Here is a 57148-nt window from a genome sequence, read left to right as displayed (position 1 = left end):
TACGAGCAGGACCAGCGCGGCCAGCAGCAGCGCCGACTCCAGCGCCATCCGGGCCAGCGGCCAGGGTCCGCCGCTGCGGACCACCACGACCACCACCGCGAGAACGCACCACGCCAGGAAGTCCTGCACGGCCGCGCACGCGAGTGCCACCACACCCAACGGGTCCTTGTACAGGCCGCGTTCGGCCAGAATGCGGGCGAGTACGGGGAACGCGGTGATGGACATCGCCGCGCCCAGGAACAGCGCCGGGCCCAGCGGTCCGTCCACCTTGAGCTGGGATTTGCTGAGCCAGGGGTAGAGCCCGTACGCCAGGCCCATGCCCAGCGCGAACGGCAGCGCCACCGAGCTCAGGGACACCGCCGCCACCTGCCGCCGCGCGCTCGGGGCGCGCAGATGGACCACGTCGAAGTGGTAGCCGACGCCGAACATGAAGAGCACCAGGCCCAGTTGGGAGAGTGTCTGGAGGTAGGGGAGCACGGACGGCGCCACCAGGCGCTTTTCCACGTCGCCCGGAAAGAGGGAGAACAGACTCGGGCCCAGCAGAATGCCGCCGACGATCTCCCCCATCACCGCCGGCTGCCGCAATCGCACCGCGAGTCGCGCCAGCGCGAAGGCCACCGCGAGAATCAGCGCCAGGGCGAGGAGGAAGCGTCCGGTGGAGGGCGCGGCGGATCCGGCGAGTTCGAGATGCGTCTGCACGTCGGTGCTCACTCCTGTCGGGCCGCAGGGTGTCCCGCTGTTCTAGCGACGGAATAAGAATCGCGCAACTGCCGTTCAACCGCGCCTTGTTTGATATTGAACAGGGCTCGCCGCCGCTCTAGAATTGCACCGGATCACCACATGAGGTGGAGGGGGTTGGCGGATGAATCGCGACGAGGAACTCCGGATCCTTGACCGTGCCCTGGAGCACCTTCGCGACAAGCGACTTCCGCTGACCGACTCGGACACCCGGGTCAGCGTCGACCGCTATCAGTCACCCGAGTGGTACCGGGCCGAACTCGACCGCATTTTCGCCAAGTTGCCGTCGATGCTCGTGCACAGCTCCGAGATACCGGAGCCCGGCGCCTTCGCGACCCTGGAGCATTTCGGCAGGCCGCTGCTGGTCAGCCGGGACTCGGACGGCTCCGCGCATGTCTTCCTCAACGCCTGCCGCCATCGCGGAGCACGCCTCGAAAAAGACCCGTCCGGTCAGCGTAAACAGTTCACCTGCGGTTATCACGCCTGGCGTTACGACCTCGACGGCACCCTCGCCGCCATCCCGAGCCCGCACTGCTTCCCGGGCGTCGAGCGGGGAAAACGCAATCTGGTGGCGGTTCCCTCGGCGGAGGCGTACGGATTCGTCTGGCTGATGCCCGAGGAGGCTCCGGGCCGGGCCGACCTCGACGCGTTCCTCGGCGACTTCCGCCCGGACATCGCCGATCTCGATCTCGCCTCGTACGAGATCTACGGCGCCGAGAGCCAGGAGTGGGAGATCAATTGGAAGCTCGTCGTCGAGGGCACGCTTGAGGGATACCATTTCCCGTTCCTTCATGCGAAGAGCGCGAACCCGCTCTTCGAGAACAGCACGTTCTTCTTCGACAGCTTCGGACCCCATCTGCGGTCGATCCTGCCGAAGCGATCGATAAACTTCATTTCCAGGACCGAGCGCAGCGAACGGCGTCTGCTGTCGGTCGCCAACGTGATCCACACCATCTTTCCCAACGAGACGGTGCTGCATCAGTCGGACCACTTCCTCTGGATTACCAGTCATCCGCTCGACCCGACCCGGACGTTGGTGAAACTGCGTCTGATCGTGCCGAAGGGTTCGGTGGCGGAGGGTAACGTCGAACAGTGGGAAGAGAACCGGCAGCTGACCTATCAGGTGCAGTACGAGGACCTGGAAATCTACCGCGAGATCCAGATCGGCCTCACCAGCGGCGCCAATGACGAACACTGCTTTGGTACGCAGGAGTTCGCGCTCCAGAAGTACAACGAGGCGATCGAGGCGCAGCTGTTCGCGGAGGAGTGACCTGCCCCGGTCCCACTCTCACTTCACCCGTACCCACCTCTTCGCCCCATACAACGCACCCCCCGCCACCAGCCCCCAGAACGCCCCGCTGATCCCGAAGAACTGCACGCCCGACACCGTCACCACCAGCGCGACCACCGCCGCCTCCCGGTCGCCCGGCTCGGCCACCGCCCCCACCAGCGAGTTCCCCAGCGCGCCGAGCAGCGCGAGGCCCGCCACCGCCTCGATCAGCGTGGGCGGGGCCGCGCCGACGAACGCGACCGCCGCGCCCGCGCCGAGGCCGATCAACAGGTAGGCGGCGCCGCCGATCGCGGCCGCGCGGTAGCGCTTGCGCGGGTCGGGTCCCGCGTTCTCGTCGGCGCACAGCGCGGCCGTGATCGCGGCGAGGTTGACGGCGTGGCCGCCGAACGGCGCCGCCGCCAGACCGAACGCGCCGGTCCAGCCGAACAGCGGGCCCGGCTCGGGGTGGTAGCCGTTGACGTTGAGCACCGCGATGCCGGGGATGTTCTGCGACGCCATGGTCACCACGTACAGCGGCAGGGCGATGCCGATCAGGGCCGCCGCCGTGAAGTGCGGGGCGACCAGGACCGGTCGGGGCCACAACGGGCCGAGGTCGTCGGCGGAGATGTGCGTGGTCGCGGTGATCAGGACGACCGCCACGACGACCGCCGCCGGTACCGCGTACAGCTTCTTGAATGTGCCGACGACCGCCCAGACCGCCACGATGGCCAGGCCCACCGCCGGTTTCTCCTGGACCGCCTTCGCGGGAGCGAGGCACAACGGCAGTAGGATGCCCGCGAGCATGGCGTTGGCCAGCGGTTTCGGGATGGCCGAGACCCAGCGGCCGAGCGGCTTCCACAGTCCGGTCGCCACGATCAGGACGCCCGTGACCAGGAACGCGCCGACCGCCGCCCCGAATCCGCCGTCGACGGAGGCAGAGCCCGCGAGCAGCGCCGCGCCCGGGGTGGACCAGGCGACGCTGATCGGCATCCGCAGCCGGAAGCTGAGGAAGATCGCGCCGAGGCCCATCGAGACCGAGAGCGCCATCAGACCGGACGCCGCCTCGGCACGGCTCGCGCCGACGTGCGTGAGGCCTTCGAGGACGATCGCGAACGAGCTGGAGAACCCGACGAACGCGGCGATCAGCCCCGCCGTCCCCGCCCTGACCAGGTCGGACACGGCCCCCGACGGCTCCCCCGGAGGGCCCGGCGAACTCGCCGCCTCCGTCTGCGACGTCGTCAATGGAACTCCTCGTATCCGCTCTGTACGACGATGTCGCGCATGACCTCGCTCGCGCCCGCCGCGACCGTCGCCGCCTGGGCGTCGTGCACGATCCGCACGATGTCCGCGCCCTCCCGGAACCCCTCGGCGCCGTGCAGATGCCGGCACTCCTCGGCCACCGTCCGGGCGACTTCGGTGGCCTTCAGCTTCGCCATCGAGCACGCGGTGATCGACAGCGGGTCGCGGGCGTAGCTCCAGGCCGCGTGGTAGGCGAGCATCCGGGTCGCCTCGACCTCGGTGAGCAGATCCGCCATGGTGTGGCGCACGGCCTGCTTGGCGCTGAGCGTCGAGCCGAACATGCCGCGATGCTTGAGATAACTCCAGGTCATATCAAGGCAGTTTGCGGCGTCGCCCACCGCCGAGATCCCTGCTGCGAGCCGTTCCAGCTGCATGTTCTTCATGATCTGTACGAAGCCGGAGTTGCGCCGCCCGATCACGTTCCCCTTCGGCACCCGCACCCCGCGCATGCTGATGTCGGCCATGCCGGAGGCGCGCCAGGCGATCGAGTCGTTGGGCAGGACGTGGACGCCCTCGGCCGTACGGTCCACAATCACCAGGCTCACGTCGGCCTGAAGAGAGCGGACTTGGGGCCCTCCCGTCCGTACCGCCGTCACGAAGAAGTCGGCGAAGGAGCCGTTGACGATGAAGCGTTTCTCGCCGTCGATCACCAGGTCGTCGCCGTCCTCGACGGCCGTCGCCGCGAGTCCGGCCAGGTCCGAGCCCGCCTGCGGCTCAGTGATCGCCAGCGCGGCGATCAGGTCGCCCGCCACGGCCGGGCGCAGATAGCGCTCCTTGAGTTCGGGCGAGCCGTTGGTGGCGAGATAGCTGGTTCCCATGTACGCGTGCAGGGCGACCGCGAAGCGCACTCCCCCGAAGCCGATCCGGCCCAGCTCCTCCAGGAAGACCACCGAGTGGAAGAAGTCCTTCGCCGAACCTCCCACCGATTCCGGGTGGTTGAGGCCGAGCAGTCCCTCGGCGGCGAACGCGTGCCAGGCCGAGCGCGGCATCTCCCGGCGCCGCTCCCACTCGGCCGCATACGGCACGATCTCCTTCTTGAAGAACGCGCGCACCGAGCCCCGGAACGCCTCGTGCTCCTCGGTGAAGTACGGCGCCCCCTCGATCGTCATCGCCCGCCCCCTGTCAGCCGCTCCGAGATCGCCGCGAGCACGACCTCCTCCTCGTCGCGCGGGAAGAAGTGCCCGGCGAGGAAGGACCGGATGGCGAAGCCGCCCGTCGTGTGGTGCCGCCAGTCGATCATGTCCTCGTACGGGTCGATGTCGTCGTCGGCGCCGCACAGCGCCAGGATCGGCGCCTCGACCTGGCCCGGCGAGGGCTCCCAGGTCTCGGCGAGCCGCAGATCCGCGCGGAGCACAGGCTCCAGGAGTCTCATCAGCCCGGCGTCGGCGAGGACTTCGGCCGGGACGCCGTCCATCACGCGCAGCCGCTCGTACAGCGTCGGGCCGTCCATCGAGTGCATCGGCGGCCAGCGCGGCTCCATGCCCGGGGCGCGGCAGGCGGAGACGACCAGGAGCTCCGGCGGACGGTGGCCGCCCGCGGCGAGTCGGTGGGTGAGTTCGTACGAGAGCCGGGCGCCCAGGCTGTGGCCGAAGAAGGCGTAGGGGCCGCGCTCGGTCTCCGGCACCAGCGCCTCGGTCAGCGCTTCGAGCGTCTCGGGCCAGGAGTCGAAGGGCCGCTCGCGAAAGCGCTGTTCGCGCCCGGGCAGCCTGATGCCGGTCACCCCGACGCCCGACGGCACCCGCGACTGCCAGCTCCGGAACACCTGCGTTCCGCCGCCCGCGTACGGGAAGCAGAGCAGTTGGACGCCGACCAGGGCCGTGCCGGAGAACCGGGCGAACAGCTCGGCCGTGGGCGGCCTGGCGGCGCGGGGTGTCGGGGGCACGGCGGGCCTACGCCGTCGCCTCGTCGACGGCCTTCGCCAGACTGCTGAGCCTGGCGTCCTCGTACAGCGTCTCGGGCAGCAGGACGTCGACGCCGAAACGCTCCTCCACGCGGGAGAGGAACTTGATGGCGGTGAGCGAGTTGCCGCCGAGCTCGAAGAAGTCGTCGCCTACGCCGACCTCGGTGATGCCGAACAGACTCCGCCAGATCTCGGCGATCGCCTGCTCGGTCGCGGACATGGGCGGGGCGCCCTGCGCCGTCTGCGCGTCGTGGGAACTCATCGTCCTCTCCTCCATCTGGTCAGTCGCGGGATGCCACCGGCTGTGCGGCCCATCGCGCGGGTGGTGTTTCGTACGTGGTGAGCAGCGCGCGGCCGTCGACCTTGCCGGTGGCGGTCAGCGGCAGCGCCTCGCAGAGGTGGATACGGGCCGGCACCATGTACGCGGGGAGCCGGTCGCGCAGATGGCGGCGCAGCTGTGCCGGGGTGGTCGCCGGGTCGTCGCTCACCACGAAGGCCACCAGAGCCTTGCCGGTGTGCGGGGTGGCGACGGCGACATGGCTGCGCCGGACCGCCGGGTGGCGGTCGAGGTGGTGGGCGATCTCGCCGAGTTCGATACGGAAACCGTTGATCTTGACCTGGTCGTCGGCGCGGCCCTGGAAGACGAGCGAGCCGTCCGGGAGCAGGGTGCCGTGGTCGCCGGTGCGGTAAAGGCGTTCGGTGACACCGTCGACCACGCGCTCCACGAACCGCTCGGCGGTCAGGTCCGGCATGCCCAGATAGCCGGGTGACAGTCCGTCACCCGCCAGGCAGATCTCCCCGGTCCGGCCCGGCTCGCACAGAGTGTTGCCGTCGATCACGTAGAGGCGGGTGTTCTGGATCGGCCGTCCGATCGGCAACAGGCCGGAATCGGGGGTGAGTTGGTCGATGGGATGGTAGGTGGCGAAGGTGGTGGACTCGGTGGGGCCGTAGACATGCACGAGGCGGCCCGGGCCGTACGCCCGCAGCGCGGCCGCCACATGCGGCATCGACTGGAGCTCGCCGCCCATGAGGACGGTCTCGGTCCCGGCGAGCGCGTCGGGTGCCTCGTCGATGACCGCGTTGAACAGGGCGGTGGTGAGGAAGACGACGGTGACGCCGTGTTCCTCGACCACCCGGCCGAGCCGGGAGAGCCGCACCAGGGCGTCCGGGTAGAGCACGCAGGTGCCGCCGTGGAGCAGCGCGCCCCAGATCTCGAAGGTGGCCGCGTCGAAGGTAACGGGTGCCAGTTGCAGCAGACGGCTGTGTCCGTCGAGCCGGGCGAACCGTGCGCCGCACACCAGCCGGGCGATGGAGCGGTGCCGGATCGGGACCCCTTTCGGCCGTCCCGTGGAGCCGGAGGTGAAGTTGATGTACGCGATGGCGTCGGCGGGCACGTCGATCGCGGGGGCGTCGTCGTGCGCGTCCTGCTCGGCATCCAACTCCCCCTTCACCAGCACCACTTGGCAGCCATCAGGGCGTACGGCCGACGCCTCCGACCGGATCACCCAGCGGCAGTCCGCGTCGGCGAACAACCCCTTCAGCCGCTCCTCGGGCCAGCCCGCGTCGAACGGCAGATACGCGCCGCCGCACTTGAGGACCGCGAGCAGCGCCACGATCAGCTCGGGCGAGCGCGCCAGGCAGACCCCGACGGTCGCCCCGGGGGTGTATCCCCGCCGCAGCAGCCGCCGGGCGAGCCCGTTGGAGAGCCGGTCGAGCTCGCGGTAGGTGTACGTACGGTCGCCCTGAACGACGGCGGGCGCGTCCGGGGTGCGGGCGGCCACGGCGGCGAAGAGGGCGGGCACCGCGCTGTCGCGCGGGTAGGCGACCGCGGTCCGGTTGATCCGGCGGTGGGCGGTCAACGCCGCCTCGGTGCCGGTGAGTTGGATCCCCGTTGGTGGTTCCAGCGCAGACACCCCTCGGGATGTGTCGACGTCTACTGGGCGTGGGCCGGGTGGCTCAGTCGGCGGGCGTGAAGGGCGTGCCGTTGACGGTCTGCCCGACGAACCGGTTGTGGCCGTGGGTGTCCTGGCCGCAGACCTGCACACAGCCGAACTTGTCGAGGCTGGCCTCGCCGCCGAACTCCTGGAGCGCGTCGGAGTACGGATACACCTGGACCTGGTTGGGCAGATAGCGGGACGCGTACCCCAGGCGCATGTCGTCGGTGAGTCCCGCGTGCGGGTGCGAGGCGTGCATCAGGGTGGACCAGAAGACGATGAACTGGCCCTGCTTGAGCACCATGGACTTGGCCTGGGACTCGTCGGGGCTCCAGTTCGGGTCCTTCTGCAGCTGGCGGTAGTCGTAGCCGAAGAAGCCGCGCCGCACGCCGCTCTTCTCCACCTTGCCGATGGAGTCCGCGTCGTACGTCATGACCTTGGACTCGTCGTAGTTCATCGTCTTGTGCGAGCCGGGGATGAACTGGAGGCAGCCCATCTCGATACTGGCGTCGGTGAACGCCGTCCAGACGGTGATGGTGCCGCCGAACTCGGAGTCCTCGGGCCAGACGATCTGGGGGTGCTTGGATCCGGCGACGTTGGAGAAGTTGTCGGCCTGGTGCCAGTCGGTGCCCTCGTCGCCGGGGTACTTCGGGAAGAACTCGGTACGCCAGCAGAGCACGTCGGGGCCGAGCAGGGACGCGACGCGGTGGACGATCTCGGGGCGCGTGATGTGGCCGGCCAGGAAGTCGACATCGAGGTGGCGGTCGTAGTTGGCGAGATTGGTGACGCCGGAGACCGCCTTCTCCTGCCCGTAGATCGCCCGCTTGGTGTTGAGCAGCTTGGGGCGCAGGGCGCGGAGGTTCTTCTCCATCTCGGCGGGCTCGTAGAGGTCGAACGGGCCTATGTAGCCGTCCCGGTGGAACTGCTCGATCTCCCGCTCGCTCAGCGAGAAGTCGGTGCTCGTGGTGCCGGCCAGGTTGTCCATGCATCACCTCTGTGTAATCGACACTCCGCTGCGGCAGCGGATGGGTAAATGCGCGCTGTTCCGGTCAACTCTCGCCAGTGCAGGGCGAGTTGCGACCTGTTTAACACAGGACCACCTCCGGAAGCTCCTATTCCCCGGAGTTGCACAGGCGCTCTCGCCGGAGCGCGATTCCTGCGGGTCGCGGGGCCCGGACGGCGACAGGATCGTTGTACGTGTCAAGCACCGCTCGTACGTCCGGCCGGGCGGCACGCTCCGTCAGGACCGCGCACAATCAGCCGCGTACGAGAGATTCGGGCTTAAGCTCCTATAGGTAATGAAACTGCATGTAAAGGGGAAGATCGACGCCCGGCCGGGCTCCCCGCGCGCTCGCGCTCCGCGTTCGTCCGGCGTCCTCGCTCGGCCGACCGGGCGTCGCAGGGGCGTGCGGCGGCGCCTGAAAGGGCGCGCGACTTGCGCCTTTCGGCCCTTGACGCGGCATCCCGGGGTGGAGAAGACTCCTGCTGATAATCCGCATCACTGACGATGCCCTCCGGGGCCCATTCCGGGAGGACCCCGTGCGTCTGTCCCCACCCTTAGCCTCGCCCCTGCGGATCGCGGCCGCCCGCCTGTGGCTCCCCGACCGGCGGGAGACGACCGAGGCGGCACTCACGGCCGGACGGGTCGACGAGGAGACGGCGACGCGCCTGGGCTACCGCGAAGTCACCGTGAGCCCCGACCACTCGGCGCCCGAGATGGCGGTGTCCGCCGCCACCGACGCGCTCAACGCGGCCGGGTGGGACGGCGCGGGCGTCGACATGGTGACGCACGCCTGGACCTACCACCAGGGCCATGACTTCTGGTCCCCGGCCAACTACGTCGCCCACCACATGGGCGCCTCCACCGCGACCGCCATCGGCGTCCAGCAGATGTGCAACGGCGGAGCCGCCGCACTCGAAGTGGCCGCCGCCAGGATGATCGCCGACCCCTCGGTCGCGCGCAGCGCGGTCACCACCGGCGACCGCTTCCTCGCCCCCGCCTTCGACCGCTGGATGGGCGACTACGAGCTCGTCTACGGGGACGCGGGCACCGCCCTGCTCCTCGACCGCGCGCAAGGACCGTACGAGCTGCTGTCCGTGGCGACCGTGGTCCGTTCGGAGTACGAGACGATGCACCGGGGCGACGACGAGTTCAGCTCGATGGCGCGCACCCTGCCACAGGTCGATGTCCGCCGCACCAAGCGGGCGTTCGTCGCCTCGGGCGCGGAGCCCGGGTTCGCGGCGGCGCTGATCGACGCGGTCCTCGAAGCGGTGACCACCGCACTCGCCGAGGCGGGGCTCGCCGCCGACGACCCGACGGTGCGGTTCCTGACGCTGCCCCGGCTCGGCGCCGGCCCGCTGGAGGAGTTCTTCCTCCCTGCGGTGAACCGGCTCGGCCTTCGCCACGCCGAGATCCTCAACCTCGGTGGTGGCACGGGCCACTTGGGCGCGGGCGACTCCGCCGCCAACCTCGCCACCCTGCACGCGGAGAAGCGGCTCGCCCAGGGGGACGTGGCCCTGCTGCTCAGTCTCGGCGGCGGGTTCAGCTGGTCCTGCGTCGCCGTACGGGCGGCCGCCTGATGGCGGGCAAGGCAGGGGCGCTCTCCGACCGCGCGATCGTGGCCGTGCTGTGCGGCGGGTTCTTCCTGCTCGACTTCGATCTCGTCGTCATCAACCCCGTACTGGTCCCGGTCTCCAAGGACTTCGGGGTGGGTCTGGGGACGGTCGCGTTCGCGCTGACCGGCTATCTGGCGATGGTCGGCATCATGCAGCCCGTGCACGGCTCGGTCTCGGACCGGGTGGGCCGGGTGCGCGTCCTGCGGACCGCGCTGGTCGGGCTCGGCGTCGCCGACCTGGGCGCGGCCCTCGCGCCCAATGTGGCCCTGCTGATCGTCGGGCGCGCGATCGCGGGCGGCTTCGCGGCCGCGCTCATCCCGGTGACCGTGGCGTACGTGGGCGACCACATCCCGATGGAGCGCCGCCAGAGAACGATGGCGGCGCTGATGTCGTCCAGCGCGGTCGGCGCGGCCTCCGCGACCGTGGTGGCGGGCATCCTCACCGATCTGCTCAACTGGCGCTCCCCGCTGCTGATCCCGGCCATAGCGGCGCCGCTCCTCGCCGTGGTGTACGCGCGGCTGCCGGAGACGCCACCGGTCCGCGAGGCGGCGGGGCCGAGCGCACGCGAGCGGTTCGCCCAGGTCCTCGGGGACGGCTGGTTCCGCTTCTTCATCCCGTTCACCTTCATCGAGGGCGCGGCGATGATGGGCCTGTTCAACTTCTTCAACGCCGCCCTCCAGAAGCACGGCAGCAGCGTGCTGATGTCGGGCCTGGTGACCAGCGCGTACGGTGTGGCGGCCATCGGCGGCAGCGTGGTCGTCAAGGCCATCGACGCCCGGGCGACCGGCGCGGGCATGTTCGGCTGGGGCACGGGTCTGCTGTTCACCGGCTATCTGACGGCCGCGCTCACCCAGTCGGTGGCGGGCATCCTGATCGCCAGCGCGCTCGCCGGGCTCGCCCTGGCCGTCGGCCAGTCCGCCCTCCAGGCGTGGATCCTGGAGGCGGCGGCACCCGAGGTGCGCGGCAGCGCCACCGCGCTCATCGCGTGCTCGGTGTTCACCGGCGCCGCCATCAGTACGGCCGCCGTCGGCCCGCTCGCCGGGCGCGGCGACTTCGGGCTGCTGTTCGCCATCGCGGCGGCCGCGACCGTACCGGTGTCGATCGTCGGCACGGTGGCGCGGATGCGTTTCGCCAACTCCGACCGGGCCATGACGATGCCCGCCGGGCCGCCGCCCGCCGTGGACCGGGAAGCCCCCAACTCGCTCAACTGACCAGGATTTTCGGCTGACTTGATCCCCGTACCAATCGAACCGAGGAGAAGTCGATGGCGCTGTTCGCGGTGATAGCCAAGCGGGCCCCGATCGGAATCAGCATCGAGGAGTTCCAGGAGAAACTGGCCGAGGGCTTCCAGTACACCAAGGACCTGGAGGACAAGGGCCTGATCAAGAACCGCTGGATCCTGGTGGGGGCCTCGGCGGGGCTCAACATCTACGACGTGGAGTCGCACGAGCAGCTGATGCAGCTGCTCTACCGCAGCCCCGCCGGGCTGCACCTCGACTTCGAGGTCTATCCCCTCATCAGCCCGCCGAGCTACGACCCGACGGCCCACTGAAGAACACCTCGTCGATCCGGCTCAGCGAGCGGAAGTCGTCGAGGTCGAGGGTCTCGACGTCGACGGGCCGCCCGCTGAGCCGTTCGATCAGGACGATGAACTCCAGGAACCCGAGCGAGTCGATGAGCCGGCTCTCGATCAGGTCGTCGTCGGGGCCGATCTCGGCCGCCTCCGGGTGCCGCCCGCTGATCCAGGCGACGACCTCCGCCAGCTCGGCGGCCCGCGCGGCGCTCACCGCTCCGCCCCGTCGAACGCCACGGGCGCCTGTTCAAGGGCCGCCTTCTCCACGGCCACCGTCGCCGCCTCCCAGCTCCCGTACTTCGTGTGCAGCACCGACAGCCAGCGCTCCAGGCCGAAGGCCGCACAGCTGGTGTGGACGGCCTTGCCGGTGTCGGCGAGGGTGATGCCGCAGCGCTCGCCGAAGAAGTTGCGGTGGACGTTGACGGAGGCGATGGCCAGGTCGTCGACGATGAACTCGTGCTTGACGGGTGCGAGTTTCTGCAGCAGCGCCCGCTGGCCGCCCCGGTCGTAGAACGGGTCGGTCGCCGCCTCCTTGCGCATCGCGAGACCGAGGGTCGCCGCGAGCGCCAGGATGCGCTCCTCGAACCGGCGCAGATGCTCCTGGGTGAACTCGTGCGAGCCGAGCGCCACGACCTCGCGCATATGGAACCCGAGGAGGCGCCGCAGCCCGTCGTAGTGCTCCTCGCGCCGGAAGCAGCGGCCGAGGACCGTCACCGTCGTACCGTCGTCGAGGGCGCGTCCCTCGTGGTGGAGGTAGACGGCGAAACAGGCCGCCGAGGGGAGCCCGAAGCGGGCGGGTTCGAGGACCTGCCCGTCGAACTCCTCGTGCTCGACGCCTTGTTGATGTTGCGTCAGGTCGAGGGTGCTGACCACCAGCGCCTGGTGCGGGAAGTTGTCGTACACGTCGAGCTTGGCCAGCGAGGCGACCGGCAGCAGCGGGGGCATGATCATGGGTAAGGCGCCGCCGCCGGTCCCCCAGCCCTCGAAGAGCGCGTCGAGCCGTTGCAGCAGGACGGTGGCGCCGGGCGACAGGGCCGCAAGGCCGGGGCCGTCCGGCGGGGGCGCCGTCATGAGACGACTTCGGCGGTGGCACCGCCGACCGCGAGGCGGAGCACGTCCTGGGCGCAGCCCCAGGACAGGCCGACCGCGATACCGCCGTGGCCGTAGTTGTGGATCACCCGGGCGGACCCGATCTGCTCCACTTCGAGGCGGGTCTGCGGGCGGGAGGCGCGCAGGCCGACCTCCACGCCCGTGATCGCGGCCCCGGCGATCCGGGGCTCGACCGCGATGCAGCGGGCCAGGATCTCCTCGGTCTGCGCCGGGTCCGGGTCCATGCTCCACACCTCGCGCTCGGCGGTGCCGCCGCACACCAGACGGCGGCCGTGCGGGAAGTAACTCGTCGAGTTCGGGCCGGGGTTCTGCTCGAAGAAGAACTCTTCGATGCCCGGGTTCTCCACGATCACGTGCTGCCCGCGCACCGGGAACACCTTCGGGTCGCCCGCGAGCGCGCGCGCCCCGACGCCGGTGCAGTTGACGACGAGCGGCGACTCGGCGGCCGCCGCCTCAAGGGAGGCCACCTCGCCCACCTCGACGGTGCCACCGGTGGCGGTGACGCGACCGGCCAGGTACTCCAGATAGACGGGCATGTCGACGGTCGGCAGATCGACCCGGAACGCCACCGCGAAACCGCCGCTCTCCTCGGCGCCGCACGGCTCGTAGCCGGGCAGATGGGCGGCCCAGTCATGGCCGCCGTCGGCCTGCCGGTTGACCAGTCGGCCCCGGGTCAGATGGACGCCGCTGTCCGGCTGCTTGGCCAGCGCGGTGAACTCGGCCAGGCTCGCCTGGTGCCACGGCCGGGTGATCGCGGTGGGCGCGAACTTGGCCTCCGCCTCGGTCTCGTCGGCGATCGCCGGGCCGCCGATGATCGCCCCGGCCACCGCCGAGGTCGTCCGGCGGGGCGGGCGCTCGGCGACCACCCGGACCGTGTAACCCCGCTCCGCCAGACATACCGCCGTGGTCAGCCCGGCCACACCGGCACCGATGACCAGGACCTCGTTGCGCATCGTCACTCGCCTGCACCTCTCGCTGTTTCAACGTGACGGACATTCGTACGGAAAAGACGTGCCCCGGGCGGCAGGTGTGACGCGGCCCGTCCTACTCATGGGCTATCGCGACACACGACCAGGTGAAGCCGTTTCCCGCGCTCAGGAACAGCGCCACCTCGCCCGGCGCGAGCCGGTCGTCGGCCTGGAGGGTCGCGAGGTTGGCCACGGGGTCCCCGGCACCGAGGTGCCCGGTGTCGCGGCCGAGGTCGAGGATCTCGGTGTGGGGCAGGGCGAGTTCACGTACGGACGGCTCGTAGAACTGGGTGAGCGCGCCCGTGCTGAGCCGGGGCAGGACCAGACAGCGCAGCCGGGGGTCGGCCGGGGTGAGTCCGGCGTCGGCGATGGCGTCGAGCACCACGCGCTGGACCGAGCGGCGCAGTACGGCCACGAACTTGGGCCAGCCGCCCGCCGCCCGGAAGAACAGCTTGGTGCGCCGGGCGCTGATGGTGTCGTACGCGGTGCGGGGCGCGGGGGTGAAGGCGTCGCCGCCCCGGTAGAGGGTCTCGTACTCGGGGACGCTGACGGACGAGATCGCGAGCAGCCGGTACGGGCCCGCCTCGCGGTCGAGGAGCAGCGCGGTCGCCGCGTCCCCGTACGCCACGTCGATGTCGCCGAACCAGCGGTCGAAGCCGGGCTCCACGAAACGGTCGGCGGTGGTCACCAGGCAGCGGTTCACCGTCGGGTCCAACGCGAGTCGGGCGGCGGCCACTTCGAGGGCCGCGACGCCGCCGTTGGAGGTCTGGTGCACCCCGAGCGGGGTCGCGTGCCGGGCGCCGACGCCGTGGGCCACGTAGTGGGGCGCGGACCAGAAGTCATGGCCCTGGTGGTAGATCCAGGAGTGGACGACCAGGCCGAGGTCGTCACCGGACCAGCCCGCGTCGGCGAGCGCCTTCTGGGCGGCGAGGACGGCCATTTCGGGGGCCGCGCGGTCGGGGCTCTCGCTGAGCGCGCGATAGCCGAGCCGGTCCGCGGTCTCCTGGTCGAGCCGGCCGGCCGCCACCGCCTCATCGCAGTCGAGACGCCGGGACGGCAGCCAGAGCACGGCAGCGGCTATGCCCGGTGGTTCGGGTAACGGCGGACTCAGTCTCACGGGCTGCCTCCTCGTACCGGCCCGACGGTTCGGGCCGCACTCCCGGACGACGCGGGCCGTCCCTCCCGGCTGCCCACTATATTGTCAGCGTTATTGATTGTCAGGCATCTGTCCCTCAACTTTCGCGCACAACCGGCGCGTTTCACTCAGCCCGCGCCGGGTCAGCATGGGGTGTCCTGGTTCCGGAGTGTGAGGAGATACGTGGTGTCCCAACAGCCCGCCCGTCCCACCGCCGACGCGGTCGTGCCGATGACGCCGATCGGGTACGTCGTGACCGAGTACGCCAAGCCCCAACAGGCGCCTCCGCAGGCGACGTTGGCGTACGAGGACCAGGGCCGTGTCGTGCTCTTCGAGCCGTACGCCCCGGGCCTCGACGGGCTCGCGCCGGGCTGGTACGTCTGGCTGCTGACCTGGCTGCACGACCAGACGGAGGAGGAGACCACTCCGCTGCGGGTGGTGCCCCGGGGGTGGGAGAAGAGCGGACGCACGACCGGTGTGTACGCCACGCGTACGCCCAATCGGCACAACCGGATCGGGCTGAGTCTGGTCCGGATCCGGGACGTGAAGGAGAACGTCCTGTACTTCGACGGGGTCGACCTGGTCGATGGCACGCCGGTGCTCGACATCAAGCCTTATTCGACCACGTCGGACACTCCGCCGGAAGATGACTGAAGTCGACTGCGGACCGGAGGCTTTCGGGAAAGGGTGGGGTGGGGAGAGCTACGCCACCGAACCTATCCGCCCCACCGGCCCCTCGGAACCCTCGTGGTGGATCGGGGTGTGCGCACCCGTGAGCGACACCCCACTACCGCCGCGGCGGTTCGCCACGATCTCCGCCGCGATCGACAACGCCGTCTCCTCCGGCGTACGGGCGCCGAGGTCGAGGCCGATCGGGGAACGGAGGCGGGCCAGTTCCAGCTCCGTCACGCCGACCTCGCGCAGGCGCGCGTTGCGGTCCTCGTGGGTGCGGCGCGAACCCATCGCGCCGACGTACGCGACCGGCAGCCGCAGCGCCGCCTCAAGGAGCGGGACGTCGAATTTCGCGTCGTGGGTCAGGACGCACAGCACCGTGCGCGCGTCCACCTCCGTCGACGCCAAGTACTTGTGCGGCCACTCCACCACGATCTCGTCCGCCTCCGGGAAGCGGACCGGTGTGGCGAACACGGGCCGCGCGTCGCACACCGTGACGCGGTAGCCGAGGAACTTGCCCACCCGCACCAGCGCCGACGCGAAGTCGATCGCGCCGAAGACGATCATCCGGGGCGGCGGGACGCTCGACTCGACCAGGACCGTGAGCGGTTGGCCGCACAGGCGGCCGTCCGCGCCCAGCGTCAGCGTGCCCGTGCGGCCCGCGTCCAGCATCGCCCCGGCCTCCTGCGCCACCGCCCGGTCGAGCTCGGGGTGGCCGCCGAGGGCGCCCTCGTACGTACCGTCGGGGCGGACCAGGAGCGGGCGGCCGACCAGGTCGGACGGGCCCTCGGTGATGCGGGCAAGCGCCGCTGCCTCGTCGCGCGAGGCGAGGGCCAGCGCGGTGGCGAACACGGCCCGCGACGGGGAGTCGGCGGGTACCGGCGTGACCAGGATGTCGATGATGCCGCCGCAGGTCAGGCCGACCGCGAAGGCGTCCTCGTCGCTGTAGCCGAAACGTTCCAGTACGGGCTCGCCGTCCGCCAGCGCCTGCTGGCACAGCTCGTACACCGCGCCCTCCACACATCCGCCCGAGACCGAGCCGATCGCCGTGCCCTCGCCGTCGACGGCGAGCGCCGCACCCGGCTGGCGGGGCGCGCTGCCGCCGACGGCCACCACGGTGGCGACGGCGAAGTCACGGCCCTGCTCGACCCACCGGTTGAGCTCTTCGGCGATGTCCAGCATGTCGGTCTCCTTACGGAACGGATCAGTGGAGGGCGTCGGTCGTACGCCCGATGGTGACCTACTTGACGCCCAGCCAGCTCTCAATGGGACTCAGCGCGAAGTAGACGAGGAAAATGCCCGACAGGGCCCACATGAACCCGCCGATCTCCCGCCACTTGCCCTGGGACGCCTTGATGACGGTGTAGGCGATGACGCCCGCGCCGACACCGGCCGTGATGTTGTACGTGAACGGCATCAGGACCACGGTGAGGAACACCGGGATCGACACCGCGCGGTCGTTCCAGTCCACGTGCCTGGCGGCGCTCATCATCATCGAGCCGATCACGACCAGCGCGGCGGCGGCCACCTGGGCCGGAACCAGCTGGGTGAGCGGGGTGAAGAAGAGACAGGCCGCGAAGAACAGACCGGTGACGACCGACGAGAGGCCGGTACGGGCGCCCTCACCGGCGCCGGTCGCGGACTCGATGAAGACGGTCTGGCCGGAGGCACCGGAGACACCGCCGATCGCGCCGCCCGCGCCGTCGATGAACAGCGCCTTGGACAGGCCCGGCATCCGGCCCTTGTCGTCGGCGAGCTTGGCCTCCTGGCCGACGCCGATGATGGTGGCCATCGCGTCGAAGAAGCCGGCCAGCACCAGGGTGAAGACGATCATGCCGACGCTGATCGCGCCGATCTGTCCCCAGCCGCCGAACTCCACATGGCCGAAGAGTCCGAAGTCGGGCTTGGAGACCGCGCTGCCGCTCAGACCGGGGGCGGCTCCGCCCCAGTCCTTGTCGGTCAGACCGCCGACCTTGGTGACGACGAGCGAGAGGACCGTGCCGGTCACGATGCCGATCAGGATCGCGCCGGGAACGTTGCGCGACTGGAGGGCGAAGATCAGGAGCAGGGTCACCGCGAAGAAGAGGACCGGCCAGCCGACCAGTTCGCCCGTGGCGCCGAGGGTGACGGGCCCGCCCTTGCCGCGCCCCACGAACCCGGCCTTCACCAGGCCGAGCAGGGCGACGAACATGCCGATGCCCATGGTGATCGCGTGCTTGAGCGGCAGCGGGATGGCGTTCATGATCATCTCGCGGAGGCCGGTGACGACCAGCAGCATGATGACCACGCCGTACATGACGCACATGCCCATGGCCTGCGGCCAGGTCATGTTGGGGACCACCTGGGTGGTCAGGGCCGCGGAGACGTTCAGTCCGGCGGCGAGTGCGAGCGGGACCTTGCCGATGAAGCCCATCAGCAGAGTGCTGACCGCGGCCGCGAGCGCGGTGGCGGTCACCAGGCCCGCATGGCCCAGCGTGTGCTTGTCGACGTCGGGCGTCGACAGGATCAGCGGGTTGAGCAGGAGGATGTAGCACATCGCCATGAAGGTGGTGATGCCGCCGCGCACCTCCTGCGCGACCGACGATCCTCGGTCCGTTATGTGGAAGTACCGGTCGAGCCAAGATCTGCCGGCGGGGACGAGCGAGCCGGAGCCCGCGTCCTCGGCGGTCGTCTTCGGCTCCAGGGACTGCTGGGTCATGGTGCCTACTCCCAAGGTTCAAAGGGGCACCCGCATAAGACTTGGGGATCTCAGTCAGACAAGCTGCGGGATTTGGGATGGTGCGTGGGCTGCACGACCCGGGGGACGGCCCGAGACGAACGTTTCCGCGGACTGCCGGGGTACCGGTTCCTGCCCGGTACCGCAGTGCGGCTCAGAAGCGGTGGTGCTGGTGGTGGTGCTCTGTACGGGTGGTGCTGGTGGTGCGAAGGACCGCGAGCGGTGCGGTACTCCTGTACTCCGGGCGGCGCGGGCGGTCGGGGAAGTGTGACGTTCCTGGTGAGCACGCACCGCCCGGAGGGTTCGGGGGGTCAGGACGACTCGGTGCCCGTCAGGTGCTCGGGGCGTACGGGAGTCCTGTTCAGCTCCAGACCCGTCGCGTTCCGGATCGCCGCGAGGACGGCCGGGGTGGACGAGAGGGTCGGGGCCTCACCGATGCCGCGCAGCCCGTACGGGGCGTGCTCGTCGGCGAGTTCGAGCACGTCGACCGGGATGGTCGGGGTGTCGAGGATGGTGGGGATGAGGTAGTCCGTGAAGGAGGGGTTGCGCACCTTCGCGGTCTTCGGGTCGACGATGATCTCCTCCATGACCGCCACGCCCAGGCCCTGGGTGGTGCCACCCTGGATCTGGCCGACGACGGACAGCGGGTTGAGCGCCTTGCCGACGTCCTGGGCGACCGAGAGCTCGACGACCTTGACGAGGCCGAGCTCGGTGTCCACCTCGACGACCGCGCGGTGCGCGGCGAACGAGTACTGGACATGGCCGTTGCCCTGGCCGGTGCGCAGGTCGAACGCCTCGGTGGGCCGGTGGCGCCACTCCAGCTCCAGCTCGACCGCCTCGTCCTCCAGGACGTCCACGATGTCCGCGAGGACCTCGCCGCCGTCGGTGACGACCTTGCCGCCCTCCAGGAGGAGTTCGGCCGTCGCCCAGGCCGGGTGGTACGAGCCGAACTTGCGCCGGCCGATCTCCAGGACCGCCTCGCGCACGTTCTCGCAGGTGTTCTTGACCGCGCCGCCGGTGACGTACGTCTGGCGCGAGGCCGAGGTGGAACCGGCCGAGCCGACCTGGGTGTCGGCCGGGTGGATGGTCACCTGGGTGACGCCGAGCTCGGTGCGGGCGATCTGCGCGTGGACGGTGACTCCGCCCTGGCCGACCTCCGCCATCGCGGTGTGCACGGTCGCGACCGGCTCGCCGTTGATGACCTCCATGCGCACCTTGGCGGTGGAGTAGTCGTCGAAGCCCTCGGAGAAGCCGACGTTCTTGATGCCGACCGCGTAGCCCACACCCCGTACGACACCTTCGCCGTGCGTGGTGTTGGAGAGGCCGCCCGGCAGCGCGCGGACGTCCGCCGCCTCGCCGGCCGTCACCCACTGCTGCTCGGGCGGCAGCGGGCGGGCCTTGATGCGGCGCAGCAGTTCGGCGACCGGGGCCGGGGAGTCGACCGGCTGGCCGGTCGGCATGATCGTGCCCTGCTCCATCGCGTTCATCTGCCGGAACTCGACCGGGTCGATGCCCAGCTTCGCCGCCAGCTTGTCCATCTGCGCCTCGTAGGCGAAGCACGCCTGGACCGCACCGAAGCCGCGCATGGCGCCGCAGGGCGGGTTGTTCGAGTAGAGCGCGATCGCCTCGATGTCGACGTCGTCGATGACGTACGGGCCGACGGAGAGGGACGAGGCGTTGCCGACGACCGCCGGGGAGGCCGACGCGTAGGCGCCGCCGTCCAGGACGATCTTGCACTTCATGTGCGTGAGCTTGCCGTCCTTGGTGGCGCCGTGCTCGTAGTAGAGCTTCGCCGGGTGGCGGTGCACATGGCCGAAGAACGACTCGAACCGGTTGTAGACGATCTTGACCGGCTTGCCGGTGCGCAGCGCCAGCAGGCAGGCGTGGATCTGCATCGAGATGTCCTCGCGGCCGCCGAAGGCACCGCCGACGCCGGAGAGCGTCATGCGCACCTTCTCCTCGGGCAGGCCGAGGACGGGGGCGATCTGCTTGAGGTCCGAGTGCAGCCACTGGGTGGCCACGTACAGCTCGACGCCGCCGTCCTCGGACGGCACGGCGAGGCCGGACTCCGGGCCGAGGAAGGCCTGGTCCTGCATGCCGAAGGTGTACTCGCCCTTGACGATGACGTCGGCGCGCTTGGCGGCCTCGTCGGCGTTGCCGCGCACGATCGGCTGGCGGTGCACGATGTTCGGGTGCGGCACGTGGCCGATGTGGTGGTCGTCGCGGCCCTCGTGGACCAGGATCGCGTCGGGGGCGGTCGCGGACGCCTCGTCCGTGATGACCGGCAGCTCGACGTACTCGACCTTGATCTTGGCGGCGGCGCGGCGCGCGGTCTCCGGGTGGTCGGCGGCGACCAGCGCCACCGGCTCGCCGTGGTGGCGTACCTTGCCGTGCGCGAGGACCGGGGTGTCCTGGATCTCCAGGCCGTAGTTCTTCACGTCGGTCGGCAGGTCGTCGTAGGTCAGCACGGCGTAGACGCCGGGCATCGCGACGGCCTCGGAGATGTCGATCGACTTGATCTCGGCGTGGGCGACCGTGGAGCGCAGGGTCTGGCCCCAGAGCATGTCCTCGTGCCACATGTCCGAGGAGTACGCGAACTCACCGGTGACCTTGAGGGTGCCGTCGGGCCGCAGCGTCGACTCGCCGATGCCGCCCTTGGTCTTGGAGCCCTGGGTGATGTTGGTGGGAGTACCAGTGGTGGCCATGATCGTCAGACCGCCTCTTCCTGACGGGCGGCCGCGAGGCGGACCGCGTCGAGGATCTTCTCGTAACCGGTGCAGCGGCAGAGGTTGCCGGAGAGGGCCTCGCGGATGTCCTGGTCGGACGGGGAGGCGTTGTGCTCAAGGAGCTCGTCGGCGGCGACCAGCAGACCCGGGGTGCAGAAACCGCACTGGACGGCGCCGGCGTCGATGAACGCCTGCTGGATCGGGGAGAGGTCCCCGGAGTCGGCGCTGCGGCCGTCCTGCGGCTTGGCCTGCCAGCGCTGGGCGGCGTCCACCGAGGTGCCGCACGCGCCGGAGGCACAGGCTCCGCCCGGGTGGGTCTCGTCGCGGTGCTTGGCGTAGTCGGCCAGGCCCTCGACGGTGACGACCTCGCGGCCCTCGACCTGACCGGCCGCGACCAGGCAGGAACACACCGGCACGCCGTCCAGGCGGACCGTGCAGGAGCCGCATTCGCCCTGCTCACAGGCGTTCTTCGAACCCGGAAGACCCATGCGCTCGCGCAGGACGTAGAGAAGGCTCTCGCCCTCCCAGACGTCGTCGGCTTCCTGCTTGCGGCCGTTGACCGTGAAATTGACGCGCATGGTTATGCAGCTCCTTCAAGCGAGCGGCCGGTGCCGCGGTACTGCTCCCAGGTCCAGCCGAGGGTGCGGCGGGCCATGATGCCCACGGCGTGCCGGCGGTACTTGGCGGTGCCTCGTACGTCGTCGATCGGGTTGCAGGAGGCGGAGGCGAGCTCCGCGAACTGCTTGGCGATCGAGGGGGTGATGATCTTGCCGCTCTCCCAGAATCCGCCCTCTTCGAGCGCGGCGTTCAGGAACTCCTCGGCGGCCTTGGCCCGCACGGGGGTCGGGGCGGCGGAGCCGATGCCGGTGCGGACCGTACGGGTCTCGGGGTGCAGGGCCAGACCGAAGGCGCACACCGCGATGACCATCGCGTTGCGGGTGCCCACCTTGGAGTACTGCTGGGGGCCGTCCGCCTTCTTGATGTGGACCGTCTTGATGAGCTCGTCCGGCGCCATCGCGTTGCGCTTCACACCGGTGTAGAACTCGTCGATCGGGATCAGGCGCGCGCCGCGCACCGACTCGACCTCGACCTCGGCGCCCGCGGCGAGCAGCGCCGGGTGGGCGTCACCGGCCGGCGAGGCGGTGCCCAGGTTGCCGCCGACGCCGCCGCGGTTGCGGATCTGCGGGGAGGCCACGGTGTGCGAGGCGAGCGCCAGACCCGGCAGCTCGGCCCGCAGGTTCTCCATGATCTGGGTGTACGAAACGGACGCGCCGAGTCGTACGGTCTCCTCGCCGACCTCCCACGCGCGCAGCAGCTCGATGCGGTTCAGGTCCAGAAGGTACTCGGGCCGGCGGTGGTCGAAGTTGATCTCGACCATCACATCGGTGCCACCCGCAATGGGCACAGCCGTGGGGTGCTCGGCCTTGGCGGCGAGCGCCTCCTCCCAGCTGGCGGGGCGAAGGAAGTCCATGAGTGGCTCTCTTCTTCTCAATCGGGGTCGATCGCGCGGGTCCCGGTGACGGCAGGGCCTGGGCTTCAAAGTCGTTCATGTGCTGTTAACGCTGTGTGGCCCCAGTACACAAGCCTCACTCCGCCGGGTGCAGTCACCGAAACCATGAAGGAGTTGGCTGGTCTCCATCTACGTCTTGTAGATTCGTATGAAAGGCGGTGCTCAGAAACCCCACCGCTTTCCACCGGCAACAACAAGACAGATCGGCGGCGACACGCGATGCGGCTGCGCGCACTTCTGGAGACCGACGCGCTGGGGCTGCGGCTACTCGGCGGCGAGGACGAGCTGGACCGCACCGTACGCGGTGTGATGACCACTGACCTGCGCGATCCGAGCCGCTATCTCTCCGGCGGCGAGCTCGTCCTCACCGGGCTCGCCTGGCGCCGGGACGCCGACGATTCCGAGCCATTCGTACGGATCCTGGCCGGAGCCGGGGTGGTCGGCCTGGCGGCCGGCGAGGCCGAGCTGGGCGCGATCCCGGATGACCTGATCCGTGCATGTACACAGCACCGGCTGCCGCTGTTCGCGGTCAACGAGTCGGTCGCCTTCGCGACCATCACCGAGCACGTGGTGCGCCAGGTGTCCGGCGAGCGGGCCGGGGACCTGGCGGCGGTCGTCGACCGGCACCGGCGGCTGATGACGTCGGGCCCGGCGGGCGGCGGCCCGGAGGTCGTCCTGGACCTGCTCGGCTCCGACCTGGACCTGCGGGCCTGGGTGCTCTCCCCCACCGGCCGGCAGATCGCGGGCGCCGGCGACCCGCTGGAGGCGTCGGTCGGCGCCACTCTCGCGGGTGAACATCTCGCCGCGACCCGCACCGGCCGTCGCGGCCCCCACCGGGCCGTGGTGAACGGCACCACGTACTCGCTGTTCCCGATCCGCCACAGCGGGCGCGGAGCGGCCCCGGCGGCCCGTGACGTGCGCGAGACGGTCCTGTCGGACTGGCTGCTCGCGGTCGAGGCGGACGCGGGCGACTGGCCCGCGGCCCGACTCGATCTGCTCCAGGGCGTCACCCAGCTGATCGCCGTGGAGCGCGACCGCCGCGACGCTGCCCGTGCGGTACGCCGACGGCTCGCCCAGGAGGTCCTGGAGCTGGTGCAGACCGGCGCCGCGCCCGCCGAGATCGCGGCCCGGCTGCGGGTCGCGGCCCCAGTGCTGCTGCCGGGCCTGGGCTCGGCGCCGCACTGGCAGGTCATCGTGGCCCGGGTCGACTGGAGCCAGTCCGCGACCGGCGCGGCCGAGATCGCGGGCGGCCCCGTCGCCCAGGCGCTCCTTGAGGAGATCCTGGTCGACCCGGCGGTGGCCGGATCCGACTCCTCGGACCGCATCGCGGTCGCCCACGCGGGCGACGAGGCGATCGCACTCGTGCCGCTGCCCGCCGTGGGCCCGGAGGGCTCCGAGAGCGGGCTGCACGCCGACGCGCTGCTCGCCGCCGTCCAGGCGCCGCTCTCTGCGGGCCTCGCCGACGACGGACGCCTGACACTGGGTGTCAGCGCGGCCGTGCACTCGGCGGAGGGGCTGCGCGGCGCCCTGGAGGAGGCCCGGCACGCCCGCCGGGTCGCCGCCGCCCGCCCGGGCCGGGTCTGCGCCGCCGGGCACCACGAGCTGGCCTCGCACGTCCTGCTGCTGCCGTTCGTCCCGGACGACGTGCGCCGCGCCTTCACCGCCCGCCTCCTCGACCCGCTGCGCGACTACGACCGCCGCCACCGGGCCGAGCTGATCCCGACCCTGGAGGCGTTCCTCGACTGCGACGGCTCCTGGACCCGCTGTGCCACCCGGCTGCATCTGCACGTCAACACCTTGCGCTACCGGGTGGGCCGGATCGAGCAACTGACGGGGCGTGATCTTTCGCGCCTGGAGGACAAGCTGGACTTCTTCCTGGCCCTGCGGATGAGCTGAGGGGGCGCGAAAGCGGCGCGTACGGCCGGGAACACCACCCCGACGTACGGCAACCCGCCGTTTGTGAAGGAATTCACGCATGGCCCTTGGCCCGGCGTGCCAATCCGTGCTGAGATGCGGCCACGACGTTTGGCCCGCGACTCATCAGCTCAATGGCGCGCTCGGGGAGGGCAACGTGGCGTATCCCGCCATGTCTGGTTCCGGAACGACTGCAGATGACGGGGATCCGCTTCAGACCGCGGTGTGGCGGCTGCGCTCGCGCGGCTGCTGGACGGACGCGGCCGCCCTGCTGGAGCCACACTGCGCCGAGCCCGCCGCGGCGCTCCAGCGGGCCGCGCTGCTCACCGAGCGCTGTCTGTACACCGAGAACGGCTGGGCCGAGGCCGAGGAGGCGCTGCGCGGCGCCGAGGCGGTCGCCGGGGACGACGAGGAGCGCGGCGCCGCCGCCTGCGAGCGCGGTCAACTCGCGTACGCGTCAACGCTGTTGGGCGTACGGGACCGGGCCGACGAGGCCCGCTCCGCGTTCGGCCGGGCGGCCGCGCTGATCGCCCCGGCCGCGCGCAGCCGCGCCCTGCTCGACTTCCGACGCGGACTGCTCGCCGAGAACGTCACCGACGCACCCCAGGCGGCCCGGGCCGCCTACCGCCGCGCCCATGCGGGCGCCACCGCCCACGGGGACACCCTGCTGCTCTCGTTCACCTGGCGCCAACTGGCCGGACTCGCCCTGCGCGAAGGCGAGTTGGCCGAGGCCCGCCACGGCTTCGCCGAGTCCCTGCGCATCCGCGAGGAACTGGGCTACCTGGTGGGCACGGCCCCGGCCCTGGCCGCCCTGGCCGAGGCGGAACCGGAACCGGAGGCGACGAGACTGCGCACGGAGGCGGCGCGTTTGTTCCGTCTCCTGGGCGGAGTGCCGACGTGGCTCGCGGCGCATCTGGCCCCGACGCCGGCGACGACCTGACCCCCTTGGGGGCGTGCTTTTGTCTGCGGACCGTGCTGGGCTGGTCGCGCAGTTCCCCGCGCCCCTGGATTGCGCCCCTTCGGGCCGCCCCCGAGGATGCCGCGCAGCGGCATATGAGGGGCGCGGGGAACTGCGCGACCAGCCCCCACCGGTCCGCAGACGAACAACCCCGCCTCCAGCGAAGCGCTAAAGCGCAGACCCCGTGAAATGCTCCCGCACCAGGGACTGAACAACCGTCAGATCCTGGGCGATCAACGCGTCCAGCAACGCCATGTGCTCCGCCGCGTCCGCGACCAACTCCGCATGGCGAGCGACCGGCGCAGCGGTCACCGTGAGCGGCCACTGCGACCGCCGATGCAGATCCTCCGCAACCTGAAGCAACTGCTGGTTCCCGGCAAGCGCCAGCACCGCGCGATGGAACGCGCGATCCGACTCCGCGTACCCCGCCCGATCACCGACCGCCGCCGCCTGCGTCGTCGCCTCGGCGAGCGGCCGCAGCTCGGCCCAGCGGGCGGCCGGGACGGACCGCGCGAGCCGCAGCATCACCGGCACCTCGATCAGCGCCCGCACCTCGGCGAGCTCCGCGAGCTCGACGGCGCTGCGCTCGGTGACCCGGAAGCCCCGGTTCGGGACGACCTCGACCGCGCCCTCGGAGGCCAGGCGCTGCATGGCCTCGCGTACGGGAGTCGCCGAGACGCCGAAGCGCTCGCCGAGCGCCACCGCCGAGTACACCTCGCCCGGCACCAGCTCGCCGTCGACCAGCGCGGCCCGCAGCGCCTCCAGGATCTGGCCGCGCACCGAGTGCCGACGGACCTGGTGCTGCGGGGCGGGCGGCTCGCTGTGGGTGTGCTCCCCGCGTGCGCTGGGCTCGCCCTCGGCACGGGCCTGCGCGGGGACGCGGGGCAACCCGAACGGCGCCACCGCCGCTTCGCGCGCTCTGCCCTGCTCCACCCCAGGCCCTCCTACCGTTCGGTATCTCCCCAGCACCATAGGCGGACAAAGCGACAGTTCAAACCTCGCGCTCATCCGCTAAGGTAAGCCTTACCTGCAAACGATCGTGATTCGGTGGTCCCTGCATGACTGTGTCCACGCTGCTCCCGAGCCCCCTCGCGGCGTCGTACGCGCGCCTCGCCGAGGTCTACCCGGGCCTTCGGGTGGCGGAGCTCGCGGACGGCGAACGGGCCCCGGACTCCCCCGGCTGGGTCGGCGCGCACCGGCTCGCGGAGGGCGGAGACGCCCTGGACACCTTCCTCGGCTGGGACGAGGAGCAGGTCCTGCGGGACTACGGGCAGGAGGCCCGCCCCGGCGTCATCGCCTCGTTCGGCTTCCACCGGTACGCCTGGCCGGCCTGTCTGCTCATCACGGTCCCCTGGTTTCTGCACCGGCGGGTGCCGCGCGTACCCGTCGAGGACGTGGCCTTCCAGCGCACGCTGGGGCGGCTGACCGTACGAGTGCGGGAGTTCGCGTGTCTGCCCGGCGACCCGGCGGCCGCGCTGCCCGGCGCCCGGGTCGTACCGGACGAGGAGGCGCTGCGGGCCGAGGTGCGCGCGGCCGTCGCCGAGCACATCGGGCCCGTGCTCGAAGGCTTCGGACCCCGGATGCGGCGCGGCCGGCGGGCGCTGTGGGGCATGGCGACCGACGAGATCGTCGAGGGCCTCTGGTACGTCGCCGCGCTGCTCGGCGAGGAGCGGCGCGCGATGGGCGAGCTCGAACAGCTGCTGCCGGGCTCGACCAAGCCGTACGTCGGCGGCGCCGGGTTCCGTGAGCTGACGGGACCGGCGGGCGAGCCGCTGCCGACCCGCGACCGGGCCAGTTGCTGCCTCTTCTACACCCTGCGCCCCGAGGACACCTGCGTCACCTGTCCGCGTACCTGCGACGCCGACCGGGTGGCCAAGCTCGGCACGGCGTCCTGAATCCACGCCACTCGTCGGAGTGAGTCGGATTCGAACCCAACTCGTTCTGCGGCCACGCAAGTTCGATCAGATCGCACCTATCCGAATGCCACGGCCGTCCAATGACGGTCTCTTGCCCCGAAAACCCCCTGCGGCCCCGTACGGCAGGAGCACTATGGCGCACGAAATGCCTTACGTGATTCAAGGGACACCGCATGCGACTGACCGACATATCTCTGGACTGGCTGCTTCCGGGCGGCGTGATGATCGTGGGGGTCGTCGTGGCGTTGGTCGTCCTCGCACGCGGCAAGCGCGTCGGCGGCGAGGGCAAGTCCGGCGAGGACACCTGGGAACGCAGCGAGGATCGCCGCAGAAGGAAGGAGGCCGTGTACGGCACGGCTTCCTATGGGCTGCTGTTCTGCTGCGCGGCCGTCGCCGCCGCGCTCTCCTTCCACGGCCTGGTCGGCTTCGGCCGGCAGAACCTGGGCCTGACCGACGGCTGGGAGTACCTGGTCCCGTTCGGCCTCGACGGCGCCGCGATGTTCTGCTCGGTCCTCGCCGTGCGCGAGGCCAGCCACGGCGACGCGGCACTCGGATCGCGTCTGCTGGTGTGGACGTTCGCGGGGGCCGCCGCCTGGTTCAACTGGGTGCACGCGCCACGCGGCATCGCCCACGCGGGCGCCCCGCAGTTCTTCGCCGGGATGTCGCTGTCGGCGGCGGTCCTCTTCGACCGCGCGCTGAAGCAGACCCGCCGGGCGGCACTGCGCGAACAGGGCCTGGTGCCACGGCCGTTGCCGCAGATCCGGATCGTACGGTGGCTGCGCGCGCCCCGAGAGACGTTCGGCGCCTGGTCGCTGATGCTCCTGGAGGGCGTACGGACGCTGGACGAGGCGGTCGACGAGGTCCGCGAGGACCGGCGGGCCAAGGAGCAGAACCGGCTGCGCCGACGCGAGCAGGAGAAGCTGGAGCGGGCACATCTGAAGGCGCTCACCCGGCAGGGCCGGGCTCTTGGCCGGGTGCGGCCCGGGGGCCGACAGGTCGACGTCCCGTCCATCGCCGGTGGTTCGGGCTCCGCGCAGCCGAAGGCTGTCGCGGAGCCCGCCATAGCCGAGCCGGGACAACTGCCTCTACGCAACCGGCCCTCCCTGCAGGCCGTCACGGGCGCTGAGCCCGCGACGTCCCGGACCGTCGACCTCACCGCCGAGGACGACACCCAGACCCTCCCCCGGCTCGACCACCTGGAGCGCAAGCTGAAGGACCTTGAGCAGCAGTTCGGCTAGGCACTGCCGAGCCTCAGCTCGAACCAGACCACCTTTCCCGCCTCGTGCGCGCGTACGCCCCAGGCGTCCGCGAGTGCCTGAACCAGCAGCAGGCCCCTGCCGTGCGTACCGTCGTCGGCGGACGGTACGTGCGGCCTGGGCAGCGCGGCCATGAAGTCATGGACCTCGACGCGAAGCCCGGCCGGTGCGACCGTGGCCGTCACCACCGCCCCGTGATCGGTATGTATCAGGGCGTTGGTCACCAGCTCGCACGTCAGCAGCTCGGCCACGGCGGCCGGCTCCGAGTGCCCCCAGTGGCCCAGCAACTCCCGTAGCGCGCGCCGTACTTCCGGCACCGCCGTGAGATCCGACCGCCCCACCCGGCGCCGCAGCTGTCCCTGGAGCGCGGCGCGCGCACCTGTTCCCTGGAGCGATCCGTCCGTATCGGATCCGGCTCCCCCCTGACGTCCTGTCATGACCCCCACCCGCACGTCGCAACGTCCCTTCCCGTCTCGAACACCCTCACGAGATGCATGCCCCGGTGACCCCCCGTCACGCATGGTGATTCCGCAACGACCGACGGAAACCGGCGCGGGAGCGGTTCCACGCCCACCACCATCGGTTCCGCCCCGGAAACGACCGGAGCGGGCACTCGACGGTGGCGCCCCTTACTCATGGGCGACTCACAGGGTTAAAGGGCCCATAAACCCGGGATTCGCGGGTGAAGGCCCGCGAAGCCCTGCGGTTCCGCACGCCTTCCGGCCACCCCCGCCGGAGACGGGCTGACCGCAGACAATCACCCCATCAACTGACGCGCGGGTGGACACCTTCCTTACGGCCGGGGCACGTTACGTAGATTCGAGCGCGCCATCTGCAGCATCCGCCCGACCCCGCCGTCCAGCACGATCTTGCTCGCGGAGAGCGCGAACCCGGTGACCATCTCCGCGCTGATCTTCGGCGGGATGGAGAGCGCGTTGGGGTCGGTGACGACGTCGACCAGGGCCGGACCCTTGTGCTTGAAGGCGTCCTTGAGCGCGCCCGCGAGATGCTTGGGCTTCTCGACGCGTACGCCGTACGCACCGGCCGCGCGGGCGATCGCCGCGAAGTCGGGGTTGCGGTTGGTCGTCCCGTACGACGGCAGACCCGCGACCAGCATCTCCAACTCGACCATGCCGAGCGAGGAGTTGTTGAACAGCACGATCTTCACCGGCAGGTCGTACTGGACGAGGGTGAGGAAGTCCCCCATCAGCATGGAGAACCCGCCGTCGCCGGACATCGAGATCACCTGGCGGTCGCGGTCGACGAACTGCGCGCCGATCGCCTGCGGCAGCGCGTTCGCCATCGAGCCATGGCTGAACGAACCGATGATCCGCCGCTTGCCGTTGGGCGAGATGTAACGGGCGGCCCAGACGTTGCACATCCCGGTGTCGACCGTGAACACCGCGTCGTCGGCGGCGAGTTCGTCCAGTACGGAGGCGACGTACTCGGGGTGGATGGGAATGTGCTTCTCCACCTTGCGCGTGTACGCCTTGACCACGCCCTCCAGCGCGTCCGCGTGCTTCTTCAGCATCTTGTCGAGGAAACGGCGGTCGGTCTTGGCCTTCACGCGCGGGATGAGACAGCGCAGCGTCTCGCGCGCGTCGCCCCAGACGGCCAGATCGAGCTGCGAGCGCCGCCCCAGACGCTCCGGCCGGACGTCGATCTGCACGATCTTGACGTCGTCGGGCAGGAACGCGTTGTACGGGAAGTCGGTGCCGATCAGGATCAGCAGATCGCACTCATGGGTGGCTTCATAGGCGGCCCCGTAACCGAGCAGCCCACTCATACCGACGTCGTAGGGATTCTGGTACTGAATCCATTCCTTGCCGCGCAGCGCGTGCCCCACCGGGGCCTTGATCCGTTCGGCGAACTCCATCACCTCGGCGTGCGCCCCGGCCGTGCCGCTGCCGCAGAAGAGGGTGACCTTGGCGGCCTCGTCGACGAGCCGGGCCAGCTTCTCGATCTCCGCGTCGCCCGGGCGCACCGACGGCAGGGCGGTGACCAGAGCGTGCTCGACGGCCTTGTCCGGGGCGGGCTCGGAGGCCACGTCGCCCGGCAGCGAGACCACGCTGACGCCGCCCCGGCCGATCGCGTGCTGGATGGCGGTCTGGAGCAGCCGGGGCATCTGCTTGGGGCTGGAGATCAGCTCGCTGTAGTGCGAGCACTCGCGGAACAGCTGGTCGGGGTGGGTCTCCTGGAAGTAGCCGAGGCCGATCTCGGACGAGGGGATGTGCGAGGCGAGGGCGAGGACCGGGGCCATCGAACGGTGGGCGTCGTACAGCCCGTTGATGAGATGGAGGTTGCCCGGGCCGCACGATCCCGCGCAGGCCGCGAGGCTCCCGGTGATCTGGGCCTCGGCGCCCGCCGCGAAGGCCGCGACCTCCTCGTGGCGGACCTGGATCCAGTCGACGGCGGAGTTGCGGCGGATGGCGTCGACGACGGGGTTCAGGCTGTCGCCGACGACGCCGTACATCCGCCGCACCCCGGCCCGGGCGAGGATGTCCACGAACTGCTCTGCCACATTCTGTTTGCCCATGGCTCCATTCATGCCACGGGCAGGCGCCTCACGCCTCCCAGACCGCCACCGCCGTACGGTCGTCGGCGTATCCCTTCACCCTCAGCTGGGTGTCGGCGAGGAAGGCCGCGAGGCCCGGCGGCTCGTCCCCGGCCCAGCGCTCGGCGAGCTCCTTGGCGAGCGCCGGCTCGCCCCTCAGCGGTTCGGCGAGGCCGCCGCTGCACAGGAGCAGGGTGTCGCCCGGGCGGGCGACCGAGGCGCGGAAGCGGAACGGTTCGGCGGGCGGGGGCGGGGCGTCGATGAACGGCCGGACGGGCTCCACGGTGTGCAGGTCCATGGTGAGCCGGTCGCCCTCGACGGACTCGGCGGGCGCCGACCCGAACCCGACGACGGGCTCGCCGGAGACCTCCCCCGGCTCGGGCAGCGCGGGCTCGATGTCCTGCCAGGCACCCCCGCGCAACCGGAAGAGCCCGCCGTGGCCGACGCCGAAGAAGACCCGGGTGCGGCAGGACGGGTCGGCGGACAGCAGCAGACAGCGCAGGCTCGCGGTGTACTGCTCGGGCTCCGCCCCGAGCTCGGCGGCGCGGGCGCGCAGCCGTCCGTAACTGCGGTCGGTGAGCCGGTGAAGGCCCGACTTGAGGTCGCCGCGCCGCCCCGCCCTTATGTCGTCGGCGAGCCGGGCGTGGCTGCGCCCGATGGCCCCGCCGATCCAGCGGCAGGCGTCGGCGGCGGCGAGGTGCGCGTCCCCCACGGCCCGTACGCCGCTGGCCACGGCGACGAGCACGAGCGCGTCCGGGCCGTTCCCGAACCGCGCGGTGAGCAGCGCGTCCCGCCTCGGCTCGCCCCGGTACCGCGCGGAGTCCCCGCGCACGGACGCGGCCCGCAGGACGTACGAGCCGTACCGGGCCCCGTCGAGCACGGTGTCGGCGACGAGCTCCCCGAGACTGTCGGGCCGCGCGAAGGGCAGCGCGGTGGGCTCGGGGTCATAGGTGGGCGGGCCGTCACCCACATGGGCGGTACGGGGGCGTGGGGCCGGGGGTTCCGGTTCGGCCGGGGGTGCCGCGTCCACGACGGTGGGCGGGCCGGACTCGGGTGGGACGGGAGGCTCCGACGGGGTCACGGCGGCGACCTCGGGCGGTGCGGTCGGCGGTTCCGACGGCGGTTCCGGGATCGCCCGGGGCTCGTACGCGGGTGGTGGCGGGGCCGTGGCCGGTAGGGAGTCGGCGGGCTCCCACCAGGAGGCCGTGCGACCGGTGTCGGGCGAGGCCGTGGGGGCGGGCGGCTGCCAGGGCGCCCGGGGGCCGGTGGCGGCCGGGGGCGTTTCGGGAGCCGCACCGGGCATCGGATCGGGTGGCCGGTCCGCAGGATCGATTCGTTCGCTCGCTACGGGCTGTTGGGGCACGCGCGCCGCGTGCCGGGGACCGCTGCGCCCCGACCTCGGGTCCGGCACGGCCGGACTCACCGCCTGCGCGGCCGAGTCGAAACGATCGTCGAGGGTGTCGCCCGCCTTGGCGGGTGCGTTGTCCGGGGCGGGCTCGTCGTACAGGCGAGTCCACCAGTCGTCGTCCGAGGTGCGCCTCTCCCCCTGCTGACTCATGCCCTTATTGTCCACCGCACGGGCCGTACGAAAACGGTGCATCGGGTAAAAGTGGTCAGCACACAAATGCGCACTCCGCACGCGGACGCGAGCGAAATGGACTCCGCCGGGCGGCTCTTCCCCCCACAGGAGAGCCGCCCGACGAAACTGTGGGGCCCGGCGCATTGCTCACCGCACGTCGTACGCCGCGCAACGAGCTGCGTACCGTACGCGATATCGGGCGGATCGCGTCTCCCCGGGTGAATCCGGAAGAAAACAGTCCGCGCGCAAAGCGCACAAATGCCTTGTTGCCGACGGCTGTTGGTGCTGCGGTTGCGCAACCTTCGCAGAGGGACGGAAGGTGCGGGGATGATGTTGTGAGGCGGGTTTGCGCCGTGGCCGTTTCCCGCCACGCGTGGACCCCGGCGCGAGAGGGGGCGGACGAGGGTGCTGGGAGCGATAGGCCTCGACGAGACGCAGGAGTCGGCGTACCGGACGCTGGTGGCGGTGGGCGCGGCGGAGGTCGCGGACCTGGCGCACCGCCTGGCGCTGCCCGAGACGGAGACCGAGCGCGCGCTGCGGCGCCTGGAACGCCAGGGCCTCGCGGCCCAGTCGTCGGCCCGGACCGGCCGCTGGGTGGCGGCCCCGCCGGGGGTCGCGCTCGGCGCCCTGCTCACCCAGCAGCGCCATGAGCTGGAGCAGGCGGAGCTGGCGGCCGCGCTGCTCGCCGAGGAGTACCGGGCGGAGGCCGCCGAGCCCGCCGTGCACGACCTGGTGGAGGTGGTGACCGGCGCGTCCGCCGTCGCCCACCGCTTCCACCAGCTGCAACTGGGCGCGACCGAGGAGGTGTGCGCCCTGGTCACCGGGAACCCGGTCGCGGTGACCGGTGTGGACAACGAGTCCGAGGAGCGAGCGGCGGCCCGGGGCGTGGCCTACCGCGTGGTCATCGAGCGCGCGGTCCTTGCCTCGCCCGCCGGGATCACCGAGCTGTCGGCGGCACTCGGCCGCGACGAGCAGGTACGGACGGTGGACCGGGTCCCCACCAAGCTGGTCGTCGCCGACCGCACCCTCGCGATGGTCCCCCTGACCGGCCGCGGCGCGGAGCCCGCGGCCCTGGTGGTGCACGCCAGCGGCCTCCTGGAGTCCCTGATGGGCCTCTTCGAGGCGGTCTGGCGGGACGCGCTGCCGCTGCGGCTCGCGAGCGGGGGTGCGGCCGTACGGGAGGAGTCGGTCGGCCCGGACCCCACGGACCTGGAGATCCTGTCGCTGCTCCTGGCCGGGATGACGGACGCGAGCGTGGCGAAGCAGCTGGAGCTGGGGTTGCGGACGGTGCAGCGGCGGGTGAAGGGGCTGATGGAGCTCACGGGGGTGACCACTCGGTTGCAGTTGGGGTGGCATGCGTATGAAAGGGGCTGGGTGGCGCGGTAGGTCTTCGCTGGACGCGGTGGTCTTGGCGGCTGCGGGCCGTCTTGGGCTGGTCGCGCAGTTCCCCGCGCCCCTAAAGAATGCGGGGCCTCCGAGGGTCGGGATCAAGCCGAACCCGGGGTTACACACCCGCCACAGACCTGCGGAAATGCTGTGTTTCCTGCACGCTGGGCAGGTGGGCGTGTGGCAGCTCCTAGAGGTGGGCCTGGTGATGCTCCTCGGCCTGTTCGGCGTGCTCGTGCCCGGTGTGCCGGGGCAGGCGATCGTCTGGGCGGCCGTGGTGTGGTGGGCCCTCACCGACACGACGGGCCCGGCCTGGGCGGTACTGGCCGGGTCCACGGCGCTGCTCCTGATCGCCCAGTCCCTCAAGCTCGTACTGCCGCCGAGGCGTCTGAAAGAGGCGGGAGTACCCCGGCGCTCGCTGCTGACCGGCGGTGTCGCCGCGATCGTCGGCTTCTTCCTGGTCCCGGTCGTGGGCGCGGTCGCGGGCTTCCTGGGCGGCCTCTACGGTGCGGAACGGGTACGCCTGGGCAGCCACGGGGCGGGCTGGACGTCGGCTCGTACGGTGTTGCGGGCCGGTGGCTACTCGGTCCTGATGGAGCTGCTTGCGTGCCTGCTGGTGGTGGGGGCGTGGGTGGGCGTGGTCATCTGGGGCTGAGCCTGTGACGCTGGGGCCATGAGCGAATTCAGCGCGGCCGAGCGCGCGTACCTCCGGTCCCAGCGCCTCGGACGCCTGGCGACCGTGGACCCCAAGGGCCAGCCCCAGGCCAACCCGGTCGGTTACTTCCCCCAGGACGACGACACGATCCTCATCGGCGGCTTCGCCCTGGGCACGACGAAGAAGTGGCGCAACCTCCTGGCCAACCCGAGGCTCGCCCTGGTCGTGGACGACGTGGTGAGCGTCAGGCCGTGGAAGGTACGCGGAGTCGAGATCCGAGGCGAGGCCGAACTCCTCACGGGCCCCCACGAGTTGGGCCCCCACTTCAGCGAGGAACTGATCCGCATCCACCCCAGAAAGATCCACAGCTGGGGTTTGGAGGAGACGTGAGTTCGGCAGTCCCCCGCGTTTCCGAGCCACCTATCTTCTAAGGGGCGCGGGGAACTGCGCGGCCAGCCACCCACGGTCCGCAGACGAATCCAGCACCCCGAGGCATCAGCCTCGACTCGCAGGGTCGGACCCGTCATGCGCAACCTCCGCCAGGCGGCGAAGCAACGGCCCGAGGCCGACGACCGCGCGGGCCTCGTCGTCGGCCAACGCACCCAACCGCCACGCCAGAACCTCCGCCTCGGCCCGCGCCGCATCCACCAGCGCCCGCGCACCCCGCTCGGTGAGCACGATGCGCGCAGCACGCCCATCCGTAGGGTCGGGCTGCCGCAGCACGAGCCCGGAAGCCTCCAGACCGGCCACGGCAGCCGTCGCCGTCGGCTGCGAACACGGCACCCGGGCCGCGAGCTCGCCGATGCGGGCGGGCCCGCTCTCGGCGAGCAGCGAGAGCACCACTATCTGCGTCGGCTGGATCCCGTCGGCGGGGGCGGCCCGGCGCAGCCCCCGCAGCAGCCGATGGAGCGAGATCACGAGCTGCAACGCCGCATCGTCGTCGATGATCATCGCCCGCCCGCCGCCCCCAACCCGAATGGCCCGTACCCCGGAAGAGCACCCCCGGGAAAGTCAGGCGAGTGTAATCCCGGGCCCGTACATATCGATCCAGAGGGCCAGGTCGAGCGCATGCTCAAGGCCGGTTCGCGCGGCCTGGGTGGTCTGCGGCGCATCGTCGCGTACGGCCGCCAACAGCCGCTCGCGGTCGACTAGTTCGAAGACCGCGTGATCGCCACGTGCGAGCAGATCCTTGCCGTGTTCCTGCAACGCGACGGCGTACTTGGGGTCCTGTGTCGAGGGGTACGGGCTCTTCACCCGGTCGTAGACGGACTGCGGCAGCACATCCGCCGCCGCCTCCCGCAGCAGACTCTTCTCGCGCCCGTCGAACGACTTCAGCGACCAGGGCGCGTTGTACACGTACTCCACGAGCCGGTGGTCGCAGAACGGCACCCGTACTTCGAGCCCGACGGCCATGCTGGCGCGGTCCTTGCGGTCGAGCAGCACCCGCACGAAACGGGTCAGATGCAGATGGCTCATCACCCGCATCCGGTACTCGAAGTCGCTCTCGCCGTCGAGGCGTTGGACCCCGGCGACGGCCGTGTCGTAGCTGTCGCGGACGAACGACGGGAGGTCGAGCGCAGCGTTCACCTCGGGCCGCAGCAGCGCGGCCCCGTCGCCGAAGTGGTCCTTGTGGTGCACCAGCCAGGGGAACGTACGGGCGGTACGGGCCTCCTCGTCGAAGAACTGCCGGTAGCCGCCGAACACCTCGTCGGCGGACTCGCCGGAGAGCGCGACCGTCGAGTGTTCGCGTACGGCCTGGAAGAGCAGGTGGAGCGAGCTGTCGAGGTCGCCGAGCCCGGTCGGCAGGTCGCGGGCGCGGATGACCTTGGCGCGTAACTCCTGGTCGGCCAGGGCGTGCGAGTCCAGGACGATGTCCTGGTGCCGGGTCCCGGCGCTGCGGGCCACGTCGTGGGCGTACGGGCTGTCGGGGGTGGGGCGGAGCTCGTCGGCGATGAAGTTCTCGGTGCGGCCCGCGAAGTCGACCGAGAAGCTGCGCACGCGCTCGCCCTTCGCGGCCAGGCGGCGGGCGGCCAGCGCGGTCAGCACCGAGGAGTCGAGCCCGCCGGAGAGCAGCACACAGCGCGGTACGTCGGCGACGAGCTGACGCCGGACGATGTCGTCGAGCAGGTCGCGTACGTGGGTGACCGTTGCGTCCCGACCGTCGTCGTGCGGCCGAGTCTCAAGCGACCAGTAGACGTGCCGGCGCAGGCCGTTCCGGTCGACCGTCACGACGGTGCCCGGCTCGACCTCCTTCATACCGTCCCACACGGCCTGGCCGGGCGTCTTGACCATCACGAACAGCTCGCGCAGCCCGTCGAGTCCGACCGTGCGGCGGGCCAGCGGGTTGGCGAGGATCGCCTTGGGTTCGGAGCCGAAGAGCACGCCGTCGGGCGTCTCGTAGTAGTAGAACGGTTTGATCCCCATCCGGTCGCGGATCATGACGAGACGCTGCCGGGGCTCGTCCCATATCGCGAACGCGTACATGCCGTTGAGCCGGTCGGCGACGGCCTCGCCCCATTCGAGGTAGCCGCGCAGCACGACCTCGGTGTCGGACTGGGTGGTGAACCGGTGGCCGCGCGCGGCCAGTTCGGCGCGCAGCTCGGTGAAGTTGTACGTCTCCCCCGAGTAGACGAGGACGACGCTTCCCCGCTCGGTACGGGCCGTCATCGGCTGGTGGCCGCCCGGGAGGTCGATGATCGCGAGCCTGCGATGGCCGAGCGCGGCGGGGCCGCCTGTCCAGGTGCCCCGGTCGTCGGGGCCCCGGCAGTCCATCGTCTCGGTCATGGCGTCGACGGTGTCCTGCTCGGCGCGCAGATCGCGGTCGAAGGAGATCCAGCCGGTGATGCCGCACATGCGGTGCCTCCCGCTTCCCGGCCGAGGCTGTCCCTGACCCGGCCGATTCAGATGTATCTAGCATCTATATTTTGATCGTGCGTCATCGGGTGAGGGTGCGTCAACATGGCTGCTGCGAGGGAGACTTGGCGAGGGGCGAGAATCGGCCGCAGGTTCAGGGGCTGACCGCGAGCACCAGATACCCGGCGAAAAGGGCCAGGTGGACGCCGCCCTGCATCAGTGTGGCGCGGCCCGGGACGAAGGTCAGGATGCCCACCCCGACGGTCAGCGCGAGCAGCACCATATGGCTGGCGCCGAGCCCCAGAACCAGTGGCCCCGACAGCCAGATCGAGGCCAGCGCGACGGCCGGAATGGTCAGGCCGATGCTCGCCATCGCCGAGCCGAGCGCCAGATTGAGGCTCGTCTGCACCCGGTCGCGGGCGGCGGCCCGGCTCGCGGCGATGGTCTCGGGCAGCAGCACGAGCAGCGCGATGACCACGCCCACGACCGAGGCGGGCAGCCCGGCGGCGGCCACCCCGCTCTCGATGGTCGGCGAGACGCCCTTGGCCAGGCCCACCACCGCGACCAGGGCCACCCCGAGCAGACCCACGCTGATCCACGCGGTGTGGGCGGACGGCGGATCGGCGTGCTCCTCCGCCATCACCTCGCCCTGCTGGGTGACGGGCAGGAAGTAGTCGCGGTGGCGCACGGTCTGGGTGGCGACGAACAGCCCGTACAGGGCGACCGAGGCGAGGGCCGCGAAGACGAGCTGCGCGGACGAGAACTCCGGGCCCGGCTTGCTGGTGGTGAACGTCGGCAGGACCAGGCTGAGCCCGGCGAGCGTGGTGACCGTGGCGAAGGCGGCGCCGGTGCCCTCGGCGTTGAAGACGGCCAGTTTGCGGCGGAGAGCGCCGATGAGGAGACAGACGCCGACGATGCCGTTGCAGGTGATCATCGCGGCGGCGAAGACGGTGTCGCGGGCGAGTGTGGCGCTCTTGTCGCCGCCGTCGGACATCAGGGTGACGATCAGCGCGACCTCGATGATCGTCACCGCGACCGCCAGCACCAGGGAGCCGAACGGCTCGCCGACCCGGTGCGCCACCACCTCGGCATGGTGCACCGCCGCCAGTACCGCGCCCGCCAGAAAGCACGCGACGAGGGCGACGAGCCACGACGGCAGCGACCGTCCCCAGGTGAGCGCGAGCAGCACGAGGGCGAGCGCCGGCACGAACGCCGACCACCGCTCCAGGGGGAGGCGGGCGAGACGGATCATGTACCGACGTTCGCAGATGGGGGCGGGGTGCGCGCGTCGGCGGCCGCGTCCGACGTTGGTGGGTGGGGAGGGCTATGCGTCCGCGCGGTGGCTGTGAACAGGTGCGGCGGCGAGCAGGTGCCGATGGGCGTACGAGCGCCAGGGCCGCCAGAGTTCGCCTCCGCCGCCGGTGAAGTCGACGTCCGGCTCACCCAACGACCGCGCCCGGATCAGCGCGATGGTGTTCTCGTCGAGACCCGGCAGCGCGTGCAGCACCCGTACGGCCTCGTCCCGGTCCGCGCCCGCGTCGAGCCGCAGGGTGGTGTCGGCGAGTGCGGTGGCGAGGGCGGCCAGGGCCGGGTCCGGGGAGCCGGCGAGGGTGGCGGGCTCGGGGAAGAGGTGGGTGAGGGCGCCGCACGGCACGTCCAGGCGCTTCCCGTACGCCTCGACGAGCTCCCCGGCCGCCTCCCGGCCCACCAGCGCCCGTACCGCGTACTCGTCCGGGTCGGCCGCCCCCGGCGAGCGCAGCCCGGGGCGGGCCGCGACCAGCGGGGCGAGCCGGGGGTCGGCGGCGAGCCGCTCGTCCACCGCGTACGGATCGGCGTCCAGGTCGAACAGGCGCCGCAGCCGCTGCACGGCGGTGGTGAGATCGCGCAGGTCGGTGAGATGGATACGCGCCTCCAGCCAGCCACCCCGGCGCGGGCGCGCCTCGTCGACGGCCACGATGCCGGTGCCGTACGGCAGGCGCAGGGTGCGGCGGTAGGTGCGCGCGCCGGGGGCGCCGGTCATCTCCTCGACCCGGTCGACGGCCTCCTCGGCCAGCAGGTCGAAGACCGCGCCGGTCTCGTACGGGCCCCGGTGCGCCAGACGCAGCGGAATCCCGGCGGCGAACGCGGCGCGCCCCCGGGTGGCCTTGGTGCCCGCCTCCTCGCGCAACGCGCTGGGCGTCCGGGCGTAGATCTGCCGGATCGTGTCGTTGAACTGCCGCACGCTGGCGAATCCGGCCGCGAAGGCGATCTCGGTGACCGGCAGACCGGTGGTCTGGAGCAGTACGCGCGCGGTGTGGGCGCGCTGGGCCCGGGCGAGGGCGACCGGGCCCGCGCCGAGCTCGGCGGTGAGCTGCCGCTGGACCTGCCGGGTGCTGTACCCGAGCCGCCCGGCGAGCCCCGGCACACCCTCGCGGTCCACCACACCGTCCCCGATGAGCCGCACGGCCCGGCCCACGACGTCGGCCCGCACGTTCCACTCCGCCGACCCCGGCACCGCGTCGGGACGACAGCGCCGACAGGCCCGGAAGCCGTGCCCCTGGGCCGCGGCCGCCGTCGGGAAGAACCGCACGTTCTGCCGCTTGGGCGTGACGGCCGGGCAGCTGGGACGGCAGTAGATGCCGGTGGTGGACACGGCGAAGAAGAACTCACCGTCGAACCGAGCGTCCCGACTGCTGACGGCTTCGTACCGGGTGCGGTCGTCGTCGTGGGTCATACGTCCAGTGTGCGGGGCCGAGGGCGATCGGGCTGGCGGGAATCGGACACGACGTTGCTGAGCACCGTTGCGGGGTGCCGCCGCGTTCCGGCGCACCTACAAGGGGCGCGGGGCTGTATCGATTTGCGGCTCCGCCGCGTGGGCGCGACCAGCCCCCACCGGCCCGCAGCCGAACGACGCCGCTCAGGCACCACATCCGATTCCCGCCCGCACCGCGTCAGCGGCCGCGTCCCCGCTTGGCCTCCATGTTGTGGCGACCCTCCGCCGACTTCAGCCGCCAGTCACGCCGGATCTCGTTGCGCAGCCGCGCGTCGGTCTTGGCGACGATCCGCCGGTTCTCGCGCATCAGCTTGCGGAAGCTGTCGAGGCGGCGCTCGGCGAGCGAGCCGTCCTCGATCGCCGCGAGCACCGCGCACCCCGGCTCCGCCTCATGGGCGCAGTCGTGGAAGCGGCAGTCGCGGGCCAGCTCCTCGATCTCGGAGAAGACCTGTCCGACGCCGGTCTCGGCGTCCCACAGGCCCACCCCGCGCAGCCCGGGCGTGTCGATGAGCACGCCCCCGCCGGGCAGCGCGAGCAGGTTGCGCGTGGTGGTGGTGTGCCGGCCCTTGCCGTCGACGTCGCGGATGGCCTGCACCTCCATCACGTCCGCGCCGAGCAGCGCGTTGGCGAGGGTGGACTTGCCCGCGCCGGACTGCCCCAGCAGCACGCTGGTGCCGCCCGAGACGATCGCCCGCAGCACGTCGACGCCCTCGCCGGTCTCCGAGCTGACGGCCAGCACCGCCACCCCGGGCGCGGTGGTCTCGACGTCCTGGACGAGATGGGCGAGCCCGGCCGGGTCGGGCACCAGGTCGGCCTTGGTCAGGACGACGAGCGGCTGCGCGCCCGACTCCCAGGCCAGCGCCAGGAACCGCTCGATCCGTCCCAGTTCGAGCTCGGCGGCGAGCGAGACCGCGATGATCGCGTGGTCCACGTTGGCCGCGAGGATCTGCCCCTCGGACCGGTTGGAGGAGGTGTTGCGTACGAAGGCGGTACGGCGCGGCAGATACGCGCGGACGAACCTGGGGTCGCCGCCGGGGTCGACGGCCGCCCAGTCACCGGTGCAGACGACCCTCATCGGGTCGTGCGGGGTGACGTACGCGGTGTCGGCGCGCACGAGCCCGCCTTCGGTGACGATGTCGCACTGCCCCCGGTCGACCCGGACGACCCGCCCGGGCAACAGCCCGCGCTCGGCGTACGGGGCGAACTCGGCGGCCCAGGCGTCGTCCCAGCCGTAGGACACCAGCGTGGACGGGAAGTTGGAGACGTGCTGCGACTGCTGTGAAGCAGAAGAGGAAGACAAGGGGGACCCTTCGAAGGGTGGCCCCGGCACTGCGAAAGGTTCAGCCGGCGGCCACGGGAGTGGAGGTGACGCATATCTGGGTGAGGGCATCGCCCATCGCAACGACAGCCATGTGTCACACCTCCCGTATCGATCGCAGGGTCATGCACAACGGCCAACGGCCGCCGCACGGAACGCAGTCACCATAACGCCGCCCATGAACGGCGGCCAACTGATTTTCCGCGCGCGAATTCCCGGGCCCGCCGACATACCGCCGGACCCGTCAACTCCCCCGCAGAATCAGCTCACTTGCCCAGCGCCGCCCGCCGCACGCCCACCGCGCGCGGTGCCCGGGCCGGGCGTTCCTGGGTGGCCGGGGCCGCCTCCGGGGTCGCGGCGTCGGCGGCCGGGGCCTCGGCGGCCGAGGACGCCTGGGCCACCAGCGACGCCTCCTCCAGGAGGCCGCGTACGCGGGGGCCGGCCGCGCGGTAGTAGATGCGGGTGCCCTCGCGGCGCGAGGTCACCAGGCCCGCGGCCCGCAGCCGGGCCAGGTGCTGGGAGGTCGCGGCGACATGGGCGCCCAGGAGCTCCGCGAGGGCGCTCACCGGCAGCTCCGCGCCGCTCAGCGCCCACAGCAGCCGGTAGCGCGACGGATCGGCGACCGCCTTCAGTACCGCGACGGCACGGTCCGCGCTCTCCGCGTCCCAGCTCTCAACTTGCGCTCCCATGCAAATATCCTAACGGAGACCGCCCTCGGCGGCCCCTCGGCTCACGCGCCGGGCCGGGGCGCGATGAACACGTACCAGACCGTCGCCGTGCGGGGCGTGACCACCTTGTGGCCGGGCCAGGTGCGGGCGTACGCGGGTGGCTGCGGCGTGTACTGGACCAGGGCCAGCGGGGTGCGGCGGGCCGCCGCCAGGACGCCGGGCACGGTCGCCGTGGTGTTGCGGCGGTCGCTGGCCTGCGAGGAACAGCCCCCGTAGAAGGCCTGCGGCTGGGACTCGTCGCCGACGATCGTGCACGGCGGCCGGATGCCGTCGTCCGCGAGCCGGGCCACCAGCCACTTGTCGTCGGCCCGCAGATCCTGCTGGCGGGCCGTGCGCTTGGCCATGATCGTGTACTGACTGGAGAGCTGGAGCGCCACGCACACCGTGACCGCGACGGCCGCGACCACCCGCCACCGCCCCTTCGCCGACCGCACCGCCCCCACCGCGCACTCGGCGACGACCAGCGCGAGCAGCGCGTACGCCGGGATCAGGAAGCGGGGCGCCGCGTAGCCGATGCCGAAGAGGTACGGCACCCCGAGCGCCGCCGCGCACCACACGGCGAGCAGCGCCGGACGCGCGCGCCCCGCACGGGACGCGAGGAACACGCCGAGCGCGGTGAGCAGGGGCAGGGCCAGCCACCACACCGCGCTGGTGGACGGGTTGGGCAGGCCGGAGGTGCAGGGGCGGCAGAGCAGCGGGCCGTCTAGCGCCTTCAGGTTCATCCCGAGGGCGTTGTGCAGGCTGAGCCCGCCCTGCGCGTCGCCCGCGCCCTTGATCCGCTCCAGCAGACCGCCGAAGCGCGCGTACGCCTCGATCACCCACGGCAGCACCCCGGCGGCCAGACCCGCGAGCAGGGCCACGGCCAGGCGCGGCAGCCGCCAGGCCGGTACCGCGAGGACCGCCACGAGCAGTCCGAGGGCCAGATAGCCGCCGTCGTACGGACGGACGAGCGCCGTGAACGCCACGCTCAGCGCGAGTGCGACCAGCGGGCCGCGCCGCCGGTCGGGGTCGGCCGCGCCGCGCAGGAACCAGCCCGCCCCGGCCACCGCGCCGTACGCCACGTACAGATTGGGCATGACCTCGCCCGCGTAGAACTGCACCACCCACAGCCCGGCGAACAGCACCGCCGCCGTCATGACGACCCGGCGGCCGACCAGTGTCAGCCACGGCTGGAAGGCGATCGCGAGTCCGGCGGCGGCGAGCAGCAGCATCCAGGCGCGCAGGACCGGCACCGAGCCGGTGAGCTGCGCGGCGGGCGCGGCGAGCCAGCTGACGCCGCGCGCCCTGGGCTCGCTGAAGAACGCGTCGGGCACCCGGGGGTCGACCTGGCTGACGTACACCGTCTCGTCCCAGCCCAGCGGCAGCCGCCACGCGCCGGTGGCCAGCTGGACCGCGCCGCACACCAGCGCGAGGGCGAGGCCCACCAGGGCGAGGCGGACGGTGTCGCGGCGCAGCGGGTGGGCGACCGCGCGGCTGGGCACGGTCCCGGTTACTTGATCGGCGGCAGACATGCGGTCACGTTACGCGGCCGGGGGCGCCCTGGCAGGACCTGGGCGCCAACGGAGTGGATCACTTCGGCGCCCGTACCAACACCCGCCCTGGACGGTCCCAACCACTGCCCTGGACGGCCCCAAAGGTTGTCAAAACTCCCGCCCCGCTCGTAACCGGTCGGCATATGCGGCGGGTTACGCGGGGCATGAGCCTGCTGCGCAAGATCCGTGACACCGGACGGGTGGCCGAGGACGCCCCGCCCCGACCGGCCCCCGGAAACTTCCCGCTGCTCGCGGGATCCGCGCAGGTGCGGTGTGTGGACGCCGGGTCGTGCAACGGGTGCGAGATCGAGATCGCGGCGGCCTTCGGGCCGGTGTACGACGCCGAGCGGTACGGCGCCCGTCTGGTCGCCTCGCCGCGCCACGCGGACGTGGCCCTGGTGACCGGCCCGGTGACCCGCAACATGAAGGAACCGCTGCGCCGCACGGTGGCGGCGATGCCCGAGCCCGGCGTGGTGGTCGCGGTCGGCGACTGCGCGCTCGACTGCGGGGTGTTCGCCGGGGGCTACGGGGTGGAGGGCGCGGTCGCCGATGTCGTCGACGTGGACCTGACCGTCCCCGGCTGCCCGCCCCGGCCCGAGCGGATCATCGAGGCCCTGCGCACGGTGACGGGCCGGTGAGCGCGGCCGGGTCGCTGGCGACGGCGGGCGTGGGCGCGGCGGGCCTGGCCACGGGCTGCGCCGCGCTCGGCGGCGCCGGGTGGTCGGCGTCATACCCCTGGCTGCTGCCGCTCGGCGGGGTGCGCCTCGAAGTGGACGCGCTGTCGGGCCTGTTCATGGCGGTGGCGGGGGCGGTGATCCTGGCGGTCGCGGTGTACGCGGCGGGGTTCGCGGACGGGCCCGGATCCGGGGCGCTGCTCCCCTGCTCCTGCGCCGTACTGATCCTCGTCCCGGCGGCCGCGTCCGTCAGCACCTTCCTCCTCCTCTGGGAGCTGATGGCGGTCGGCTCGCTGGTCCTGGTGCTCGGCGAGCACCGCGAGCGGCGGGCGGTGCGGGAGGCGGGGGTCTGGTACGCGGTCATGACCCAGCTCGGCTTCGTCCTGCTCCTCGCCGGGCTCGGCCTGTACGCGGCGAGGTGCGGCGGCGAGACGTTCGCGGCGCTGCGGGCCGGGGCCTCCGGGATGGGACCGCTCTCGCGCGGGATCGTGTTCGTGTTGTTGGCGCTCGCGTTCACCTCCAAGGCCGGGATCGTCCCGCTGCACGCCTGGCTGCCGCGCGCCTACGCCGAGGCGCCCGGCCCGGTCTCGGCGCTGATGAGCGCGACGATGGTGAACCTCGGGGTGTACGGGATCATCCGGTTCGGCCTCGACCTGCTCGGCGGCGGCTCGGCCTGGTGGTGGCTCGGCCTGCTCGCGGCGGGCGGGGTGAGCGCGGTGTACGGGGTGCTCCAGGCGGCGATGGCGGCCGACCTGAAGCGCCTCCTCGCGTACTCCTCCAGCGAGAACATGGGCCTGGTGCTCATCGGCGTCGGCGCGGGCGGCCTCTTCGCGGTCGACGGCGACCGCCGCCTGGCCGGACTCGCACTCGCCGCAGCCCTCCTCCACCTCGTCAACCACTCCGCTTTCAAGGGCCTGTTGTTCTGCGCGGCGGGCTCCGTCGTACGAGCCACCGGCGGCGTGCGGGACCTGGACGCGCTCGGCGGGCTGCGGGCGCGGATGCCGGTGACGGCGGCCTTCTTCGCGCTGGGAGCGCTCGGCGCGGTGGCGCTGCCCCCGGGCAACGGCTTCGCCGGGGAGTGGCTGCTGCTCCAGTCGCTGATCCACGGGCTCGCGGTGCCGGGCGTCGCCACGGCGGTCGTGCTGCCGCTGGCCGTCGCGGTGATCGCCCTGTCGGCCGGTCTGTCGGCGGCGGTGTTCGTGAAGGCGCTGGGCGTCGGCTTCTTCGCCCGCCCACGCGGCACGGCCGCTGCGGGCGCGTACGAGAGCCCGCCGCCGATGCTCGCCGGAATGGGGCTCCTCGCGGCGGCCTGCGCCGGACTCGCCCTGTTTCCAGGGGTGTTGGGGCCCGCCCTCGATCGAGTCGTACGCGTCGTGGGCGCGGAGCCCCCGCTCGGCGGCGGCGCGGGGCTTCGTCTGGCGGCGGTGTCGGCCGCGCTCTCGCCGCTGTGGGTCGCGGCGGCGCTGACGGCGGCGGTCGTGGGCACGGTGACGCTGGTACGGGTGGTGGCGCGTCGGCCTCGCCGCACCGGGGCCCGGCTGTGGGACTGCGGCGGCGGCGCGCCGACCCCGCGCATGGCGTACACCGCGACCTCGTTCGCCGAACCGCTGCAACGCGTCTTCGACCAGGTGCTCGCGCCCGAACAGGACGTCAGCGTCACGCCCGTACGGGAATCGGCGTATCTCGTGGAACGCGTCCGGTTCCGCCATCGGGTGCCGGACCGGATCGAACACCGCTTGTACCGGCCAGTGTTGGAGGCGATGGCCTGGGCGGGCCGGTCCTCGCGGCGCCTCGCGTCCGGCTCGGTCCACCTCTACCTCGGCTACGGCTTCTTCGGCCTGGTCTCGCTGCTGGTCGTCCTGGCGGTGGGCTGGTGAGCGGCAACGGACTCACCCCGCTGGGACTCACGGCGACGATCCTCCAAGTCGGACTGGTCGTGGCGGGCGCGCCGCTGCTCACGGGCGTGATGCGGCAGGTGCGGGCGAGACTGGAGGGGCGGGTCGGGGCCGGGGTGGGCCAGCCGTGGCGGGATCTGCGCAAACAGCTGCGCAAGCAGGCGATCACCTCGGTCGGCACCGGCCCGGCGTTCCGGACCGCGCCGGTCCTGCTCGTCGCCACCACCGCCGTGGTCGCGGCACTCGTACCGCTGGCGTCCACCAGGACGCCGGTGAGCGGGAGTTCGGACCTGATCGTGGTGGTGGCGCTGCTCGCGCTCGGCACGGTGACGCTGGCACTGGCCGGGCTCGACAGCGGGACGGCGTTCGGCGGCATGGGGGCGTCGCGCGAGATGACGATCGCGGCCCTTGTGGAACCGACGATCCTGCTCTCGGTCTTCGCCCTGTCGCTTCCGGCGGGATCCACGAACCTGCCGGTGATCGTCACAGGTGCGGTACACGACCCGGCGCGACTCGCCTCGCCCGCCGGACTCCTGGCCACGGCGGCGCTGGCGGTAGCAGTCCTCGCCGAAACGGGCCGCCTCCCCGTGGACAATCCCTCCACGCACCTCGAACTCACCATGGTCCACGAGGCGATGATCCTGGAGTACGCGGGCCCCGACCTGGCGCTGGTCGAGCTCGGCGCCCAGATGCGGCTCGCGGTCCTGCTCGGCCTGCTCGTCTCGCTCTTCGCCCCCTGGGGCATCGCGACGACGGCCTCGGCGGGTGCGCTGCTCCTGGGCGCGGTGTGCTTCGCGGTGAAGGCGACGCTGCTGGGCTCGGCACTGGCGGCGGCGGAGGTGTTCTGGGCGAAGCTGCGGCTGTTCCGGGTGCCGGAACTCCTGGCCGGATCCTTCTTGTTGTCGCTGCTGGCCGTCACCACTTCATACTTCCTGAGCGGAGCGTGAGTCGCGTTGGGCGTGAGTGTCTTCACCCAGCTGCTCGACCTGGCCTGCGGGGCGTTCCTGCTGGCGGCGGTGGTGATGCTGTGGCGCCGCGAACTGGCGGCGGTGGTGAGGGTGTTCGCCTTGCAGAGCATCGCTCTCGCAGCGGTCGCGGCGCTGATCGGCCTGCACGAGGCGCGGGCGGACCTGGTCGCGGTGGCAGTGGGGATCGGGGTGCTGCGGGCGGGGGTGCTGCCGTATCTCCTGCGGCGCGCGCCGAGCGGGGTCGCGGACGCGTCCGACTCGCCGCCGCTGGTGAACGGCGCGGGTTCGCTGCTCACTGCGGCGGCGCTCACGCTCCTCGCGTACGCGGTGGCCCGGCCTCTGGTCGCCCTCAACCCGACGCCGGTCACCCGGGCGCTCCCGGTGGGCCTGGCCGTGGTCCTGATCGGCTTCTTCGTCCTGGCGACGCGGCGGCACGCGGCGGCCCAGGTGATCGGCTTCCTGCTCCTGGACAACGGCATCACGGCGATCGCGTTCCTGGCGGCGTCCGGAGTACCCCTGATCGTCGAACTCGGCGTCTCCTTCGACCTGTTGCTCGCGGTGGTGGTGCTGCACATTCTCGCGGTGCGGATGCGGGAGGCGTTCGGGTCTGTGGCGCATATCGACGATCTGCACGAACTGCACGACTGATGCTCCCTGGAGGTTCGATGGTGCCCGAGCTGTTGCTGACGGCTCCGGTGGTGGTGCCGCTGGGGGTGGCGGGGGTGTACGCGGTGGCCGCGCAGCGGGCGGACGCGCGGGTGCGGATCCCGGCGGCGCGGGTGCCGCTGCCGGCGGCCATGCGCCGGGCACGAGTGGCCAGCGGGCCAAATTCAGCCCCTCCGGCGTTTGAGGAGCGGGGTCCGGGGCGGAGCCCCGAGCGGGGTGCAGGGGCCGCAGGCCCCGCTCGGGGTCCGGGGGCGGAGCCCCCGGGAACTCACCTTTACCCACCACCCGGCCGCCCGCCCAGGGCTTTCGGGAAGGGGTGGGGTGGGGGAGGTTACGCCGGGCTCGTCGCGCCCGGTGCCATCCTCGGGTCCGCCCTCGCCCTGGCGCACCGCGCCCACCCCGCAGTCTCCGCGTACGGCGACACACTGAGGGCCGACGCCCTGACCGTCTGGATGCTGCTGGTGGTCGGCGCAGTCGCCGCCCTCGCCGTGGCGGCGGGCCCCGCGTACCTCGCCGGGGAACGCGCGGCGGGCCGCGCCGCCGACCGCACGGCGCACCGCTACCACCTCCTCGTGCACGCCTTCCTCGCCGCCATGTGCCTCGCCGTACTCGCCGGCAACCTCGGCGTGCTGTGGGTCGCGGTCGAGGCGACGACCGTCGTCACCGCGTTCCTCGTCGGCCACCGCCGCACCCGTACGTCCGTAGAGGCGGCGTGGAAGTACGTCGTGATCTGCTCGGCGGGCATCGCCCTGGCCTTCCTCGGCACCGTCCTCGTGTACTACGCGGCCAGGCAGGCCGGAATCCCCGAGGCGGGCGCGCTCGACTGGCATGTGCTCGTGGCGCACGCGGACCGCCTCGACCCCGACGTCACACGCCTCGGCATCGCCCTGGTCGCGCTCGGCTACGGCGCCAAGGCCGGACTCGTACCGCTGCACGCCTGGCTGCCGGACGCCCACAGCCAGGCGCCCGCGCCGGTCTCGGCGCTGATGTCGGGCGTACTGCTCGCGGTCTCGTTCACGGCCGTACTGCGCTACAAGGTGATCGCGGACGCCGCCCTCGGCCCCGGGTTCGTACGCGCGCTCCTCGCCACCGCCGCGCTGCTCACGCTCGCTCTCGCCGCCGGACTGCTGCTCGCACAGCGCGACTACAAGCGGATGCTGGCGTATTCGAGCATGGAGCACATGGGGCTGATCGCGCTCGGCGCGGCCGTCGGCGGGCCGCTCGCCACCGCCGCCGTACTGCTGCACATCGCGGGACACGGCCTCGCCAAGACGGTCGCGTTCTGCGCCTCGGGGCAGCTGCTCCAGCTGCGGCGTACGTCCCGGATCGGCCGGGTGCGCGGGCTCATCGCCTGGGCGCCGGGGCTGGGAACGGCCCTGGCGCTCGCGGTGGTGGCCCTGCTCGGGCTGCCGCCGTTCGCCCTGTTCGCCTCCGAACTCGCCCTGGCCCGCGCCGGGTTCGCGGCCGGGATGGGGGTACCGGTCACCGCCGCGCTCGCCCTCGCGCTCGCCGCGTACGCGGCACTCGCCGTCCGAACGGCCCGCATGCTCCTCGGCCCGGCGCCGGACGGCCATGCAAGCAGCGGAACCGACACCGGACCTGGAACCGGAGCCGCCACACCCCTCCGCATCGGCCCCGCCTCCGGCGCCCCCCTCGCCCTCGGACTGTTCTGCTGCGCCGCGCTCGGTCTGACCGTCCGCCCCCTCGCCCAGCTGCTCACCGCGGCCGCCCACATCGCCGGAGGGCAGTGATGACCCGTACGACCACGCCCATCACCACGGGCGTCGACCTCTCCGTCCGCGAACTCCCCGACCACGTAGCCGAGTTGCTGGCCAGCGGGCACCGGCTCGCGCTCGTCTCGGCGCACCACGACGAGGACGCCGTGCGCGTGGTGTATCTGTTCGTCATGGGCCCGCCCGACACCCGTACGGAACTCCACGTACGGCTGGACCCCGCCCGCCCCGCCGTGCCCACCCTCGCCCAACTCTCCTTTCCCGCCGGGCGGTTCGAGCGGGAGATGCGGGATCTGCACGGTGTCGTACCGCTCGGGCATCCGCTCCCCCACCGTCTTGTGCGCCACTTCCACTGGCCGCGCGGCTGGTACCCGATGCGGCCGGACGCGGGCGCCGCGCCGCCGTTCGGGGAGCAGGAGGGCCCGTACCCGTTTCTCGCCGTCGAGGGCGACGGGGTGTACGAGATCCCGGTCGGGCCGGTGCACGCGGGGCTCATCGAGCCGGGGCACTTCCGCTTCTCGGTGGTGGGCGAGACGATCATCCGGCTCAAGGCGCGGCTGTGGTTCGTCCACAAGGGGATCGAGAAGCTCTTCGAGGGGCGGACCGCCGAGGCCGGGCTGTCGCTGGCCGAGCGGGTCAGCGGGGACACGGCCGTCGGGCACGCGCTCGCGTACTGCCTGGCCGTCGAGGAGGCCACCGGCGCCGAGGTCCCGGCCGGCGCGCAGCACGCGCGGGCGCTGCTGCTCGAACTGGAGCGGCTGCACAACCACGTCACCGACCTCGGCGCGCTCTGCAACGACGTCGGCCACTCGGTCCTCAACTCCCATGCCCTGCGCGTCCGCGAGCACCTGCTGCGGCTGAACGAGGCGACGACCGGGCACCGGCTGCTGCGCGGCGGGGTCGTCCCGGGCGGCGCCCGGCTGCTCACCGTCCCGGACCCGGCCGAGCTCGCCCGGGTGGGCGCGGACGTCCAGGAGATCGCGGACCTCGCCCTCGGCCACGCGACCGTACGGGACCGGTTCACCGGCACGGCCCGGCTCAGCGCCCAGGACGCCCGCGACCTGGGGTGCCTCGGCTATGTGGCGCGCGCCAGCGGACTCGGCACGGACGCGCGCGTCTCGCACCCCTTCGCGCCGGGCGTGCGCCCGCCCGAGCTCGTGGTGCGGACAACGGGTGATGTGCTCGCGCGTTTTCTCGTACGGGCCGAGGAGGCGCGGGCCTCGGTCGCCCTCGCGGGCGCGCTGGCGGCGGAGGTGCGGGCGGGCGACACCGTGGTGGAGTTGCCCGGGCGCCCGGGCCACGTGTCGGGCACCGGCATCGTCGAGGGCTGGCGCGGCGCGATCACCACCCGCCTCGAACTCGCCCCGGACGGACGGCTGACGCGGGTGAAGGTGGTCGACCCGTCGTTCTTCAACTGGCCCGCGCTGCCGGTCGCGCTCGCGGAGACGATCGTCCCGGACTTCCCGCTGGCCAACAAGAGCTTCAACCTGTCGTACGCGGGCAACGACCTGTAAGCGGGGAGCGCTGTCCGATTCGTTCAAGACCGGCTTACGAGGCCCGGCCTACGGTGACGGCATGAACGCACGCTTCGACGCCATCGGCCTGGTCGTCTCCGACATGGCCGCCTCGCTCGCCTTCTACCGCCGCCTCGGCCTGGACATCCCGGCCGACGCCGACAACGAACCGCATGTTGAGTACACCCTCCCGGGCGGCCACCGCATCCTCTGGGACACCGAGGACGTGGTGCGCTCCTTCGACCCCGAGTGGACCCGCCCGCAGGGCGGCGGCCGCACCGGGTTCGCCTTCGTCTGCGACAGCCCGGCCGAGGTGGACGCGACGTACGAGAGCCTGATGGCGGCCGGGTACTCCGGCCATCTCAAGCCCTTCGACGCCTTCTGGGGACAGCGTTACGCGACGCTCCACGACCCGGACGGGGTCGAGGTCTCGCTCTTCGCCGCCTCCGCGTAGGCCGTGAGGGTCGTGCCGGCCAGTTCGCGCATCTCCCGGGCGAGATGGGCCTGGTCGGCGCACCCGGCCGCGAGCGCCGCCTCGGCGTACGGCATGCCGTCCTGTACGAGCCCGAGCGCCCGCTGGAGCCGCAGCACGCGCGCGAGGGCCTTGGGTCCGTAGCCGAACGCGTCCAGCGAGCGCCGGTGCAGGCTGCGGGTGCCGAGCCCGACGGCCTCGGCAGTCGCGGTGACGGAGCGGCCCTCGTCGAGCAGCGCCACGACCGCCCGCATGCGGGGATCCGGCTCCTCGGCCCGCGCCAGCGCCACGGCTTCAAGGGCTGCTGCCGGGTCCGGCGCCTCCCCTACGCGCTCGGCGAGACGGCGCACCTCGGCGCCGGGCCAGAGCGCGTCGAGCGCCACGCGCCGGTCGCGCAGCTCGTGCGCCGGGACGCCGATGGCCGCGGGCCCCGCGCCCGGCGCGAAGCGCACCCCGGCGTAGCGGACCCCGGCGGCCGCGTACGGTACGTACGCGTGGGTGTCGGGACCGGCGACGAACAGCTCACCGTCGCGCCACAGCAGGTCCATGCAGCCGTCCGGCAGGACGGGACGGGCGACGCCCGCCTCCATCGTGCGCGCCCAGACGACGGCACCGGCCAGCCGTGAAGGACGCTCTCGGTACATGTCTTCGAGGCTAACCCGGACAGCGACGGTGCCGCTCCGCAACAATGGACGCCGGTCCGGCACGGTCTGCGAGGGGGCGTCGATGGGTGCGCTGATGGAGTTCCGCACGGACGACGGCGCGCAGGTGACCGTGGAGGTCGAACGGCACGCGTCCGGCGCCAAGTTGGTGCGCCGGGGCGACAACTCCGTGGCGGAGGCGACCCGTACGTTCGACAGCGCGCTGGAGGGCATCCGCGCCGCCGCCGAGTCCGCGTTGCACGTCTTCCGGGACGGGCGGCTCAGACCGGACGCGGTGGAGCTGGAGTTCGGCGTGAAGCTGACCGCCGAGGCGGGCGCGGTGATCGCGAAGACGGCGGTGGAGGGGCATCTGGTGGTGAAGCTGAAATGGGCGCCGGGGGCGGAACGGCAGTCGCCCATCGATCCGGTGCCTGCGGCGAATCCGGCCGCGTTGCCCGCTGCGGAGCCGGGAGACGTCGCTCCTGGCTCCGGCTCCGGAGCGACCGCCGACCCCGGAGCCACGGCAGCGCAGTGATGGCGTCACCCTCCTGGCACACGCACATCTCCTGCGGCGGCGGCACGGTCGGCGCCGGATTCCTGTTCACCGACCGCCATGTGCTGACCTGCGCGCATGTGGTGTGGCAGGAGGAGCGGGCCGAGATCCGCTTCCCGGGACTCCCGGGCCACGAGCCCGTCCTCGCGCGCGTGGTGGCGCGCGGCGGGTGGGCGGGTGACAGCCGGGACCCCGGCGACTGGGCCGTTCTGGAGCTGCCCGGCCCGGTGCCGGTGCGCCCCGCCCGCTTCGCCCGCCTGGACGCGCCATACGCGTACCCCGCCCCCAAGCTCCTCGCCCACGGCTTCCCGCAGGACTACGAAGAGGGCCTGATCAGCGAACTCCGCGCTTCCACCGACCAGTTGACCGGCAATGAATGGACCCAGCTGGAGGACTGGAAGGGGTACGGATCGTCGGTGAGCGGCGGGTTCAGCGGGTCGGCGGTGAGTCTCGCGGAGGGCGGTGAGGTGGTCGGCATGGTGTGCGCGATGGAGCCCGTGCGGATGGTCTCGGCGCATGTCCTCGCCCGGTCCTGGCCGCCGCTGGCCGAGCACGTGCCGACCCCAGGCCACGAGCCCGGTGAGAAGCGCGCGCTGGCCGGGCTCGTCGCGCGCGTGCCGGACGGAACGGCCGATCCGGACCGGCTGTTCCGGCAGGCGGTGGGGCCGCTCGGACTCGCGCCGCCGGACGGCGGGTTCGCGCGCGTGTGGGAGGCGGTGTGGCATCTGCTGGCGGAGTCGGCGCCCCGGGCGGGAGCCTTCCCGCTCGCCGAGTTCGCCGTACGGCTGGCGACGGCGGTCGACGAGGGACCCGCGCCCGACCCGGAGCTCGGGCGCGAGCTGCGCGCGTGGGCGCAGGCGTACCGGTCCCGTCGCGATGCCCCGGCGAGCCCGGGCGGCCGGGCGCCCGACCTCGGCTGGTCGCCGGTCCTGGTCGACATCAACCGCAGCGGCGAGGGCAGGAACGCGCTCTTGGTCGAGGTGTACGCGTACCGCGATGGCAGCCGCAGGCTCGTCGACGCGACCACGATCACCGGCGAGAAGCAGCTGCGCGACTGGGTCCTCGACCGGGTCGACGACGCGTTCGGCGATCTCGACGACCGGGGGCGGGCGCTCGTCGCCTTCGCGCTGCCGCGCAACTGGCTGAACAAGCCGGTCGACCAGTGGGTCCGCCGCAAGGGCATCGAGCCGCCGCTCGGCTGTGTCTCGCCGGTCGTCGTGATGGACCGGCTGCGCCGCCGCAACCCGAGGCTGCAGTGGACCCTGCGCCAGATGTGGGAAATCCTCGACGGCCGGCACACCTCCCCGGTGCACCGCATCGAGTGCGGCGCGGCGCCCCGGCCGGACAAGCTCTCCGTACAACTCCAGGATGTGTACGGGCCGGTGGGGTTCGCCCGGCCACCGGTTCCCGGCCGTGCGGCGAGCGGCCCGCACGGGGCCGCGCTCGACGCGCCCTCGCCGATCGTGCTGTGGCCGCACACGGGCTGCGCCGGGGCGTCCTGCGACGGCGGCTGCCGGGGAACCGGCTTCCTGGACGCGCTGGCCGAGCGGCTGACCCGACTCGCGCCCGGCGAACTCCCCGGCCACGTACTGAAGTTGCGCAAGGAGGCGTTCGTGCACGACGAGGACGCGCCGCACTGGGCGGCCGGGCTGACGCTGGTCTGGGAGGACCCGCGCCGCTTCCCGCCCGTCACCCCGCCCGACCGCTCCCCGCTGAGCTGACCGACTGGAGCCCCTGTGTCCCTGTGGCCCGTGTACACCGGCGGCGGTGAACCGCACGCCGGGATCGCCCAGTTACCCCCACCGCCGCCCTGGCGCGCCTTCAACGGCAAGCCGCTGCTGCCGCCGCCGTCGGAGGACCCGGACGACGCGTCCGCGTCACCGGACCGCACCCACCGGGCCCAGACGTACGTCGTCACCGATCACAGCGTCGAACTGGTCAACGCAGCCCTGTATTTGAGACGACCGCTCCTCGTCACCGGCCCGCCCGGCAGCGGCAAGTCGAGTCTGCCGTACGCGGTCGCGCGCGAGCTGATGCTGGGGCCGGTGCTGCGCTGGAACATCACCAGCCGCAGCACGCTCACCGACGGGCTGTACCAGTACGACCCGCTGTCGCGGCTGTACGCGTCACGGGAGAGCGAGGCGTACTCGCGGAACGGCATCGAGGACCATCTGCGGCTCGGCCCGCTCGGCACGGCGCTCCTGCCGTACCAGAACCCGCGCGTCCTGCTGATCGACGAAATCGACAAGGGCGACCTGGACCTGCCGAACGACCTGCTCAACGTTCTGGAGGAGGGCCAGTTCGAGATTCCGGAGCTCGTACGGACCGCCCACCGCGCCCCCGAGGCCGAGGTGCTGATGTCGGGCGGGGACTGGCGGGCGAAGGTGCGCCGGGGTCGGGTGCGGTGCAACGCCTTCCCCTTCGTCGTCCTCACCAGCAACGGCGAGCGCGAGTTCCCGCCCGCGTTCCTGCGCCGCTGTGTGACGCTGGAGCTCCGGCAGCCCGACGAGAGCCAGCTGAAGGCGATCGTGGAGGCGCATCTGGGCGAGCTGGACCCGGACGCGCTGGAGCTGGTCGACCGGTTCCTGCATCGCGCGTCCGGTGGCGAGCTGGCGACGGACCAGCTGCTCAACGCGGTCTATCTGACGCGCACTTCGGGACTTACGGGGGCCTCCCGCAGCCAGCTCGCCGAGTATCTGATGCCGTATCTGAGCCAGGGCCTGGAGCCCGGCGAACCCCGGCTCGACGACTACTGATGACCACTGATGACTTCTGACGAGCCGGTCCCTTTCGGGCGGACGGATGCGCTGCGCCGCGTACTCGGCGCGGCGGGCACCCGCGCGCCCACCGGCCAGGAGATCGCCGAACTGCTGTGGCTGGCCGGGCACATGCGCGAGGAGCCCGAGGTCCGGACGGGCGGCGACCGGCTGCCGCCGCCGGGCGTCCCCGAGGACACCCCGCGTCCCGATGTCCCGCCGGCCGACGAACCACCACCCGCCCCCGCCGACCGTCCCGACATCCCGGAGCGCGTACCCCTGCGCACCCCTCCCCCGAGCCGCCCCGCGCCCGCGCCGGAGCGCGGCGGCGAGCACGCGCCCCTGCTGGCGCCCGCGCCCGCGATGCTGGCGCACCCGCTCGCGCTCCAGCGCGCCGTACGCCCGTTGAAGCGGCGGGTGCCGTCGGCGCACGAGCGGGAGTTCGACGAGGCGGCGACCGCGCACCGGGGCGCGCTGTTCGGCGCGCGCCCCGAGTGGTGGCTCCCGGTGCTGCGCCCCCGGCCGGAGCGCTGGCTGCATCTGCGGATCGTCTTCGACGCGGGCCCGACCATGACGATGTGGCGACCGCTGCTGCGCGATCTGCACCGGGCGCTGGCGCAGACGGGCGCGTTCCGTACGGTGGAAACCCTGCCGCTCGCGATCGACGGCACCCTTCCGGTACGCCCGGTGGCGACGAGCCGCACGGCCGTCCTCGTCCTCAGCGACTGCATGGGCCCGCAGTGGCGGGACGGCCCGGCGGGCCGCCGCTGGTACCGCACGGTGCGCGGCTGGGCCCGCACGCTGCCGGTCGCCGTCGTCCAGCCACTGCCCGAACGCCTCTGGCAGTACTCGGCGTTCGCCCCGACCGCCGGCCTGCTGAGCACCCCGGGCCCGGGCGCGGCGGGAGCGTCCCTGAACTTCCTCCCGTACGACGCGGACGCGGCCCCCGCCGTCCCCGGCGCCATCCCGGTGCCGGTCCTGGAGCCCGCCGCGCGGTGGCTGGGGAACTGGGCGGAGCTGGTGGGGGCGCGGGGTGGGGCGCAAGTTCCGGGGGCAGTGGGGCTGTTGGGGCTACGTCCGCCCCCGGCCTCCGAACCGCCCGGGCCCGTACCCGACCTTGCCGCCGATGAACTCGTCCTGCGGTTCCGCTCGGTGGCCTCCCCGGCGGCGTTCCGGCTGGCGGCGCATCTGGCGGTGGGGTGTGCGCATCTGCCGGTGATGCGGCTGGTCCACGCGGCCGTGGAGCCGCACCCGCAGCCGCAGCATCTGGCCGAGGTGGTCCTGAGCGGCATGTTGACGTCCGTGCCGGGCCCGGCGGGCGCGTACGAGTTCCGCCCCGGCGTACGCGACGTCCTGCTCGGCACCCTGCCGCACACCGCCCACGCCCGCACGGCCGGCCTGCTGAGCCGGGTCAACGCCCGCATCGAAGCGCTGGCGGGCGCGGTCCCGGGCGAGTTCCGCGCGTTGGTGGCGGCGCGCGGGGGGCCGGTGGGGGCGGTGCCGGGCGATCCGTTCGCGCTGGTGAGCAGGGAGAGCGTGCGGTTGTTGCGGGGGCCGTCGGGGGCGAGCGGTGAGGGGCGGGTGCTGGCGGGGCGGTATGAGTTGCGGGAGCGGATGGGGACGCGGCTCGGGGCGCGGGTGCCTGGGGAGGTGTGGCGGGCGGTCAACGTGACGACGGGGCAGGGGGTGGCAGTGACCCTCTTCGACT

At 72.1% G+C, this 57148-nt stretch carries 51 protein-coding genes (2 of these 51 only partly in view); 23 read left to right on the top strand and 28 right to left on the bottom strand.

Annotated elements, in window-relative coordinates:
- A protein-coding gene (locus BG418_RS38560) for a cation:proton antiporter (protein WP_188278746.1) crosses the window boundary here: on the bottom strand, positions 1-699 show its 5' portion. 609 nt of this gene lie to the left of the window's left edge; only the first 699 of its 1308 coding nucleotides appear in the window; it begins with the start codon at positions 697-699; its stop codon lies off the left edge, out of view.
- Between the two features lie 163 nt (positions 700-862).
- Between BG418_RS38560 and BG418_RS38555 the strand changes: the two genes are divergently transcribed.
- The gene (locus BG418_RS38555) at positions 863-2008 is read left to right on the top strand and encodes an aromatic ring-hydroxylating dioxygenase subunit alpha (RefSeq protein ID WP_188278745.1); all 1146 of its coding nucleotides are present in this window, start codon (positions 863-865) and stop codon (positions 2006-2008) included.
- A gap of 18 nt (positions 2009-2026) precedes the next feature.
- On the opposite strand, the gene BG418_RS38550 is transcribed toward BG418_RS38555, so the two are convergent.
- The 6 genes from BG418_RS38550 to BG418_RS38525 are packed head-to-tail and all read right to left on the bottom strand — an operon-like array spanning position 2027 to position 8126.
- Positions 2027-3250 (bottom strand): benzoate/H(+) symporter BenE family transporter, encoded by a 1224-nt coding sequence (locus tag BG418_RS38550; RefSeq protein ID WP_223186049.1) that lies wholly within the window; start codon positions 3248-3250, stop codon positions 2027-2029.
- Positions 3247-4416: an acyl-CoA dehydrogenase family protein gene (locus BG418_RS38545; RefSeq protein ID WP_188278744.1), complete on the bottom strand. Its 1170-nt coding sequence runs from the start codon at positions 4414-4416 to the stop codon at positions 3247-3249. Before BG418_RS38545 ends, BG418_RS38550 begins: the two co-directional genes overlap by 4 nt.
- A complete protein-coding gene (locus BG418_RS38540; RefSeq protein ID WP_317453901.1) occupies positions 4413-5189 on the bottom strand; it encodes an alpha/beta fold hydrolase in 777 nt (258 codons plus the stop codon). The genes BG418_RS38545 and BG418_RS38540 overlap by 4 nt, the downstream gene beginning before the upstream one ends.
- Positions 5190-5196: 7 nt before the next feature.
- Positions 5197-5469: a phosphopantetheine-binding protein gene (locus tag BG418_RS38535; protein WP_188278743.1), complete on the bottom strand. Its 273-nt coding sequence runs from the start codon at positions 5467-5469 to the stop codon at positions 5197-5199.
- 19 nt (positions 5470-5488) lie between these two features.
- On the bottom strand, positions 5489-7120 hold the full coding sequence (locus tag BG418_RS38530; protein ID WP_317453900.1) for an amino acid adenylation domain-containing protein: 1632 nt from the start codon (positions 7118-7120) through the stop codon (positions 5489-5491).
- Between the two features lie 43 nt (positions 7121-7163).
- Positions 7164-8126, bottom strand: a complete 963-nt coding sequence (locus tag BG418_RS38525; protein WP_188278742.1) for a chlorinating enzyme — start codon at positions 8124-8126, stop codon at positions 7164-7166.
- A gap of 554 nt (positions 8127-8680) precedes the next feature.
- Here BG418_RS38525 and BG418_RS38520 point away from each other — a divergent pair.
- From BG418_RS38520 to BG418_RS38510, 3 genes are read left to right on the top strand one after another with little or no spacing between them, the layout of a single operon-like run.
- Positions 8681-9721 carry a 3-oxoacyl-[acyl-carrier-protein] synthase III C-terminal domain-containing protein gene (locus BG418_RS38520; RefSeq protein ID WP_317453899.1) on the top strand — a complete coding sequence of 347 codons (1041 nt, stop codon included), beginning with the start codon at positions 8681-8683 and terminating at the stop codon, positions 9719-9721.
- On the top strand, positions 9721-10968 hold the full coding sequence (locus tag BG418_RS38515) for an MFS transporter (RefSeq protein ID WP_188278741.1): 1248 nt from the start codon (positions 9721-9723) through the stop codon (positions 10966-10968). The genes BG418_RS38520 and BG418_RS38515 overlap by 1 nt, the downstream gene beginning before the upstream one ends.
- Positions 10969-11021: 53 nt before the next feature.
- On the top strand, positions 11022-11309 hold the full coding sequence (locus tag BG418_RS38510) for a muconolactone Delta-isomerase family protein (RefSeq protein WP_188278740.1): 288 nt from the start codon (positions 11022-11024) through the stop codon (positions 11307-11309).
- Here the strand turns inward: BG418_RS38510 and BG418_RS38505 are convergent.
- The 4 genes from BG418_RS38505 to BG418_RS38490 form a co-directional block, all read right to left on the bottom strand.
- Entirely contained in the window at positions 11275-11544 is a 270-nt protein-coding gene (locus BG418_RS38505) for a phosphopantetheine-binding protein (RefSeq protein ID WP_317453898.1), read from the bottom strand. The two genes, BG418_RS38510 and BG418_RS38505, sit on opposite strands and share 35 nt — an antisense overlap.
- Positions 11541-12401: a hypothetical protein gene (locus BG418_RS38500; protein ID WP_188278739.1), complete on the bottom strand. Its 861-nt coding sequence runs from the start codon at positions 12399-12401 to the stop codon at positions 11541-11543. The genes BG418_RS38505 and BG418_RS38500 overlap by 4 nt, the downstream gene beginning before the upstream one ends.
- A complete protein-coding gene (locus tag BG418_RS38495) occupies positions 12398-13393 on the bottom strand; it encodes an FAD-dependent oxidoreductase (protein WP_188278900.1) in 996 nt (331 codons plus the stop codon). The genes BG418_RS38500 and BG418_RS38495 overlap by 4 nt, the downstream gene beginning before the upstream one ends.
- Positions 13394-13484: 91 nt before the next feature.
- Positions 13485-14525: a ketoacyl-ACP synthase III family protein gene (locus tag BG418_RS38490; RefSeq protein ID WP_188278738.1), complete on the bottom strand. Its 1041-nt coding sequence runs from the start codon at positions 14523-14525 to the stop codon at positions 13485-13487.
- 204 nt (positions 14526-14729) lie between these two features.
- Between BG418_RS38490 and tsaA the strand changes: the two genes are divergently transcribed.
- Positions 14730-15197 (top strand): tRNA (N6-threonylcarbamoyladenosine(37)-N6)-methyltransferase TrmO, encoded by a 468-nt coding sequence (gene tsaA, locus BG418_RS38485; RefSeq protein WP_188278737.1) that lies wholly within the window; start codon positions 14730-14732, stop codon positions 15195-15197.
- Between the two features lie 48 nt (positions 15198-15245).
- Here tsaA and BG418_RS38480 read toward each other — a convergent pair whose 3' ends face one another.
- The 5 genes from BG418_RS38480 to BG418_RS38460 all read right to left on the bottom strand — a co-directional run bounded on the left by BG418_RS38480 (position 15246) and on the right by BG418_RS38460 (position 22128).
- Complete coding sequence (locus BG418_RS38480) at positions 15246-16397, bottom strand: XdhC/CoxI family protein (protein WP_188278736.1); 1152 nt, start codon at positions 16395-16397, stop codon at positions 15246-15248.
- A gap of 58 nt (positions 16398-16455) precedes the next feature.
- Positions 16456-17913, bottom strand: a complete 1458-nt coding sequence (locus BG418_RS38475; RefSeq protein ID WP_188278735.1) for an NCS2 family permease — start codon at positions 17911-17913, stop codon at positions 16456-16458.
- 329 nt (positions 17914-18242) lie between these two features.
- Positions 18243-20636, bottom strand: a complete 2394-nt coding sequence (locus tag BG418_RS38470) for a xanthine dehydrogenase family protein molybdopterin-binding subunit (RefSeq protein ID WP_188278734.1) — start codon at positions 20634-20636, stop codon at positions 18243-18245.
- A gap of 5 nt (positions 20637-20641) precedes the next feature.
- On the bottom strand, positions 20642-21235 hold the full coding sequence (locus BG418_RS38465; RefSeq protein WP_188278733.1) for a (2Fe-2S)-binding protein: 594 nt from the start codon (positions 21233-21235) through the stop codon (positions 20642-20644).
- A gap of 2 nt (positions 21236-21237) precedes the next feature.
- Positions 21238-22128, bottom strand: coding sequence for a xanthine dehydrogenase family protein subunit M (locus BG418_RS38460; RefSeq protein WP_188278732.1), 891 nt, complete (start codon positions 22126-22128; stop codon positions 21238-21240).
- Positions 22129-22386: 258 nt separating this feature from the next.
- Between BG418_RS38460 and BG418_RS38455 the strand changes: the two genes are divergently transcribed.
- Together BG418_RS38455 and BG418_RS38450 are read left to right on the top strand one after the other, a co-directional pair.
- A complete protein-coding gene (locus tag BG418_RS38455; protein ID WP_188278731.1) occupies positions 22387-24063 on the top strand; it encodes a PucR family transcriptional regulator ligand-binding domain-containing protein in 1677 nt (558 codons plus the stop codon).
- 190 nt (positions 24064-24253) lie between these two features.
- A complete protein-coding gene (locus tag BG418_RS38450; RefSeq protein ID WP_188278730.1) occupies positions 24254-25021 on the top strand; it encodes a hypothetical protein in 768 nt (255 codons plus the stop codon).
- Positions 25022-25207: 186 nt separating this feature from the next.
- Here BG418_RS38450 and BG418_RS38445 read toward each other — a convergent pair whose 3' ends face one another.
- Positions 25208-25972, bottom strand: coding sequence for a GntR family transcriptional regulator (locus BG418_RS38445; RefSeq protein WP_317453897.1), 765 nt, complete (start codon positions 25970-25972; stop codon positions 25208-25210).
- A 125-nt stretch (positions 25973-26097) separates the two neighbouring features.
- On the opposite strand from BG418_RS38445, the gene BG418_RS38440 reads away from it, so the two are divergent.
- Complete coding sequence (locus tag BG418_RS38440) at positions 26098-26934, top strand: (2Fe-2S)-binding protein (protein WP_188278728.1); 837 nt, start codon at positions 26098-26100, stop codon at positions 26932-26934.
- 194 nt (positions 26935-27128) lie between these two features.
- Positions 27129-28193 carry a DUF2637 domain-containing protein gene (locus tag BG418_RS38435; RefSeq protein WP_188278727.1) on the top strand — a complete coding sequence of 355 codons (1065 nt, stop codon included), beginning with the start codon at positions 27129-27131 and terminating at the stop codon, positions 28191-28193.
- Here the strand turns inward: BG418_RS38435 and BG418_RS38430 are convergent.
- The 3 genes from BG418_RS38430 to BG418_RS38420 all read right to left on the bottom strand — a co-directional run bounded on the left by BG418_RS38430 (position 28190) and on the right by BG418_RS38420 (position 32323).
- Positions 28190-28648, bottom strand: coding sequence for an ATP-binding protein (locus BG418_RS38430; protein WP_188278726.1), 459 nt, complete (start codon positions 28646-28648; stop codon positions 28190-28192). The genes BG418_RS38435 and BG418_RS38430 overlap by 4 nt on opposite strands.
- A 356-nt stretch (positions 28649-29004) precedes the next feature.
- Positions 29005-30747: a pyruvate dehydrogenase gene (locus BG418_RS38425; RefSeq protein WP_188278725.1), complete on the bottom strand. Its 1743-nt coding sequence runs from the start codon at positions 30745-30747 to the stop codon at positions 29005-29007.
- Between the two features lie 28 nt (positions 30748-30775).
- Positions 30776-32323: a protein phosphatase 2C domain-containing protein gene (locus BG418_RS38420; protein ID WP_188278724.1), complete on the bottom strand. Its 1548-nt coding sequence runs from the start codon at positions 32321-32323 to the stop codon at positions 30776-30778.
- A 426-nt stretch (positions 32324-32749) separates the two neighbouring features.
- On the opposite strand from BG418_RS38420, the gene BG418_RS38415 reads away from it, so the two are divergent.
- The 3 genes from BG418_RS38415 (at position 32750) to BG418_RS38405 (ending at position 34775) form a co-directional block, all read left to right on the top strand.
- Positions 32750-33730, top strand: coding sequence for a helix-turn-helix domain-containing protein (locus tag BG418_RS38415; protein ID WP_188278723.1), 981 nt, complete (start codon positions 32750-32752; stop codon positions 33728-33730).
- Between the two features lie 172 nt (positions 33731-33902).
- The gene (locus tag BG418_RS38410; protein WP_188278722.1) at positions 33903-34385 is read left to right on the top strand and encodes a DUF456 domain-containing protein; all 483 of its coding nucleotides are present in this window, start codon (positions 33903-33905) and stop codon (positions 34383-34385) included.
- An 18-nt stretch (positions 34386-34403) separates the two neighbouring features.
- The gene (locus tag BG418_RS38405; protein ID WP_188278721.1) at positions 34404-34775 is read left to right on the top strand and encodes a PPOX class F420-dependent oxidoreductase; all 372 of its coding nucleotides are present in this window, start codon (positions 34404-34406) and stop codon (positions 34773-34775) included.
- 105 nt (positions 34776-34880) lie between these two features.
- Here the strand turns inward: BG418_RS38405 and BG418_RS38400 are convergent, their stop codons facing one another.
- From BG418_RS38400 to BG418_RS38370, 7 genes are all read right to left on the bottom strand, one after another.
- The gene (locus BG418_RS38400) at positions 34881-35336 is read right to left on the bottom strand and encodes a MarR family winged helix-turn-helix transcriptional regulator (protein ID WP_188278720.1); all 456 of its coding nucleotides are present in this window, start codon (positions 35334-35336) and stop codon (positions 34881-34883) included.
- A 60-nt stretch (positions 35337-35396) separates the two neighbouring features.
- Positions 35397-37238 carry an asparagine synthase (glutamine-hydrolyzing) gene (asnB, locus tag BG418_RS38395; protein WP_188278719.1) on the bottom strand — a complete coding sequence of 614 codons (1842 nt, stop codon included), beginning with the start codon at positions 37236-37238 and terminating at the stop codon, positions 35397-35399.
- A gap of 154 nt (positions 37239-37392) precedes the next feature.
- On the bottom strand, positions 37393-38490 hold the full coding sequence (locus BG418_RS38390; protein WP_188278718.1) for a calcium:proton antiporter: 1098 nt from the start codon (positions 38488-38490) through the stop codon (positions 37393-37395).
- A 72-nt stretch (positions 38491-38562) separates the two neighbouring features.
- Complete coding sequence (locus tag BG418_RS38385) at positions 38563-39951, bottom strand: DNA-3-methyladenine glycosylase 2 family protein (RefSeq protein ID WP_188278717.1); 1389 nt, start codon at positions 39949-39951, stop codon at positions 38563-38565.
- Between the two features lie 217 nt (positions 39952-40168).
- A complete protein-coding gene (gene rsgA / locus BG418_RS38380) occupies positions 40169-41320 on the bottom strand; it encodes a ribosome small subunit-dependent GTPase A (protein ID WP_317453896.1) in 1152 nt (383 codons plus the stop codon).
- Between the two features lie 254 nt (positions 41321-41574).
- On the bottom strand, positions 41575-41997 hold the full coding sequence (locus BG418_RS38375) for a metalloregulator ArsR/SmtB family transcription factor (protein ID WP_188278715.1): 423 nt from the start codon (positions 41995-41997) through the stop codon (positions 41575-41577).
- 41 nt (positions 41998-42038) lie between these two features.
- Positions 42039-43547, bottom strand: a complete 1509-nt coding sequence (locus tag BG418_RS38370) for a hypothetical protein (protein ID WP_188278714.1) — start codon at positions 43545-43547, stop codon at positions 42039-42041.
- Positions 43548-43732: 185 nt separating this feature from the next.
- Between BG418_RS38370 and BG418_RS38365 the strand changes: the two genes are divergently transcribed.
- From BG418_RS38365 to BG418_RS38335, 7 genes are all read left to right on the top strand, one after another.
- Positions 43733-44206: an NADH-quinone oxidoreductase subunit B family protein gene (locus tag BG418_RS38365; protein ID WP_188278713.1), complete on the top strand. Its 474-nt coding sequence runs from the start codon at positions 43733-43735 to the stop codon at positions 44204-44206.
- Positions 44203-46119, top strand: a complete 1917-nt coding sequence (locus BG418_RS38360) for a proton-conducting transporter membrane subunit (protein WP_317453895.1) — start codon at positions 44203-44205, stop codon at positions 46117-46119. Before BG418_RS38365 ends, BG418_RS38360 begins: the two co-directional genes overlap by 4 nt.
- On the top strand, positions 46116-47084 hold the full coding sequence (locus BG418_RS38355) for an NADH-quinone oxidoreductase subunit H (protein WP_317453894.1): 969 nt from the start codon (positions 46116-46118) through the stop codon (positions 47082-47084). The genes BG418_RS38360 and BG418_RS38355 overlap by 4 nt, the downstream gene beginning before the upstream one ends.
- A 6-nt stretch (positions 47085-47090) precedes the next feature.
- Complete coding sequence (locus BG418_RS38350) at positions 47091-47753, top strand: hypothetical protein (protein WP_188278712.1); 663 nt, start codon at positions 47091-47093, stop codon at positions 47751-47753.
- 17 nt (positions 47754-47770) lie between these two features.
- Positions 47771-49522 carry a proton-conducting transporter membrane subunit gene (locus BG418_RS38345; RefSeq protein ID WP_223186047.1) on the top strand — a complete coding sequence of 584 codons (1752 nt, stop codon included), beginning with the start codon at positions 47771-47773 and terminating at the stop codon, positions 49520-49522.
- Entirely contained in the window at positions 49522-51018 is a 1497-nt protein-coding gene (locus BG418_RS38340; RefSeq protein WP_188278711.1) for an NADH-quinone oxidoreductase subunit C, read from the top strand. Before BG418_RS38345 ends, BG418_RS38340 begins: the two co-directional genes overlap by 1 nt.
- A gap of 61 nt (positions 51019-51079) precedes the next feature.
- Positions 51080-51472, top strand: coding sequence for a VOC family protein (locus tag BG418_RS38335; RefSeq protein WP_188278710.1), 393 nt, complete (start codon positions 51080-51082; stop codon positions 51470-51472).
- On the opposite strand, the gene BG418_RS38330 is transcribed toward BG418_RS38335, so the two are convergent.
- Positions 51412-52134 carry a helix-turn-helix domain-containing protein gene (locus BG418_RS38330; protein WP_188278709.1) on the bottom strand — a complete coding sequence of 241 codons (723 nt, stop codon included), beginning with the start codon at positions 52132-52134 and terminating at the stop codon, positions 51412-51414. The two genes, BG418_RS38335 and BG418_RS38330, sit on opposite strands and share 61 nt — an antisense overlap.
- Positions 52135-52216: 82 nt before the next feature.
- Between BG418_RS38330 and BG418_RS38325 the strand changes: the two genes are divergently transcribed.
- The 4 genes in view from BG418_RS38325 to BG418_RS38310 are tightly spaced (at most 15 nt apart) and all read left to right on the top strand, a layout consistent with a single transcriptional unit that may run on beyond the window.
- A complete protein-coding gene (locus BG418_RS38325) occupies positions 52217-52666 on the top strand; it encodes a CU044_2847 family protein (RefSeq protein WP_223186046.1) in 450 nt (149 codons plus the stop codon).
- On the top strand, positions 52666-54405 hold the full coding sequence (locus tag BG418_RS38320) for a trypsin-like peptidase domain-containing protein (protein ID WP_188278708.1): 1740 nt from the start codon (positions 52666-52668) through the stop codon (positions 54403-54405). Before BG418_RS38325 ends, BG418_RS38320 begins: the two co-directional genes overlap by 1 nt.
- Before the next feature lie 15 nt (positions 54406-54420).
- Positions 54421-55440, top strand: coding sequence for a MoxR family ATPase (locus tag BG418_RS38315; protein WP_188278707.1), 1020 nt, complete (start codon positions 54421-54423; stop codon positions 55438-55440).
- A 9-nt stretch (positions 55441-55449) separates the two neighbouring features.
- A protein-coding gene (locus BG418_RS38310) for an SAV_2336 N-terminal domain-related protein (RefSeq protein ID WP_188278706.1) crosses the window boundary here: on the top strand, positions 55450-57148 show its 5' end (the start). 2123 nt of this gene lie beyond the right edge of the window; 1699 of the gene's 3822 nt are visible here — the first part of the coding sequence; the start codon lies at positions 55450-55452; the stop codon falls past the right edge of the window.

This window comes from Streptomyces sp. CBMA152, from assembly GCF_014596475.1.
In the GTDB taxonomy this organism is placed as follows: Bacteria; Actinomycetota; Actinomycetes; order Streptomycetales; family Streptomycetaceae; genus Streptomyces.
This window is presented reverse-complemented; position numbering and strand designations above follow the sequence as displayed.

Bases quoted from the DNA above. Each gene is read 5' to 3' on its own strand.
- BG418_RS38450 (WP_188278730.1), top strand. From the start codon at position 24,254: ATGTCTGGTTCCGGAACGACTGCAGATGACGGGGATCCGCTTCAGACC.
- BG418_RS38470 (WP_188278734.1), bottom strand. From the start codon at position 20,636: ATGGCCACCACTGGTACTCCCACCAACATCACCCAGGGCTCCAAGACC.
- BG418_RS38510 (WP_188278740.1), top strand. From the start codon at position 11,022: ATGGCGCTGTTCGCGGTGATAGCCAAGCGGGCCCCGATCGGAATCAGC.
- BG418_RS38500 (WP_188278739.1), bottom strand. From the start codon at position 12,401: ATGACGGCGCCCCCGCCGGACGGCCCCGGCCTTGCGGCCCTGTCGCCC.
- BG418_RS38420 (WP_188278724.1), bottom strand. From the start codon at position 32,323: ATGAGTCAGCAGGGGGAGAGGCGCACCTCGGACGACGACTGGTGGACT.
- BG418_RS38525 (WP_188278742.1), bottom strand. From the start codon at position 8,126: ATGGACAACCTGGCCGGCACCACGAGCACCGACTTCTCGCTGAGCGAG.
- BG418_RS38340 (WP_188278711.1), top strand. From the start codon at position 49,522: ATGACCCGTACGACCACGCCCATCACCACGGGCGTCGACCTCTCCGTC.
- BG418_RS38555 (WP_188278745.1), top strand. From the start codon at position 863: ATGAATCGCGACGAGGAACTCCGGATCCTTGACCGTGCCCTGGAGCAC.
- BG418_RS38435 (WP_188278727.1), top strand. From the start codon at position 27,129: ATGCGACTGACCGACATATCTCTGGACTGGCTGCTTCCGGGCGGCGTG.
- BG418_RS38475 (WP_188278735.1), bottom strand. From the start codon at position 17,913: ATGACCCAGCAGTCCCTGGAGCCGAAGACGACCGCCGAGGACGCGGGC.
- asnB (WP_188278719.1), bottom strand. From the start codon at position 37,238: ATGTGCGGCATCACCGGCTGGATCTCCTTCGACCGCGATCTGCGCGCC.
- BG418_RS38405 (WP_188278721.1), top strand. From the start codon at position 34,404: ATGAGCGAATTCAGCGCGGCCGAGCGCGCGTACCTCCGGTCCCAGCGC.
- BG418_RS38495 (WP_188278900.1), bottom strand. From the start codon at position 13,393: ATGCGCAACGAGGTCCTGGTCATCGGTGCCGGTGTGGCCGGGCTGACC.
- BG418_RS38425 (WP_188278725.1), bottom strand. From the start codon at position 30,747: ATGGGCAAACAGAATGTGGCAGAGCAGTTCGTGGACATCCTCGCCCGG.
- BG418_RS38440 (WP_188278728.1), top strand. From the start codon at position 26,098: ATGACTGTGTCCACGCTGCTCCCGAGCCCCCTCGCGGCGTCGTACGCG.
- BG418_RS38330 (WP_188278709.1), bottom strand. From the start codon at position 52,134: ATGTACCGAGAGCGTCCTTCACGGCTGGCCGGTGCCGTCGTCTGGGCG.
- BG418_RS38535 (WP_188278743.1), bottom strand. From the start codon at position 5,469: ATGAGTTCCCACGACGCGCAGACGGCGCAGGGCGCCCCGCCCATGTCC.
- BG418_RS38345 (WP_223186047.1), top strand. From the start codon at position 47,771: ATGGTGCCCGAGCTGTTGCTGACGGCTCCGGTGGTGGTGCCGCTGGGG.
- BG418_RS38370 (WP_188278714.1), bottom strand. From the start codon at position 43,547: ATGTCTGCCGCCGATCAAGTAACCGGGACCGTGCCCAGCCGCGCGGTC.
- BG418_RS38320 (WP_188278708.1), top strand. From the start codon at position 52,666: ATGGCGTCACCCTCCTGGCACACGCACATCTCCTGCGGCGGCGGCACG.
- BG418_RS38325 (WP_223186046.1), top strand. From the start codon at position 52,217: ATGGGTGCGCTGATGGAGTTCCGCACGGACGACGGCGCGCAGGTGACC.
- BG418_RS38335 (WP_188278710.1), top strand. From the start codon at position 51,080: ATGAACGCACGCTTCGACGCCATCGGCCTGGTCGTCTCCGACATGGCC.
- BG418_RS38365 (WP_188278713.1), top strand. From the start codon at position 43,733: ATGAGCCTGCTGCGCAAGATCCGTGACACCGGACGGGTGGCCGAGGAC.
- BG418_RS38400 (WP_188278720.1), bottom strand. From the start codon at position 35,336: ATGATCATCGACGACGATGCGGCGTTGCAGCTCGTGATCTCGCTCCAT.
- BG418_RS38460 (WP_188278732.1), bottom strand. From the start codon at position 22,128: ATGGACTTCCTTCGCCCCGCCAGCTGGGAGGAGGCGCTCGCCGCCAAG.
- BG418_RS38515 (WP_188278741.1), top strand. From the start codon at position 9,721: ATGGCGGGCAAGGCAGGGGCGCTCTCCGACCGCGCGATCGTGGCCGTG.
- BG418_RS38375 (WP_188278715.1), bottom strand. From the start codon at position 41,997: ATGGGAGCGCAAGTTGAGAGCTGGGACGCGGAGAGCGCGGACCGTGCC.
- BG418_RS38465 (WP_188278733.1), bottom strand. From the start codon at position 21,235: ATGCGCGTCAATTTCACGGTCAACGGCCGCAAGCAGGAAGCCGACGAC.
- BG418_RS38390 (WP_188278718.1), bottom strand. From the start codon at position 38,490: ATGATCCGTCTCGCCCGCCTCCCCCTGGAGCGGTGGTCGGCGTTCGTG.
- BG418_RS38430 (WP_188278726.1), bottom strand. From the start codon at position 28,648: ATGACAGGACGTCAGGGGGGAGCCGGATCCGATACGGACGGATCGCTC.
- BG418_RS38385 (WP_188278717.1), bottom strand. From the start codon at position 39,951: ATGACCCACGACGACGACCGCACCCGGTACGAAGCCGTCAGCAGTCGG.
- BG418_RS38455 (WP_188278731.1), top strand. From the start codon at position 22,387: ATGCGGCTGCGCGCACTTCTGGAGACCGACGCGCTGGGGCTGCGGCTA.
- BG418_RS38545 (WP_188278744.1), bottom strand. From the start codon at position 4,416: ATGACGATCGAGGGGGCGCCGTACTTCACCGAGGAGCACGAGGCGTTC.
- BG418_RS38480 (WP_188278736.1), bottom strand. From the start codon at position 16,397: ATGCTGGACATCGCCGAAGAGCTCAACCGGTGGGTCGAGCAGGGCCGT.